General features: G+C 62.0%; 53 protein-coding genes and 1 tRNA gene (1 of these 54 running past the window's edge). 20 read left to right on the forward strand and 34 right to left on the reverse strand.

Annotation, left to right across the window (positions count from 1 at the left end):
• Positions 1–50 precede the first annotated feature (50 nt).
• On the reverse strand, positions 51–1,247 hold the full coding sequence (locus LXM55_RS19680) for a type II toxin-antitoxin system HipA family toxin (RefSeq protein WP_233321916.1): 1,197 nt from the start codon (positions 1,245–1,247) through the stop codon (positions 51–53).
• Complete coding sequence (locus LXM55_RS19685) at positions 1,247–1,498, reverse strand: helix-turn-helix transcriptional regulator (RefSeq protein ID WP_233321917.1); 252 nt, start codon at positions 1,496–1,498, stop codon at positions 1,247–1,249. The genes LXM55_RS19680 and LXM55_RS19685 overlap by 1 nt, the downstream gene beginning before the upstream one ends.
• 305 nt (positions 1,499–1,803) lie before the next feature.
• Here LXM55_RS19685 and LXM55_RS19690 point away from each other — a divergent pair, with 305 nt between their 5' ends.
• The 5 genes from LXM55_RS19690 to LXM55_RS19710 all read left to right on the forward strand — a co-directional run bounded on the left by LXM55_RS19690 (position 1,804) and on the right by LXM55_RS19710 (position 4,223).
• A complete protein-coding gene (locus LXM55_RS19690) occupies positions 1,804–2,382 on the forward strand; it encodes a hypothetical protein (protein WP_233321918.1) in 579 nt (192 codons plus the stop codon).
• 9 nt (positions 2,383–2,391) lie between these two features.
• Positions 2,392–2,607: a helix-turn-helix domain-containing protein gene (locus tag LXM55_RS19695; protein ID WP_016963103.1), complete on the forward strand. Its 216-nt coding sequence runs from the start codon at positions 2,392–2,394 to the stop codon at positions 2,605–2,607.
• A gap of 75 nt (positions 2,608–2,682) precedes the next feature.
• On the forward strand, positions 2,683–3,354 hold the full coding sequence (locus tag LXM55_RS19700; RefSeq protein ID WP_233321919.1) for a hypothetical protein: 672 nt from the start codon (positions 2,683–2,685) through the stop codon (positions 3,352–3,354).
• A gap of 102 nt (positions 3,355–3,456) precedes the next feature.
• Complete coding sequence (locus LXM55_RS19705) at positions 3,457–3,885, forward strand: SMI1/KNR4 family protein (protein WP_233321920.1); 429 nt, start codon at positions 3,457–3,459, stop codon at positions 3,883–3,885.
• The gene (locus LXM55_RS19710) at positions 3,882–4,223 is read left to right on the forward strand and encodes a hypothetical protein (RefSeq protein ID WP_233321921.1); all 342 of its coding nucleotides are present in this window, start codon (positions 3,882–3,884) and stop codon (positions 4,221–4,223) included. The genes LXM55_RS19705 and LXM55_RS19710 overlap by 4 nt, the downstream gene beginning before the upstream one ends.
• Positions 4,224–4,325: 102 nt before the next feature.
• Here the strand turns inward: LXM55_RS19710 and LXM55_RS19715 are convergent, their stop codons facing one another.
• Together LXM55_RS19715 and LXM55_RS19720 are read right to left on the reverse strand one after the other, a co-directional pair.
• On the reverse strand, positions 4,326–5,675 hold the full coding sequence (locus tag LXM55_RS19715) for an aryl-sulfate sulfotransferase (RefSeq protein ID WP_233321922.1): 1,350 nt from the start codon (positions 5,673–5,675) through the stop codon (positions 4,326–4,328).
• A 66-nt stretch (positions 5,676–5,741) separates the two neighbouring features.
• On the reverse strand, positions 5,742–8,114 hold the full coding sequence (locus LXM55_RS19720; protein ID WP_233321923.1) for a TonB-dependent receptor: 2,373 nt from the start codon (positions 8,112–8,114) through the stop codon (positions 5,742–5,744).
• Positions 8,115–8,268: 154 nt separating this feature from the next.
• Here LXM55_RS19720 and LXM55_RS19725 point away from each other — a divergent pair, with 154 nt between their 5' ends.
• A complete protein-coding gene (locus LXM55_RS19725; RefSeq protein WP_233321924.1) occupies positions 8,269–9,213 on the forward strand; it encodes a LysR family transcriptional regulator in 945 nt (314 codons plus the stop codon).
• Positions 9,214–9,328: 115 nt separating this feature from the next.
• Here LXM55_RS19725 and LXM55_RS19730 read toward each other — a convergent pair whose 3' ends face one another.
• Together LXM55_RS19730 and LXM55_RS19735 are read right to left on the reverse strand one after the other, a co-directional pair.
• Positions 9,329–9,826: a hypothetical protein gene (locus tag LXM55_RS19730; protein WP_233321925.1), complete on the reverse strand. Its 498-nt coding sequence runs from the start codon at positions 9,824–9,826 to the stop codon at positions 9,329–9,331.
• Between the two features lie 5 nt (positions 9,827–9,831).
• The gene (locus tag LXM55_RS19735; protein WP_233321926.1) at positions 9,832–10,875 is read right to left on the reverse strand and encodes an AAA family ATPase; all 1,044 of its coding nucleotides are present in this window, start codon (positions 10,873–10,875) and stop codon (positions 9,832–9,834) included.
• Between the two features lie 330 nt (positions 10,876–11,205).
• Here LXM55_RS19735 and LXM55_RS19740 point away from each other — a divergent pair, with 330 nt between their 5' ends.
• Positions 11,206–12,822 (forward strand): alkaline phosphatase family protein, encoded by a 1,617-nt coding sequence (locus tag LXM55_RS19740; protein ID WP_233321927.1) that lies wholly within the window; start codon positions 11,206–11,208, stop codon positions 12,820–12,822.
• A 225-nt stretch (positions 12,823–13,047) separates the two neighbouring features.
• Here LXM55_RS19740 and LXM55_RS19745 read toward each other — a convergent pair whose 3' ends face one another.
• Positions 13,048–13,953 carry a TauD/TfdA dioxygenase family protein gene (locus tag LXM55_RS19745; RefSeq protein ID WP_233321928.1) on the reverse strand — a complete coding sequence of 302 codons (906 nt, stop codon included), beginning with the start codon at positions 13,951–13,953 and terminating at the stop codon, positions 13,048–13,050.
• Positions 13,954–14,136: 183 nt separating this feature from the next.
• Between LXM55_RS19745 and LXM55_RS19750 the strand changes: the two genes are divergently transcribed.
• A complete protein-coding gene (locus LXM55_RS19750) occupies positions 14,137–15,057 on the forward strand; it encodes a LysR family transcriptional regulator (RefSeq protein ID WP_060842142.1) in 921 nt (306 codons plus the stop codon).
• Between the two features lie 27 nt (positions 15,058–15,084).
• Here LXM55_RS19750 and LXM55_RS19755 read toward each other — a convergent pair whose 3' ends face one another.
• The gene (locus LXM55_RS19755) at positions 15,085–16,107 is read right to left on the reverse strand and encodes an ABC transporter substrate-binding protein (protein ID WP_233321929.1); all 1,023 of its coding nucleotides are present in this window, start codon (positions 16,105–16,107) and stop codon (positions 15,085–15,087) included.
• A 331-nt stretch (positions 16,108–16,438) separates the two neighbouring features.
• On the opposite strand from LXM55_RS19755, the gene LXM55_RS19760 reads away from it, so the two are divergent.
• From LXM55_RS19760 to LXM55_RS19770, 3 genes are read left to right on the forward strand one after another with little or no spacing between them, the layout of a single operon-like run.
• Positions 16,439–18,034 carry an ABC transporter permease gene (locus LXM55_RS19760; RefSeq protein ID WP_233321930.1) on the forward strand — a complete coding sequence of 532 codons (1,596 nt, stop codon included), beginning with the start codon at positions 16,439–16,441 and terminating at the stop codon, positions 18,032–18,034.
• Positions 18,031–18,846 carry an ABC transporter ATP-binding protein gene (locus tag LXM55_RS19765; RefSeq protein WP_233321931.1) on the forward strand — a complete coding sequence of 272 codons (816 nt, stop codon included), beginning with the start codon at positions 18,031–18,033 and terminating at the stop codon, positions 18,844–18,846. The genes LXM55_RS19760 and LXM55_RS19765 overlap by 4 nt, the downstream gene beginning before the upstream one ends.
• A gap of 14 nt (positions 18,847–18,860) precedes the next feature.
• On the forward strand, positions 18,861–20,471 hold the full coding sequence (locus tag LXM55_RS19770; RefSeq protein WP_233321932.1) for an arylsulfatase: 1,611 nt from the start codon (positions 18,861–18,863) through the stop codon (positions 20,469–20,471).
• Between the two features lie 82 nt (positions 20,472–20,553).
• Here LXM55_RS19770 and LXM55_RS19775 read toward each other — a convergent pair whose 3' ends face one another.
• Positions 20,554–21,000 (reverse strand): hypothetical protein, encoded by a 447-nt coding sequence (locus tag LXM55_RS19775; RefSeq protein ID WP_233321933.1) that lies wholly within the window; start codon positions 20,998–21,000, stop codon positions 20,554–20,556.
• 112 nt (positions 21,001–21,112) lie between these two features.
• Positions 21,113–22,186 (reverse strand): fatty acid desaturase, encoded by a 1,074-nt coding sequence (locus LXM55_RS19780; RefSeq protein WP_233321934.1) that lies wholly within the window; start codon positions 22,184–22,186, stop codon positions 21,113–21,115.
• Positions 22,187–22,285: 99 nt separating this feature from the next.
• Between LXM55_RS19780 and LXM55_RS19785 the strand changes: the two genes are divergently transcribed.
• The 3 genes from LXM55_RS19785 (at position 22,286) to LXM55_RS19795 (ending at position 24,920) form a co-directional block, all read left to right on the forward strand.
• On the forward strand, positions 22,286–23,290 hold the full coding sequence (locus LXM55_RS19785) for an AraC family transcriptional regulator (RefSeq protein WP_233321935.1): 1,005 nt from the start codon (positions 22,286–22,288) through the stop codon (positions 23,288–23,290).
• A 168-nt stretch (positions 23,291–23,458) separates the two neighbouring features.
• Complete coding sequence (locus LXM55_RS19790; protein ID WP_233321936.1) at positions 23,459–23,707, forward strand: helix-turn-helix domain-containing protein; 249 nt, start codon at positions 23,459–23,461, stop codon at positions 23,705–23,707.
• Positions 23,700–24,920 (forward strand): type II toxin-antitoxin system HipA family toxin, encoded by a 1,221-nt coding sequence (locus LXM55_RS19795; RefSeq protein WP_233321937.1) that lies wholly within the window; start codon positions 23,700–23,702, stop codon positions 24,918–24,920. The genes LXM55_RS19790 and LXM55_RS19795 overlap by 8 nt, the downstream gene beginning before the upstream one ends.
• A gap of 11 nt (positions 24,921–24,931) precedes the next feature.
• On the opposite strand, the gene LXM55_RS19800 is transcribed toward LXM55_RS19795, so the two are convergent.
• On the reverse strand, positions 24,932–26,320 hold the full coding sequence (locus tag LXM55_RS19800; protein ID WP_233321938.1) for a heavy metal sensor histidine kinase: 1,389 nt from the start codon (positions 26,318–26,320) through the stop codon (positions 24,932–24,934).
• A complete protein-coding gene (locus LXM55_RS19805) occupies positions 26,307–26,987 on the reverse strand; it encodes a heavy metal response regulator transcription factor (RefSeq protein WP_041115126.1) in 681 nt (226 codons plus the stop codon). The genes LXM55_RS19800 and LXM55_RS19805 overlap by 14 nt, the downstream gene beginning before the upstream one ends.
• A 135-nt stretch (positions 26,988–27,122) precedes the next feature.
• Between LXM55_RS19805 and LXM55_RS19810 the strand changes: the two genes are divergently transcribed.
• Both LXM55_RS19810 and uraH read left to right on the forward strand, forming a co-directional pair.
• Positions 27,123–27,608: a GlcG/HbpS family heme-binding protein gene (locus LXM55_RS19810; RefSeq protein WP_442799769.1), complete on the forward strand. Its 486-nt coding sequence runs from the start codon at positions 27,123–27,125 to the stop codon at positions 27,606–27,608.
• Positions 27,609–27,655: 47 nt separating this feature from the next.
• Positions 27,656–28,066: a hydroxyisourate hydrolase gene (uraH, locus tag LXM55_RS19815; RefSeq protein ID WP_233321939.1), complete on the forward strand. Its 411-nt coding sequence runs from the start codon at positions 27,656–27,658 to the stop codon at positions 28,064–28,066.
• Between the two features lie 18 nt (positions 28,067–28,084).
• Here uraH and LXM55_RS19820 read toward each other — a convergent pair whose 3' ends face one another.
• Positions 28,085–28,771 (reverse strand): Crp/Fnr family transcriptional regulator, encoded by a 687-nt coding sequence (locus tag LXM55_RS19820; protein ID WP_233321940.1) that lies wholly within the window; start codon positions 28,769–28,771, stop codon positions 28,085–28,087.
• 102 nt (positions 28,772–28,873) lie between these two features.
• On the opposite strand from LXM55_RS19820, the gene LXM55_RS19825 reads away from it, so the two are divergent.
• Positions 28,874–29,398 (forward strand): Mpo1 family 2-hydroxy fatty acid dioxygenase, encoded by a 525-nt coding sequence (locus LXM55_RS19825; RefSeq protein ID WP_233321941.1) that lies wholly within the window; start codon positions 28,874–28,876, stop codon positions 29,396–29,398.
• Positions 29,399–29,507: 109 nt separating this feature from the next.
• Here LXM55_RS19825 and LXM55_RS19830 read toward each other — a convergent pair whose 3' ends face one another.
• From LXM55_RS19830 to dibA, 6 genes are all read right to left on the reverse strand, one after another.
• On the reverse strand, positions 29,508–30,497 hold the full coding sequence (locus tag LXM55_RS19830; RefSeq protein WP_060836965.1) for a sulfate/molybdate ABC transporter ATP-binding protein: 990 nt from the start codon (positions 30,495–30,497) through the stop codon (positions 29,508–29,510).
• 3 nt (positions 30,498–30,500) lie between these two features.
• Positions 30,501–31,370, reverse strand: coding sequence for a sulfate ABC transporter permease subunit CysW (cysW, locus tag LXM55_RS19835; protein WP_016968484.1), 870 nt, complete (start codon positions 31,368–31,370; stop codon positions 30,501–30,503).
• 13 nt (positions 31,371–31,383) lie between these two features.
• Positions 31,384–32,202 (reverse strand): sulfate ABC transporter permease subunit CysT, encoded by an 819-nt coding sequence (cysT, locus tag LXM55_RS19840; protein ID WP_110722534.1) that lies wholly within the window; start codon positions 32,200–32,202, stop codon positions 31,384–31,386.
• 154 nt (positions 32,203–32,356) lie between these two features.
• On the reverse strand, positions 32,357–33,367 hold the full coding sequence (locus LXM55_RS19845) for a sulfate ABC transporter substrate-binding protein (RefSeq protein WP_233321942.1): 1,011 nt from the start codon (positions 33,365–33,367) through the stop codon (positions 32,357–32,359).
• 158 nt (positions 33,368–33,525) lie between these two features.
• Complete coding sequence (oscA, locus tag LXM55_RS19850; protein WP_022643503.1) at positions 33,526–33,708, reverse strand: sulfur starvation response protein OscA; 183 nt, start codon at positions 33,706–33,708, stop codon at positions 33,526–33,528.
• 273 nt (positions 33,709–33,981) lie between these two features.
• Entirely contained in the window at positions 33,982–35,901 is a 1,920-nt protein-coding gene (gene dibA / locus LXM55_RS19855) for a phosphodiesterase DibA (protein WP_233321943.1), read from the reverse strand.
• Between the two features lie 146 nt (positions 35,902–36,047).
• Between dibA and desA the strand changes: the two genes are divergently transcribed.
• A complete protein-coding gene (desA, locus tag LXM55_RS19860) occupies positions 36,048–37,232 on the forward strand; it encodes a delta-9 fatty acid desaturase DesA (RefSeq protein WP_233321944.1) in 1,185 nt (394 codons plus the stop codon).
• A gap of 215 nt (positions 37,233–37,447) precedes the next feature.
• Positions 37,448–38,440, forward strand: a complete 993-nt coding sequence (locus LXM55_RS19865) for a GGDEF domain-containing protein (protein WP_233321945.1) — start codon at positions 37,448–37,450, stop codon at positions 38,438–38,440.
• 91 nt (positions 38,441–38,531) lie between these two features.
• Here the strand turns inward: LXM55_RS19865 and LXM55_RS19870 are convergent, their stop codons facing one another.
• From LXM55_RS19870 to LXM55_RS19910, 9 genes are all read right to left on the reverse strand, one after another.
• Positions 38,532–39,746 (reverse strand): HDOD domain-containing protein, encoded by a 1,215-nt coding sequence (locus LXM55_RS19870; RefSeq protein ID WP_233321946.1) that lies wholly within the window; start codon positions 39,744–39,746, stop codon positions 38,532–38,534.
• Between the two features lie 142 nt (positions 39,747–39,888).
• A complete protein-coding gene (gene gabT / locus LXM55_RS19875) occupies positions 39,889–41,166 on the reverse strand; it encodes a 4-aminobutyrate--2-oxoglutarate transaminase (protein ID WP_047283408.1) in 1,278 nt (425 codons plus the stop codon).
• Between the two features lie 178 nt (positions 41,167–41,344).
• Positions 41,345–42,787 (reverse strand): NADP-dependent succinate-semialdehyde dehydrogenase, encoded by a 1,443-nt coding sequence (gene gabD / locus LXM55_RS19880; protein ID WP_233321947.1) that lies wholly within the window; start codon positions 42,785–42,787, stop codon positions 41,345–41,347.
• Between the two features lie 378 nt (positions 42,788–43,165).
• Positions 43,166–43,480: a RebB family R body protein gene (locus LXM55_RS19885; protein WP_092318458.1), complete on the reverse strand. Its 315-nt coding sequence runs from the start codon at positions 43,478–43,480 to the stop codon at positions 43,166–43,168.
• Positions 43,481–43,535: 55 nt separating this feature from the next.
• Positions 43,536–43,850 (reverse strand): RebB family R body protein, encoded by a 315-nt coding sequence (locus tag LXM55_RS19890; protein WP_025128569.1) that lies wholly within the window; start codon positions 43,848–43,850, stop codon positions 43,536–43,538.
• A 113-nt stretch (positions 43,851–43,963) separates the two neighbouring features.
• A complete protein-coding gene (locus tag LXM55_RS19895; RefSeq protein WP_233321948.1) occupies positions 43,964–44,515 on the reverse strand; it encodes a hypothetical protein in 552 nt (183 codons plus the stop codon).
• Between the two features lie 147 nt (positions 44,516–44,662).
• On the reverse strand, positions 44,663–45,322 hold the full coding sequence (locus LXM55_RS19900; RefSeq protein WP_233321949.1) for a hypothetical protein: 660 nt from the start codon (positions 45,320–45,322) through the stop codon (positions 44,663–44,665).
• A 24-nt stretch (positions 45,323–45,346) separates the two neighbouring features.
• Positions 45,347–45,574: a RebB family R body protein gene (locus LXM55_RS19905; protein ID WP_011058560.1), complete on the reverse strand. Its 228-nt coding sequence runs from the start codon at positions 45,572–45,574 to the stop codon at positions 45,347–45,349.
• A 119-nt stretch (positions 45,575–45,693) separates the two neighbouring features.
• Complete coding sequence (locus tag LXM55_RS19910; RefSeq protein ID WP_233321950.1) at positions 45,694–46,224, reverse strand: RNA polymerase sigma factor; 531 nt, start codon at positions 46,222–46,224, stop codon at positions 45,694–45,696.
• A gap of 200 nt (positions 46,225–46,424) precedes the next feature.
• On the opposite strand from LXM55_RS19910, the gene LXM55_RS19915 reads away from it, so the two are divergent.
• A tRNA-Arg gene (locus LXM55_RS19915) sits at positions 46,425–46,501 on the forward strand.
• A 163-nt stretch (positions 46,502–46,664) separates the two neighbouring features.
• On the opposite strand, the gene LXM55_RS19920 is transcribed toward LXM55_RS19915, so the two are convergent.
• From LXM55_RS19920 to LXM55_RS19945, 6 genes are all read right to left on the reverse strand, one after another.
• Complete coding sequence (locus LXM55_RS19920; protein ID WP_233321951.1) at positions 46,665–47,366, reverse strand: GTPase family protein; 702 nt, start codon at positions 47,364–47,366, stop codon at positions 46,665–46,667.
• Positions 47,367–47,369: 3 nt separating this feature from the next.
• Positions 47,370–48,233 (reverse strand): GTPase family protein, encoded by an 864-nt coding sequence (locus tag LXM55_RS19925; RefSeq protein ID WP_233321952.1) that lies wholly within the window; start codon positions 48,231–48,233, stop codon positions 47,370–47,372.
• A 284-nt stretch (positions 48,234–48,517) separates the two neighbouring features.
• A complete protein-coding gene (locus LXM55_RS19930) occupies positions 48,518–49,645 on the reverse strand; it encodes a restriction endonuclease subunit S (protein ID WP_233321953.1) in 1,128 nt (375 codons plus the stop codon).
• A complete protein-coding gene (locus tag LXM55_RS19935; RefSeq protein ID WP_233321954.1) occupies positions 49,642–51,225 on the reverse strand; it encodes a type I restriction-modification system subunit M in 1,584 nt (527 codons plus the stop codon). The genes LXM55_RS19930 and LXM55_RS19935 overlap by 4 nt, the downstream gene beginning before the upstream one ends.
• A gap of 33 nt (positions 51,226–51,258) precedes the next feature.
• On the reverse strand, positions 51,259–54,642 hold the full coding sequence (locus LXM55_RS19940) for a type I restriction endonuclease subunit R (protein ID WP_233321955.1): 3,384 nt from the start codon (positions 54,640–54,642) through the stop codon (positions 51,259–51,261).
• Between the two features lie 48 nt (positions 54,643–54,690).
• Positions 54,691–55,677, reverse strand: partial view of a sigma-54 interaction domain-containing protein gene (locus LXM55_RS19945; protein ID WP_233321956.1) — the 3' portion only. Its footprint extends 492 nt past the window's final position; only the last 987 of its 1,479 coding nucleotides appear in the window; its start codon lies off the right edge, out of view; its stop codon occupies positions 54,691–54,693.

The raw sequence follows: 55,677 nt of genomic DNA on the forward strand, positions 1-55,677 counted from the left end.
GACGGGCTAGACGGCACTCCGCCGCAACGCACGGCCCGGCAACCAAGGCACTAGCCAAAGGTTTTCATAAACGGCTCGGCACATTGCCGGATCGCCGCAACAACATGCGGTGCCCGTTCGCCCCATTCGGCCGATCGGCTCAACACCCGCTCCAGTGCTGCCAACTGCCCGCGAATAACCTCTTGCGGACAAGCCACATCACAGACCCTGGCGAACTCCAGCAACCCCTGCCGCGAGGCAAACAGGGACTTGTTGCCCAGCAGATCCAGGGCCAGCACGTCCTGCGGGATATACGCCGTGGTGTTGACAATGTCGTAGGCCGGCGCCAGCCGCGCATCGCGCTGGCCAGGGTCGGAATACAGCAGCCCGAAGTTCTTCAGGTGGGCATCGCCATTCCCCACAATGCAACTCAGGCTGACCATGGCAAACAACTGCGCCAGTGAACCCGGCACCTGCTCAGGCGGGCAGAACAGGCGAACGGCCTTGGCAATGGCCGAATAGCTCTTGCTGTATTTCTGCTCCGCACCCAGCCCCATCAACGCCGCCATGTCTTCAAACCCCAGGCAACCGAGCTGCTCGTCCCGGTCGAAGCGGCGCATGACGAACAGTTTGGCGTTATCGGACAGATAGAACTCGGGCACCGCCATCCCCGCCTCCCTGGCCACCGACATGCACAGGAATTCATTGATCGCCAACCCCGGAAACTCATCCCGGCCGCTCTTGATAATCAGTTCGCAGGTGTTCGAGGTAAAACGCCGCGCCCCAGCATCAGGCCGCTCCGGCACCATGACCTTGGGCTGCACGCCAGATATCCCGGCACGCAGGATGTAGCGGTCCACCAGGTCGGCAAAAATGTCCTCGGCGCCATCCCACGCGAGGATTTCCTGCAGTTTTTCCCCAGGAAACTGCTGTCGCTGCAACAGCCCATCGACTTCGGGCGAGCTCACCGCGACCCGCCCGATCGGCGCGCTGCTGCCGGACAGCGCCAGCAGCAACATCGGGTCAACCTTCACCACCTTGGCCAGACGGTTGCGCAGTTGCTCCAGCACATAGCCTTCGGGCAGGTTCATCTGAAAGATCGGGTGCAACTCCCGATAACGGTATTCATCCAGCCGCACGGGCATCAGCAGACTGATTGCCACCTGTGCCCGAGCATCATCGTGATAGCGAAACAGATAATCGCCAGCACCACGGTGGATTTTCCCGCTCTCACCGGCCGGGGTGGCTACCTGCAGCACCGTGGCCATCAGTCGAACACTCCCTGGATCTCGTCCAATGTGGGCATCGCGGCAGGCACCAGGGTGAATTCACAGTCCAGGGCTCCCAGCACCCGCGCATAGGCCGCCATGCCCACCGACAAGTCGCCCCGCTCGATGGCGATGACCTTCTGCCGGGTCACGCCGGCCAAGGCGGCCAGGCTGGCTTGGGTCAGGCCACGATGCAGGCGGCGCTGGCGAACCTGCTCGCCAAGGCGCACGGTGATCAGAAAGTAGTCCATGTTCCGTATACGCAACAAAATTGATTTAATGTAACGTATACCTAACATGGCGAAAAATCAAAGGGACGCTGTGGGGGCTCACACTCCGTGGCGGCGGGTGAAAGGCTTCGATAGTGGATATGTACTCCCTGACTGTCGCAAGCACAGGTTTTACGGCCGCTACGCGCCCGAGCGGGAGCAAGCTCCCTCGCCACATCATCATTCCAGGCTATAGCCCCAAGGCATTCACAGAGAAATAAATTATTGTAATTCGATAATTTTTTATCAATAATTCGCCACCCCCAAAGTTTTGCAAGGAATAACGCATGCACTCCCAAATCAACGGATCGGCCCAATACCGCTTACGACGGGTCGGCCTGCTGGCCGCGGTCCTGGCCTGGGTCATGGGTGTAGTCGAGGTCGGTGGCAATGCCGGAATGTGGATCTACAACAAGGACCAGGTGCTCGGCGCGCTGCTCAGCGTCTTCGCCGAACACTCGCCCCGCCTACTGGAAGCCGATTTCAAGCTGTCGTCCGCAAGCTTCACCCTGCTGGTGATCCTCGACTTCCTGCCCCTGCTGCTGTCGAGCTTCGCCCTGTACCTGACCGGTGTGTTCTTCCTGCGCCTGTCGCGCGGCGAAACCTGGAGCGATCGCAACATCCGCATCCTCTGGCGCGTGGGCATGCTGTGGATCGTCGCCCCGGCCACGTTCCCGATGATGGAAACCCTGCAAGGCCTGGCCCTGTCCATCGACCTGCCGCCCGGCCAGCGCATCCTGCAGATTTCCGCGGGCTTCTCGTCCTACGCCGCCTATGAGGTGGTCAAAGGAATCTTGCTCTGCTCGTTTTCCATTATCATGCGCGACGCCAAAGTCCTCAGTGATGAGCACAGTCACTACATATAGAACAATGAGATGACCATTATCGTTCGGCTTGACGTTGTCATGGCTAAAAACAAGATTCGCTCCAAAGAGCTGGCCGCCATCCTGGGCATTACCGAGGCGAATCTGTCGTTGCTGAAAAATGGCAAGGTCAAGGGGATGAAAATCGAGACCCTGGACAAACTCTGCGCTGCACTCGACTGCCAACCCGGCGACCTGCTGGAGTATCAGGCCAGCGAGCCTGCGTAACCCCCCGCGTTTGTTCGAACCGAGTCTCGATCGTTAAAGCCTTATCCATTCCTCACGTTGCACATTGGCTTATTCATGACTCGCTACCTGCTCTGCCCGCTGTTTCTGTTCGTCCTGCTTTTGACCGGCTGCGCCAACAAACTGGAAGTGGCGATCGCCGCCACCCCCGCTCCGGACTACTATTTCGACCCCCAGGCCCCGGTGCTGGTGACCGTCAACGGTGCCAACGATGCCCACGGCCTGAACGCCAGCTACTACCTGCGCGACATGGTCGCCGCCCTGCACGGCATGGGCTTCAAGCAGGTCTATACCGATGCGGCGCTGCCCAAGAACCACCCGCCGTTCCGTATGAATTTCACCCTCGACGTGGGCAGCGAAAAGGTCAGCTACCGCTACACCGCCACCGACTACGGCCAGGTGCCCAGCAGCACCAAGACGGTGTGCAAGCAGAGCACCAAGAAGGACAAGAACCTGGTGTGCAACAGCACCCCGACCACCACCTGGGGGCCGGTGGGTTCCTCGGAGCGCACCGGCTACACCACCCTCAGCACCTTCAACATCAAGGCCAAGGACGAACAGAGCCGGCGCACGGTGTTCCTGCTGCGGGCCTCGTCCTACAACGATGATTGCCAGGACGCCAAGGTCGAGGATTTCCTGGTGCAGGAAAGCCTGGACAACCTGGACTTTCGCAACCGCGTACAACGCAAATACAGCGTCACCCTGCCTGAAGGCCACAGCTGCAAATAAGCGCCTACCGCGCACCGGGTGACACGCCTACAATCGCCCCTCGCCGCCCGCCCGATCCTCCATCGCGCGGGCGTCCCCTCAACGACAAGGCGCAGGTCGAACATGGCCATGGACTGGAATGCCTGGGAAATAGAACCCGGATCGGCGGTGGACGAACAACTGATCGCCCAGGTGCAGCAACGCCTCGGCGTCGAGTTCCCGGCGCTGTACCTGGAGCTGGTGCAATACGCCGAAGCCGCCACCCCGGGGATCGGCACCTTCCCCTATGGCAACGACTACACCTGCATCAGCGAGTTCTTCGAGTTCGGCCTGAGCAACCAGCCCTGGACCCTGCTCTGGTACGCCAGCCCTGGCCGCGTGCCGGGGCTCGCCGCAGGCTGCCTGCCGATCGCCCGGGATGCCGGTGGCCTGCTGATCTGCCTGGACTTCAACAGCCCGGGCGTGGCGGTGGAAGTCTTCGATCCCGACAGTGTCAGCCGCTACCCGGTAGCCCCCGACTTCAAGGCCTTTGTCGAACGGTGGCAGCCATGAGCGCACCGCAGAAATGGATAGTGGTGCCCACCAGCAAGGCCGCCATGCAGCGCCTGGATCTGGACCAGTGCCTGCCAGGCGACCTGGAGGAACTGGCCCTGTCCCCGGAGCAGTGGGCGGCCCTGTCCGGCAGCGACCTGCTGCCCAGCTTGAACCGTGCCCTGGGCACCCTGATCGACGACTACGAAGACGCCTCGATCCAGGGCCAGGCCGCCCTGGCCACAGCCCTGTCGATCCTCACCCGGGCCGCACCCGCGCATGACGGACTTATCCACAAGCTGATCGCCCTGAATCGACTGGCTCTGGAGCGGGACACTGGCCTGTTCTTCTACTTCTGAGGCCCGGCCCAGAGCAACTCCCGCACCTCATGTGTGGCGAGGGAGCTTGCTCCCGCTGGGGCGCCAACCCGACCTAACCGGAGCCGCAACACGGCCTGAAGCTCAGATCCCCGAGCCGGCACTGGCCTGCTTCAACCCCGACTCCGGCACGCTCACCGCGGTTTCCGAACGCGGCGTGCCTTGCGGCACCCAGTCGTAACTCACCGGCAAGGCGCGGTACACCCAGTTGCTGATGGCCTCGCCGCCCGGGGCCTTGCCCAGGTAGGGGCTGACGTATTCCCAGACGATCTCGCCGCCGGCGGTGACCTGGAAGAAGCGCCCGTTCATGCCCTCGTCGATCAGCGTGTTGCCGTTGGGCAAACGCCGTGCGCTGCTGATGAACGAGCTGTAGAAGGCCCAGCCCGGCTGCCGGGAACTGGCGGCGCTGTACTGCCAGACGATCTCGTTCTTGATCGGGTCGATCTCCAGCACCCGGGAACCGGCAATCAGCCCCAAAGGCACCGAGGGGTAGCCGGCCGTGCCCTGGTTGTCGAACACCAGCAGATGCCCGGCCCCCGGCAAGCCGGCGGGAATGATGTGGGCGTCATGCTGGCCGACGAACTGGTCCACCGGGCGCGGCAGCTTGGCCGCAGTCTTCGGGTTGATCGGCGCCAGGTTCGGCCCCAGGCGCCAGACCACCTTGCCGCTGTGCTTGTCGAGGATGGCGATGAAGTTGGCGTTGCGTGAATCGATCAACAGGTTGTCCGGGGCAAAGCGTTTGTCACCGCCGTCGAACCACTGGTTGGGGCCCACCACGCTGAGGTTGTTGATGTGCAGGTAGTCCGGGTTGTCGGTGCCGTACACCAGCTTCAATTGCGCCGGGGTAAAGCCGAACTCCTTGAGGTGCTCGGAGGCCAGCCACTGCCATTTGACCTGGCCGTCGGGGCTGACTTCATAGATCGCATCGTCGATCACCTGGGGCACCTTGAACCCCGCCACCTTGTGCACCTTGTTGGCCAGCACCAGGGTGTTGCCGTTGCTCAGGCGGCGCTGGTCGTGGTGCTGCTGGGCGGCGCCACCCGGGGCCTGGTCGCCCCACTGCCAGACCAGTTTGCCGTTCCAGTCCAGCTCGCCGACGCTCTGGTTGCCCAGGCCGTTGCCCGCCGAACCCAGGGGGCCGGGCTCCTTGTCCTTGAGCTGCAACAGCACCCGGCCGCGCTCGCCGTTCACCAGTTGCGGTTCGATGATCGCCGAGGGGAAACCGGCTTGCGGCCAGTTCTTCACCTCGTTGCCGTTCATGTCGATCAGGTGCGTCTGTTTGTCGGCGCCGCTGAAGATCACGTACTGGTTATAGGCCCTGGCCGGATCGTAGCGGGTCACTCCGGTGGGGTAGACGCTGGGCGCGGCCTGCACCGCCGAGGCCAGCAAGGTGGCGGAAATCAGCCAGGGCAAAACGCTTTTGACACGCAGCATGACGAGCACTCCTGTTCAGGTCGAAGGGCGCCGGCAGACCCGGCGCGAGATACGTGAAGCCGGGTTTCAGAAGTCGTAGCGTCCGGTCACGCCCAGGGTTCGCGGGGTGCCCAGCAGGCCTTCGTAACCGCCGTTGCCGGCGGTCCAGAGGGTGGTGTAGTAGGTCTTGTCGAAGGCGTTCTTCAGCCACAGCGAGACGTCCCACTGGCCCTGTTCGTAGTTGCCGCGCAGGCCGGTGGAGAGGTTGACCACGGCGTAGCTGGGGATCTGCCCGTAATCGGAATCTTCCACGGTGCCCACGGCCTTGGAACGGAAGGCGTAGCTGGCGGTGACGTACTCTTCCAGGCCGTTGTCCAGGTTCCACTTGTATTCGCCGTTGGCGTTGCCGATCCATTTCGAGGCGCCCACCACCTGGTGCCCGCTGAGGTCGCAAGAGGCCGGTGCTCCCGGGCGCAGGCTGACTTCCGGCGGGCACGGCGCATCCTTGTAGGAGAGGTAGCGCACGTCGTTGTAGGAACCGTTGAGGTTCAGGGTCAGGCCGCGGATCGGCACCAGGGTGCTTTCCACTTCCACCCCGCGCGAGCGCACCGAACCGGCGTTGGTCAGGTACTGCACGCGGTTGGCATTGTCGTAGGCGTTGGTCTGGTAGCCGTTGACCTGGGTCCAGAACAGGTTGGCGTTGAGTTGCAGGCGGCGGTCCCAGAGGGTGCTCTTGAACCCCAGCTCGGCGTTGTTGGCGCGCTCGGTGCCGATCAGCAGCGAGTCGGCCCCGGCGGTCGGCGCCGAGCCCACCGCCAGGTTGACCCCGCCGGACTTCTCGCCGTGGGACAGGGTGGCGTAGCCCAGCAGGTCATCGGTGAAGCGGTAGCTGAGGTTGAGCAGGCCCGAAGGGCTGGTGCTGTACTGGTTGAGATCGCCGGAATCGTAGGCTCCGGCACGGCCGCGACGGGCGTTGGCGGCCGCACCGGCCACCGCTGCGCCACCCAGCGGCGCGTTGCGGCTGACCCAGGCGCTTTTTTCCTCGTAGGTGCCGCGCAGCCCGGCGGTGAAATCCAGGCGCTCGGTCAGGTGCCAGGTGCCCTGGGCGAACAGGGCGAAGCTGTTGGTCTGGATATGCCCGTTGCCGATGCTGGTGACGTTGCTCAGGGCCCCGGCCGGGGTGCCGTTCCAGATATCCGCCTTGGGCCCGTAATAGGCGAAGGATTTGTTGTCCAGGTCGGAGCCGAAGTAGTAGGCGCCCAGCACGTAGTCGAAGAAGCCGCCAGTGGGCGAAGCCAGGCGGAATTCCTGCGACCACTGCTTGTCTTCCACCGACACCCCGGCGTTGTAGCTGGCCGGCACGTTGAGGCCGTCGTCGTTGCGCGGGGTGAAGTTCCACCAGCGGTAGGAGCTGACCGAGGTCAGGGTGAAATCGCTGGGCAGGGTCCAGTTGGCCTCCAGGGACGTGCCGCCCTGGAACACCGTGACATGCTGGTCGTTGTCCAGGTTGACCTTGCGGTGCGAGCCGTTGACCAGGGTCGCCCCGGCCGCCGCCGCGCGGGACTCGTAAACGTTGGTGCCGTTGATGGTCGGCCCGGTGCTGTACAACACCCGGGTGCCGGCGCTGGAATCCTCTTCGTTGTAGTCGCCGATCCAGCGCAGGTTGAAGCTGTCGTTGGGCTTGTACAGCAGTTGCCCGCGAAAGCCCTGGCGCGATCCGCCATTGAGGTCATGGCCGTCGAATTCGTTCTTGATGTCGCCGTCGCTGCGGGTGCGGTAGGCAGAAAAACGCCCGGCCAACTCATCGGTCAGCGGCCCGGAAATCGTGCCCTTGGTCTGGAAATAGCCGTCCTCGCCGAGGGAGGTTTCGATGCTGCGTTCCGGGGTGAAGCTCGGCGCCCGGGTGCTGATGTTGATCACCCCGGCGGTGGTGTTCTTGCCGAACAGGGTGCCCTGGGGGCCGCGCAGCACTTCCAGTTGCTCGATGTCCATCAGATCGAACACCGCCATCCCCGGCCTTCCCAGGTAGACGTTGTCGATGTACAGCCCAACGCTGCCTTCCAGGCCATCGCTGGCCGGGTTGTTGCCCAGGCCGCGGATCGACACGCTGGACTGGCGCGCATGCATGTAGGCGACGTTGACGCTGGGCACCAGTTGCTGCAGATCCTGAATGCGGTACACCCGCTGGCTCTCCAGGGCCTGGCCGCTGACCACGCTCATGGGCGTGGGCACGTTCTGCGAGCTTTCCTCGCGACGGCGGGCGGTCACGGTCACCGTCTGCAACTGGCCATCATCGGCCTTGGCCTTGTTGGCGCTGCTCTTGGTCGACGCGGCTTGCGGCGCCGGGGCGTCTTCGGCCCAGGTCGGCGTCCAGCTCGCGCTGCCGGCCAGCAACAGCGCCAGGGGCAGGCGCTTGAGCCGCCGGGGCGAGAGGGGTGAAGCGAGGGACAACGGGCTCATGGGCGGCTCCTGGTCAGAAAATATACAGCCTCGTATATTCCTTAAAGTTATTTATTTATGTTTTTACAAAGATTTACTGCATAAGAGATTGCCTTTATAAGGAGTCGACCTAATGCATAGCCAATGCATTTCCCCGATATTTTTTATGTGAAAAATGCATATCGACCTGCGCCAGCTCCGTCACTTCATCGCCCTCGCCGAACAGCGCAGCTTTGTCGCGGCCGCAGCGGCGGTGAACCTCTCGCAATCGGCCTTCAGCCGCAGCATCCAGGCCCTGGAACACAGCGTCGGCTGCCAGTTGGTGGATCGCGGGCGCAAGGACCTGGCCCCGACCAAGCAGGGCCAGTTGCTGCTGGAACATGCGCGCCGGCTGGTCAGCGGGGCCCAGCAGATGGCCAACGAGATCAGCCAGTTCAATGGCCTGGAGGCGGGGGAATTGCGTTTCGGCTGCGGCCCGGCGCCGGCCTCGGGCTTGATCCCCCGGGCCATCGGCAGCTTCATCGGGCGCTACCCCAAGGCCCGGGTGCAGTTCCAGGTGGATGACTGGCAAAGCCTGAGCAAGCGCCTGCTCAGCGAAGAGTTCGAATTCTTCGTGGCCGACACCCGCCACTTCGAGGCCGACCCGGATTACCTGACCCAGCGCCTGCGCCCGCGCAAATGGCATTTCTGCTGCCGCGCCGGGCACCCGTTGGCCCAGCGTGACAGCGTCAGCGCCAGCGAACTGATGAGCTACCCGCTGGCGGTGACCATCCGCCCGCCGAACCTGCGCAAGGTGATAGTCGACCTCTGCGGCAAGCCCGACTTCACGCCCAATGTGGAATGCGAAAACAGCTACAGCCTGCTGGGGGTGGTACTGCGTTCGGACGCCATCGGCATCGTCGGCTCCTACAGCGACGCGTTGCACAACGCCAAGGGCGAACTGGTGTGCCTGAAGATCGACGGCCTGGCCGACGACCTGGAAGAGCTCTACACCCGCTACGGCATCGTCAGCCGCGCCGGCTACCGCCTGTCACCCCTGGCGGCGGCGATGATCGAAGAGATCAAGCGTATCGATGAGCAGGACGAGGAAGTATGCAACCTGGACAACCTGGCGGTCTGAGCCGCCTCAAGACCGGCCTTCGGGGATCACAGATGCATAGTGATAGACACCTGCTGAAGGTGGTGTGGAAGTGAATTCCAACACCGCGAGATTGTCGCGAAGGTTCTGATTAACGCTAGGTAACAGTCCAGGCCATTGCCTGCGGCTTTTGCTTGCTGACAATTTTCAGGTGAGGGTCAATAGCGCGTAACAGCTTTTTGAGTTCTTGCTTGATGTCTGCCAGATCGACTTTAGGTTGATGAGCAGCAGGCTGTTCGATGTGTACCACCACGTGCAACTCCCGGCAGTTGAGAACGTCCTGACTCAAAGCTTGTTCATTGGCTGGGGTATTACCATTCAGTCGAGCCGGTAGCAAAGCGGCCAAAGTGCAAAATACCTTGTTGGCAATCGCCTCGGGTAATGCTGATGGCTTGAGCGCCAGAGGGTGACGATAGTCTTTGACTTCGATAAGAAAGGCTACCTGGCTCGGAGACAGCGCCAGGATATCCACAGCTTGAATGTTCGAGCGTTGCTTAACGAAATGATTTCGATAAAAGCTCCATTCATCAAACTTACTGGCTTGCCAATGGAGTGGAAACGTAAAGGTCAACCCATCAACATTCAACGCCGGCATGCCCTTCACTCCAATGCCAGATAACGGTCGGACTGTTGCAGGCTTTCTTCAAGAGCGGTGATATCGCCGATGTCCTCCAAACTCCCGCCTTGTTGCACGGTAATCCCGCCGTCACTGCTGTGAAGACCAAAAAATGCCGCCTCCTGAGGCTTCTCACTTAACAGGATGTCCAGCTCACGCAGTAAAAACAGGCTGTGGGTGGCAATAAAGATCTGGATGCCACTTGCGCTCAAGTCAACGATGGTTTTGGCCACTTGCTTGATCAAACGCGGGTTCAGGTTCGCTTCCGGTTCGTCCCAGAACAGATAGCCTTGATGCAGCAGGGCCCCTGTGCTGATCAGACGGGCCAGCATGCCCAACTTTCGCAAGCCCTCGGCTACCAGTGGAATTTCCATTCTGCCGCTGGCGTTACGTAAATAAAAACGCCCGTTCTTATCCAGTTCAATACTGCCCTGCATTGCGGTTTCCAGAGGGCCGAGCAACTCGCGAATACGATCTTCGGTCGGCCCCTTACGCAATAACCCACCAAGCAATCTGCAGGTGTCGCGCCAGGTCTCCTCAAACTCCAGGTAGTGGTTCTCATAAACCGCGAGAAAGTTTGGGTAGATGCTCAGCAACTCACGAGTCGGTAAATACGTAGGTGTTGCCTTGAGCCAACATTTGGGCAGATGTTCGACACTGACTTCGGTCTTGCTGTTAGTGGCGAAACTGAAAGCCAGGTCGTATTCACTCTTATCGAAAAAAAACTTCACATCGCAGCGCTCGCGGCCTCGCTTGCGCCGGGCCAGTCTTCCTAGTGACTCAGGACGGAATACCCCCACCAGCTTGTCGGCCATTCGCAACTGCAAAACAGATTTTGTCGGTTCCACGGATGCCGCATTCGGCCGGTTGCGCTCCTCGGAACTGGTCGCGAGCCCGGCGTATGCCAGCTTCAACAGATGTGTCTTTCCCGCGCCATTCTCCCCCACGATCACATTCAGCTGTTTACTGAACTGCAGATCGGCCTCTTCAAAGACTGTGAAGTTTTTGATGTGGAGTCGTTTGAGCATGGTTTCCTCGAAATAAGAGCGGCGGCGATTTGAAAAAATAGCCACCGGCAGACGTTAACACTGTCAGGAGTCGTCCTTGGTAAATCTTGTTATCAAGGTTTGAATGACGCTGAGATCACACAGAAACATGACGGGGGATAATAGCTTGCTCTGCTAACAGACGCTCCACTGATAACCAGCACACACCTGCCGCTAAAACGCTTTCGTACCCCTACGGAGCCAATGCCTGCCGTTATGCAAGCCATGCATCAAAACTATTCGGCAAATGCGCTTGCCGGAAGGCCCCGCCGAAGGCGAAAAACCTCGCCTGTCCTGTCTTCGGTGAACCCTATGCCCACTTCCGCAACCCCCCTGCGCAATGTGCTCTACATCATGTGCGACCAGCTGCGCCGGGATTACCTCTCGTGCTACGGCCACCCGCACCTGCACACCCCGAACATCGATCGCCTGGCCGCCGCCGGGGTGCGCTTCAGCCGCGCCTACACCCAGGGCACCATCTGCGGCCCATCGCGAATGTCGGCCTACACCGGGCGCTACGTCAGCAGCCATCAGGTGGCCTGGAACGCCGTGCCCCTGCCTCTGGAAGAGTTGACCCTGGGCGACTACCTGCGGCCCCACGGCATCCGCACCGCGCTGGTGGGCAAGACCCACGCCACGCCCAACCTCGACGCCCTGCAACGCCTGGCCATCGACCCCGACAGCCCCCAGGCCGAGGCGCTCAACGAGGTCGGCTTCGAGCCCTACTTGCGCCACGACGGCATCTACCCCGACGACCCGATCTTCGACGACAAACGCGATGCCGCGCCCTACACCCATTACCTGCGCAACCTCGGCTACGACGGGCTCAACCCCTGGCACGACTGGGCCAACGCCGGGGCCGGCGAGCAGGGGCAGATCCTCAGCGGCTGGAAAATGCGCAACGCCCACCTGCCGGCCCGGGTCGCTGAAGCCCATTCGGAAACCGTCTACACCACCGACCGCGCCATCGACTTCATCAGCGAACAGGGCGAGCAGCCCTGGTGCCTGCACCTGTCCTACATCAAGCCGCACTGGCCCTACATCGCGCCTGCGCCGTACCACGCCCTGTATGGCCCCGAGCAGGTCATCCCGGCGGTGCGCGCCGCGCCTGGGCAGCTCAGCGACCACCCGGTCTACGCCGCCTTCCGCCAGCATGAAGAGAGCCTCAATTTTTCCCGGGACGAAGTGCGCCTGAAGGTGGTGCCCACTTACATGGGCCTGATCAAGCAGGTGGACGATCAACTGGGCCGGCTGTTCGATTTCCTGCAGAGCAACGGCCGCTGGGACGACACCCTGATCGTCTTCACCAGCGACCACGGTGACTTCCTCGGCGACCACTACCTGGGGGAAAAGGAGTTCCTGCTGGAACCAGCGGTGGGCGTGCCACTGATCGTCCGTGACCCGCGGGCAGCGGCGGATATCACCCGTGGCACGGTGGATGAGCGCCTGGTGGAAACCATCGACGCCCTGCCAACCTTCCTCGACGCCCTGGGCCTGCCGGGGGCCGAACACCGGCTGGAAGGCCGCTCGCTGATCCCGCTGCTGCACGGCGCCGAACCGGACTGGCGCCGCTACGCCATCAGCGAATACGACTACGCCTTCCAGGCCCCGGCCCGGGAACGCCTGGGCCAACCCATCGACCGCTGTCGCATGACCATGGTGCGCAGCGAACGCTGGAAGTACCTGGCCTATGACGGCTTGCGCCCGCAGCTGTTCGACCTGCACAACGACCCCCAGGAATTGCATGACCTGGGGGCCGACCCGGCCTACGTCGCGGTGCGTGAAGAACACCTGGGGTACTTGCTGGAATGGCTGCGCGGCCTGAAACGCCGCACCACCATCAGCCATGAAGAGATCGATCTGCGTGGCCAGCGTTTTCGCTACGGCGAACCGGAAAGCGAAAAGCGGGTGCAGATCGGCGTGTGGTAACTCGGCAGGCGGGGCCAGGCACGACATCAACGGACGCCCAATGCCCCACCTGTGGCGAGGGAGCTTGCTCCCGCTGGGCCGCGAAGCGGCCCCAAAACCGGCACCGAATCCCTTCAGGCAGCACCGGGTAGCAGGGTTGATGGCGGCTGCCCCCCGGGGCGCTGGCCGACCGAACGGGAGCAAGCTCCCTCGCCACCAGACCACCGGATGCCTGGCCGGTAACTGTCACGCCCCCTTGAGGGTCTGGCTGCGCTGGCCATGGACGCCCACCGGGACATCGCCCTTGAGGGTCACGCGGCGCACGATGCGGTCCTGGGTGCCGTAATCGTCCACGGCGTAGTGCTGGGTCGAGCGGTTGTCCCAGATCGCCACGTCGCCGGCGTTCCAGCGCCAGCGCACAGTGTTTTCCAGGCGGGTCACGTGGCTTTGCAGCAGGTTGAACAGGTGCGCCGAATCGGCTTGGGTATAGCCCTTGATGCGCTTGACGAAGTGCCCCAGCACCAGGCTCTTTTCGCCGCTTTCGGGGTGCACGCGGACGATCGGGTGTTCCGTCTCGAATACGGTAGAGGTGAAGATTTTGCGGTAGCGCTCCAGCTTCTCCGCCGAGACGTCGGGCTTGGCCCCGGCGTAGTCGTATTCGTTGCTGTGCACCGCCCAGAGTTTGTCCGCCAGCTCGCGCAGTTCCGCCGGGAGTTCGTTGTAGGCGGTGGCGGTGTTGGCCCACACCGTGTCGCCGCCTGCGGCCGGGGCCACCACCGAACGCAGGATCGAGGCCTTGGGGTAGGCGTCGACGAAGGTCACATCGGTGTGCCAGGAGTTGGCCCGCTGGCCTTCGGCGCCGTCCAGTTCCAGCAGGTAGCGGGTGCCGTCGCGCACCGGCACGGTGGGGTGGGCCACCGGCTCGCCCAGCAGGTGGGAGAAGGCTTCCTGGCTCTGGTCGTCGAGGTGGGTCTGGCCACGGAAGAAGATCACCTTGTACTGCACCAGCGCCTGCTGGATGGCTTCCACGGTGGCGGCGTCGAGGTCGCCGGACAGTTGCACGCCACGGATCTCGGCGCCGATACGGCCGGCCACCGGGTGGATCTCAAGGGCATGAACAGCGGGTTTAACGGCTAAGGCGGCATTGCTCATCAGGTACACCCTCATCGACTGCTTACGGTTGGAACCGCCGCGAAACAACGCTCTATCTATATTCAATTTAGATCTAATAGATAATTACATGCTTCGTTGACGGAATAAGAGCTTGCATTTAAAACCTCATGCCTCACTCGTCGCAAATGCCTTCGAGCTATTTTTCGGATGCCGGGAAAGCATATGGATCTTCGCCAATTGCGTTACTTCATCGCCCTCAATGAACACCGCAGCTTTGTCCGCGCCGCCGACGCCATGGGCATCACCCAGCCGGCCTTCAGCCGCAGTATCCAGGGCCTGGAACAGGAGTTCGGCTGCGTGCTGGTGGACCGTGGCAACAAGGACCTGCGCCCCACCCCGGAAGGCCAGGTGGTGCTGCAGCACGCCTTGAGCCTGGTGCAGGGCGCGGCCTTGCTCAGCAGCGAAGTGACCCAGATGACCAAGCTCGATGCCGGTGAAGTGCGCTTCGGCTGTGGCCCGGCGCCGGCGGTGAAACTGGTGCCCGACGCAGTGGCGCAGTTCAGCAGCGCCCACCCGAAGGTGCGCACCTGCTTTGCCGTGGATAACTGGGAAAAGCTCAGCCGCAGCCTGAACCGCGAAGAGATCGAGTTCTTCATCGCCGACATCCGCCATTTCGAAGCCGACCCGAACTACCAGACCCAGGCGCTGACGCCCAAGCGCGGGGTGTTCTTCTGCCGCCCCGGGCACCCGCTCTTGGCCAAGGAAAGCCTGTCCACCAACGACATGTTCGACTATCCCCTGGCCACCACCCTGATCCCCCCGGGGATCCGCAAGCTGCTGGCCAACCTCAGCGGGCGCATCGACTTTTCACCGACCATCGAGACCGAGCACTTTCCGGCGCTGGTGAAGATCGTCCGTCAGTCCAATGCCATTGGCGTGGGCACCGCCGAGGCCTTCGCCGAAGACATCGAGCAGGGGTCGCTGGTGCTGCTGCACTGGCGCAACCTGCCGCAGAACATCGACAGCCTGAACGCCCGCTGCGGCATCGTCAGCCGCAGTGGTTTTCGCCTGTCGCCGGCGGCGCGCAAGTTGATCGAGGTGCTGGTGGCGGTGGACCAACAGAGCCACGGCATCGCCGTCTAACCCTGCGGCAGGGGTTCAGGAGGGAGGTTACAGGCCGGCGGCGGCGAGTTGCGGGGCGACCCAGGCCTCCACCTTGAACGGCTTGCGGATCAACCGCTCCTTGGCCGCCAGGTCCACCGAGTCCTGCAGTTTGCCGAGGAACACCGGGTCCAGGGTCGAGGGGAAGATTTCGCTCAGGCGCTGGTCCTTGAGGTCTTCCTGCAGGATCACCGGCGGGTAGCTGGCCAAGCCTGACACCAGCTGGATGTAGGCGTCCTTGTTGCTGTCCTGGGTCAGCCACTCTACGGCCTGCTGCTGGGCCTTGAGCAGTTTTTCCACGGCCTCGGGGTGCTCGTCGACAAACTTGCCGGCGCCCACCAGCACGCTCTGCACGCTGCCCGCGCCGCCCAGGTCCTTGGTGCTCAGGGGCAGTTCGGCCAGCCCCTTGCTGCGCAGGGCCGAGAGCCCGGTGCTGCCCCAGGAAGCGTCGATCTGCTTGGCCGCCAGGGCCGCCACCGCCGCGTTGAAGTCGAGGTTGACCACCTTCAGGTCCTTCTCGCTCAGGCCCCGGCTGGCCAGGGCCGCGTCGAACGACAGCTGAGTGGCGGTGCCACGGAACACCGCCACGCGCTTGCCCTTGAGGTCTTCCAGGGTCTTGATCCCCGAGCCCGGCACCACCCCCAGGTAATGCTTGACCCCACGGGCCGAGGCGCTGAGCAAACGTGTATCCAGGCCGTTGGACTTGCCGATGATGGCCGCCAGGTCGCCGAGATAGGCCAGGTCCACCTGGCCGTTGGCGAAGGCTTCGTTGATCACCGGCCCGGCGCCCTTGAAGAAATTCCACTGGATCTGAATGCCCTGGTCGGCAAAGGCCTTTTCAAAGATCTGTTGCTGGCGCAGCACATCCACCACCCCGCCACCGCTGTGCTGGGTGCCGGCGCTAAGGTCGGGCACGGCGATGCGGATTGCCTTGAGCTCGGCGGCCTGGGCCAGCAGCGGCAGGCAGCCCAGGAGCCCCGCCAGGGCCGGCGCGGCGAACAGGCTGATCACGCGTTTGAAGGGAAGGTTCATGGGTGTGGCTCCTGCTGACAAAGGCTGTGAGGAGCAGAAGGTAGGCACGGAATCGATCAGCATTTAAATACTATAAATTCACATTTTAATAACCATATTGAATAAACCAGCGGCCACGGGCGTCCCCCGGGGACATGCATGAAATGCATGAAAAATATTCTTCAAATGCATTGGATGCGTGCCTTCGAGAAGCCTTAAATGGCTTTTCTTATCTCCGAATAGAATCGATAAGAACATTAATAGAATTTAAATGCATATTCCGTAGGCGCCGGCAAGCCAGCTCCTGCGGCCTCGACCCCTGCCATGCAGAACCCGACGACGGAGGTCATCCATGGCCCGTGTTTCCCTGCTCAGCCTGCCCCTGGCGGCACCGTCCAACGGACGCCCGGGCTGGCCCGCGATCCATCAGCGCCTGCTGCCCTGGCTGCTGCCCCTGAGCCTGTTCGCCCTGTGGTGGCTGGCCAGCCGCAACCTGTGGATGAGCGAGCAGATCCTGCCGGCCCCGGCGCTGGTCTGGAGCAGCGCCCTGGAGCTGGCCCATGGCGAGCTGTGGAGCCACCTGGCGATCAGCCTGCAACGGCTGTTCTGGGGCCTGCTGGCGGGGATCGCCGCCGGTACCCTGCTCGGCGGCGCGCTGGGCTTCAGCCGGCGCCTGGAGCGCCTGGTGTTCCCCACGTTCGGCGCCCTGTCGCAGATCCCGACCCTGGCCTGGATTCCGCTGTTCATGGTGTTTTTCGGCATCGGTGAAGTGCTCAAGCTGGTGGTGCTGATCAAGGCCGTGGTGGTCCCGGTGACCCTGCACACCCTGGTGGGCGTACGCGATGCCCAGCCCAAGCTGCGGGAAGCCGCCGCCGTGCTGCGCCTACCGCCAGCGCTGCTGGTGCGGCGCCTGGTGCTGCCCGCCGCGCTGCCGGCCTTCATGGCCGGGGTGCGCCTGGCCCTGGCCACTGGCTGGACCTCGCTGCTGGCGGTGGAGCTGCTGGCCTCCAGTGAAGGCATCGGCTACCTGATGGTCTGGGCGCGGCAGCTGTTCATGCTGGACATCGTCTTCGTGTGCATCCTGGTGATCGGCCTGCTCGGGGTGTGCATGGACCGTGGCATCGGCTGGCTCGACCGCACGCTGGTGCAGTGGCCGCATCCGGCCACCGCCGAGTTCCGCCGCGGCCCGCGCTACCAGGGCTGGCAGCGCCTGCAACCCTGGCTGCTGCCGCTGGCGCTGCTGGCCCTGTGGCAGGTGGCAAGCGACCAGCAGTGGGTCGACCCGAACATTCTGCCCAGCCCCCTGGCGGTGCTGGCCACCACGTTCGAGGGCCTGTCGGACGGCACCTTGCTGGGCGGCATGGGCCTGAGCCTGGGGCGCACCCTCGGCGGCCTGCTGCTGGGCGGCGGGCTGGGCTTGGCCTTTGGCCTGCTGCTGGGCCTGTCGCGGCTCAGCGAGCGGCTGCTGGGGCCGACCCTGGCCGCCATCCGCCAGATCGCCATTTTCGCCTGGGTGCCGCTGCTCACCGCCTGGTTCGGCCTGGGGGAGCTGGCCAAGTGGGTGTTCGTCGCCCTGGCGGCGTTCTTCCCGCTGTTCATCGCCACCCAGCGCAGCGTCGCCCAGCTGTCGCCGCAACTGGCGGAGGCCGCCCAGGTGTTGCGCCTGAACCTCTGGCAACGCCTGCGCCGGCTGGTGCTGCCGGGCGCCGCGCCGGGGATGTTCGCCGGCCTGCGCATCAGCCTGATCTACGCCTGGCTGGGCACCATTGGCGCGGAATACTTCATGCCGTCCAACGGCGGCATCGGCAGCCAGATGATCAGCGCCCAGCAACTGCTGCGCATGGACCTGATCATGGCCGGCATGCTCCTGGTGGGCCTTACCGGGGCCCTGCTCAACCTCATCGGGCAACAGCTCGAACGTCGCGCCACCCGCTGGAGACACGCATGAACGCACCCCTGGTCAGTTTCAATCACGTGGGCAAGACCTTCGCCGTCGCCGGTGGCGAGGTGGAGGCGATCCGCGAATTCAACCTGGACATCGCCGAGGGCGAATTCGTCGCCATTGTCGGTTCCAGCGGCTGCGGCAAGTCCACCCTGCTGCGCCTGCTGATCGGCCTGGACACCGAATTTCGCGGCGAGATCCGGGTCGACGGCCAAGCCGTCAGCGGCATCGGCAGCGAGCGCGGCATCGTGTTCCAGGAGCACCGCTTGTTCCCCTGGCTGACCGTGGCCGAGAACATCGGCCTGGGCCTGGTCAACGAACCCCTGAGCGCCGCCGAGCGCCAGCGGCGGATCGACGACTTCATCGAGCTGGTAGGCCTCAAGGACTTCGCCCGGGCCTATCCCCATCAGCTGTCCGGCGGCATGGCGCAGCGGGTGGCCATCGCCCGCGGGCTGGTGGCCAGCCCGCGGATCCTGCTGCTGGACGAGCCCTTCGGCGCCCTCGACGCCCTGACCCGCCAGCAGATGCAGGACGAGCTGCTGGCGATCCGCGAGCGGGCCAGGATCACCACGGTGCTGGTGACCCACGATGTCGAGGAAGCGATCTTCCTCGCCGACCGGGTGGTGGTGATGGAGCCGCGCCCGGGCCGCATCAAGCGCGTGGTCGAGGTGGCCCTGCCGCACCCGCGCCAGCGCAGCGCTTTCGACTTCCACCAACTGCGTGAAGAACTGCTCCACGAACTGACCAGCGATGATCACTACCAGGCGCCGCAGCCGGTGCAGATCCGCGACCTGCCCTTGACCTTCATTGCTTGCTGAACAGGAGTGACGCGATGCCGCAACGTCCCAACTTTCTGGTGCTCCTGGCCGACGACCTGGGCTTCTCCGACCTCGGCGCCTTTGGTGGCGAGATCGCCACGCCGAACCTCGATGCCCTGGCCTTCAACGGACTGCGCCTGACCGATTTCCACACCGCCCCGACCTGTTCGCCGACCCGCTCCATGCTGCTCACCGGCACCGACCACCACATTGCCGGGATCGGCACCATGGCCGAGGCCCTGACCCCCGAACTGATCGGCAAGCCGGGCTACGAGGGTTACCTCAACGACCGCGTGGTGGCCCTGCCGGAGCTGCTGCGCGAAGCCGGCTACCAGACCCTGATGAGCGGCAAGTGGCACCTGGGGCTGACCGCCGAGCGCGCGCCCCATGCCCGGGGTTTCGAGCGTTCGTTCTCGCTGCTGCCGGGGGCGGCCAACCACTACGCCTTCGAGCCGACCTACGACGAACACACCCCCGGGTTGCTGAAATCCACCCCGGCGCTGTACATCGAGGACGACCGTTTCATCGACGAACTGCCGGCGGATTTCTATTCCTCCGACGCCTTCGGCGACAAGCTCTTGCAGTACCTGAAGGAGCGCGACCAGAGCCGGCCGTTCTTCGCCTACCTGCCGTTCTCGGCGCCGCACTGGCCGCTGCAGGCCCCCGAGGAAATCGTCGCCAAGTACCGCGGCCGCTATGACGCCGGCCCCGAGGTGCTGCGCCGCGAGCGCCTGGAAAAACTCAAGGCCCTGGGCCTGATCGATGCAGCGATAGAGCCTCATCCGCTGATCAACCTGAACGCCGAGTGGGATGCCCTGAGCGATGAACAGCGGCAAGTGTCGGCGCGGGCCATGGAGGTGTATGCGGCGATGGTCGAGCGCATGGACTGGAACATCGGCCGGGTGGTGGACTACCTGCGCCAGCAGGGCCAGCTGGACAACACCCTGATCCTGTTCATGTCCGACAACGGCGCCGAAGGCGCGCTGCTGGAAGCCTTTCCCAAGTTCGGCCCGGAGCTTTTGACCTACCTCAACCAGCACTACGACAACCGCCTGGAGAACATCGGCCGGGCCAACTCCTACGTCTGGTACGGCCCGGCCTGGGCCCAGGCGGCCACCGCGCCGTCGCGGCTGTTCAAGGCCTTCACCACCCAAGGCGGGATTCGCGTACCGGCGCTGCTGCATTACCCGCAACTGCCGCTCAAGGGGCAGATCAGCCACGGCTTCGGCACGGTGATGGACATCACCCCGACCCTGCTCGACCTGGCTGGCGTGCGCCACCCCGGCAAGCGCTGGCGCGGGCGCGATGTGGCGCCGCTGCGGGGCAAGTCCTGGCTGGGCTTTCTCTCCGGTGAAACCGCCCAGGTGCATGACCAGCACACGGTGACCGGCTGGGAGCTGTTCGGCCGCCGTGCGATTCGCCAGGGCCAATGGAAAGCGGTGTACATCCCCGGCCCCGTGGGCCCGGCGACCTGGCAGCTGTACGACCTGGGCCGCGACCCGGGGGAGATTCACGACCTGGCCCAGAGCCAGCCGGACAAACTGCGCACCCTGCTGGAGGAATGGCAGCGCTACGTGGATGAAACCGGGGTGATCCTCAGCGAATCGCCGTTCCAGCCGGATTGACCCTGTGGGAACCGGCTTGTCTAGAAACCGGCACCTGGAGGAGCCCGCTTGTGGAGGAGCGGGCTGTGCCATGGCGCAGGCTTCAGCCTCGGGTGATGGTGCAGGCCGGGGTTGTCGGCAGCTCCTTGACCACCACGTAATGCCCAGCCCGGTTTTTCTTGACCAGCAACGACGAAGCGAACAAGTAGCTGCCGTGCAGGTTCTGGTCGACAAAACAGATGGTGGTGCCCTGGCTCCCCCGCGCCATCACCCTGACGCTGTAGATCCAGCTTTGTTCTTCGTCCATCGCGCTGTAGCCGCCCTCGGCGCCTGCATCCTTCTCGTAGACCCGATAGGGCGTCTGGCCCAGCGTGGTGCCGTCCGGGTAGTGCTTCGGCCTCAAGGAATTGCGAAAACCGTTCACTTCCAGATGCTTCAAGATACTCAGCGCCAGCGCCTCGTCGCTGCCACCCGCCACCGAGCCGGCCAGCGACACGCTGCCCACACTCATCAAGGCACCGGCGATCACTAGCCTTAACGCACTGTTCATACCCTCTCCCTTCGATGCCCATCCACGGGCACCGGGCTGTTCCCGGTGCCGCGTTACCTTGGCTTAACGTTATCGATCCTTGGATATTTAACCAGAAAGAAGGCCGCCCCCCTCAAGCCCGGGCGTTATGCGCCGGTTGCGTCGCCACCCGCTCCTGGGGATGAAAACGATTGGCCCGGGCAAAGGTGCCGAAATCGTTGAAGCGCACGCCCATCTCGGCCATCACGTTATGCGCCACCGGCGCCGTCATCTGGCGGATGTAGAAGGGTTCCTTGACCACGAAATGGTGGATGCCATGGGTGCTGCCGAAGTTGCAGCAGAAGGCCTGCAACGGCCACATCCACCAGGGGTTGAGCACCTGGGTCTGCTGGATCACGTTGCCCGGTTCGATATCGCCGTAGTAGTGCATGTTGGAGCTGACGAAGTGCAGGCAGAAGGTGCGCAGCACGTTGGGGCCGATGATCACCACCACGGCGATATCGATGCCGTGCATCAGTGCCAAGGTGTCCTGTGACCACTGGATCGGGCTGCCGAGCCACGCGGCGACGCCGTTGGCCCCATGAAAACCGAGGAACAGGTACCAGGCGCCCCAGTGCAGCAGGGCCAGCGGCGCGTACACCGCCAGGGTACGGCCGAGGATGCCCAGCTTGCGCTTGGCCCCCGGCGCCCGCAGCAGGCGGATGAAGGCCGCCATCATGTTGTCCCCGACCATCAGCAGCCGGGCGATGCCCCAGGGCTCGCCGTTGGTGATCGCACGCTCTTCGATATCGCTCTCGCTGCCGGAAACCTTGTGGTGATTCAGGTGCAGATGGCGCCGCACCCAGGGGTTGATGGTGCTCGGCCGCGCCAGCCAGACCAGCGCCAGCATCAGGTTGTGGGGCAGGCGCTGCTTGCGAAAGTACATGCTGTGGATCAGGTCGTGTTCCAGCTCGTGGGTCAGCGAGGCGAAGAACGCGTTGAGCAGCAGGCACGCCCACCAGGCCAGGTAGCCACCGACATAGAGCGCCGCTGACCCCAGCATCCCGGACAGGGCAAAGACCAGGATCCCCGCACCCAGGGCGTCCTGATGCCGCAGCAAGGGGAAGCGCCGGCGCAGTTCATCGCCCCGGGCCAGAACCACCTGGCGAATGTGCGCCGCCCGCTGTTGTGCGTTCATCCGCTCGGGGCTTGCAGAAATACCCTGCATGATTCCATCCTCTGGTCAGTGATGTGTGCATCCTGCCCCGAGCCCCGGCTCCGGGCGCTAGCCGTAAACGCCAACCTGTTGACCGGACGCGCCAATCGCATGACCGAAGCCACTTCCCTTGCCAGCTGGACCCGCGCCTTGCGCAAGCAACTGGACGCCCTCGACCTCGACAGCGGCGCGCTGTGCCGCGAGGCCGGGCTCGACCCGCAATTGATGGACGACCCCAACGCCCGCTACCCGCTGTCGGCCACCACCCGCCTGTGGTGCCTGGCCGTGCAGGCCAGCGGCGACCCGGCCATTGGCCTGCGGGTGTCGCGCTTTGTCAGCCCCACCACCTTCCATGCCCTGGGCTACGCCCTGGTGGCCAGCGGCAGCCTGCGGGAAGTGTTCGAGCGCATCGTGCGTTATCACCAGGTGGTCAGCGACGCCCTGGAACTGGCCCTGACCCGCGAGCCGGACCGCTACCGGTTCTTCCTCAAGGTGCCCGAAGGCGCGCCACAGCCGGCCATCGAGGCCATCGACGCCTTTGCCGCGATCTACGTGCGCACCTGCCGCAACCGCCTGGGCCGCGACTACGCGCCGCTGGCCGTGCATTTGCGGCGCCCGGCCCCGGTGGACCCGAGCCAGTGGCACAAGGTGTTCCGCTGCCCGGTGCACTTTGCCGCGGCCGACGATTGCCTGGAATTCGGCCTGCACGATTTCGACAGCCACCTGGACGACGCCAACCCGGAACTGGCCGAGCACAACGAAGCGGTGCTCAAGCGCACCCTGCTGCAACTGCGGCCCCTGACCTGGGAGCGCAAGGTGCGCGGGGTGATCGAAGCCCAATTGCCGGAAGGCGAGCCCTCCGCCGAACGGGTGGCCCAGGCCCTGCACCTGAGTTTGCGCAGCCTGCAACGGCACTTGGCGGATGAAGGCACGCGCTTCGACACCCTGCTCAACGAATGCCGGGAAAACCTCGCCCTGCTGCACCTGCGGGACCTGGAATGCTCCCTGAGCGAGATCAGCTACCTGCTGGGTTTTGCCGATGCCAGCAGCTTCAGCCGGGCCTTCAAGCGCTGGACCGGGATGACCCCGGGGCAATTTCGCGACGGTTTGCGCTGAGCCCCCCTGCGCCGGCTTGCCGGCGCCCGCAGGCGAAGCGGCCGATGAAAACGTCCCCCACAAAAGTCGCCGGAGACATCCACCTGGCCTACACTGAAAACGCATCAAATGCGATGCATTAAATAATTTTCGATAAAAATGCATCGCATATGATGCGGAATAACGCCCATGGAAAGCCTTGGACAACTGATCCGAACCCTGCGCAAAGAGCGAAAACTCTCGCAGCAAGCATTGGCGGAGCAATACGGCATGAGCCGCGCCACCATCTCGGGGATTGAAAACAACACCATTGCGGAAATCGGCCTGCGCAAGGTCGAAGCCATTCTCAATGGTTTTGGCTACGAGCTCAGCGCCGTGCCCCGTCCTCGGCAACGCCCGACCCTGGAGAGCCTGAAACAGGCGCATTTCCATGACTGAAGAACAGCGGCTGCACGTCCGTGCGGCCAACACGGCGGTGGGCACCCTCGGCCGTGGTCTGGCACAGGCGGATTCGGTGTTCACCTACAGCGAAAGCACCTCGCCCCGCAACGCGATCTCCCTGACCATGCCGCCACGCCTGGCGAGCTATGACTGGGACCGGGGCCTGCCACCGGTGTTCGATATGCACCTGCCGGAAGGTTCGCTGCGTGATGAACTGCTGCGCCGTTTCAGCAAGGCGGTACGGGGTTTCGACGACTTCGCCCTGCTCTCGATCGTGGGGCCGCACCAACTGGGTCGGGTGGCCATCAGCACAGCGCAAGCACCGCAGGCGCCCCTGCCGGAAACCAGCCTGGAGGACCTGTTGGTGCATGACGGTGCCGAGGGCCTGTTCGAGGATCTATTGGCGACCTATGGCCAGTATTCAGGCGTTTCCGGGGTGCAGCCCAAAGTCCTGATCCGCGACAGCGCCAGCAGCGTCGAACGCCTGCCCCATCGCGGCGCCACGCATTTGGTAAAGGCTTTCCGCGCCGATCAATACCCGCACCTGGCCGCCAATGAGTTCTTTTGCATGCGTGCGGCGCTGCATGCCGGCCTGCAAGTACCGGAGATCGAGCTCAGCCAGAATGGCCAGTTCCTGGTGGTCAAACGTTTCGACCTGAGCGCCCAGGGCTACCTGGGTTTCGAGGATTTCTGCGTGCTCAACGCCTGGTCGGCAAAAGCCAAGTACGACGGTTCCTACGAAGGTGCGGCGAAACAGATCAAGGCCTTTGTCTCACCCCCTCTGCTGAACCAGGCCCTGGAGTCGTTCTTCAAGATCGTGGCGTTGTCGGCCGGGCTGAGAAATGGCGATGCCCATCTGAAGAACTTCGGCGTGCTGTACCCCGACACGGATGTGGATGCCCCCGTCAGCCTGGCCCCGGCCTTTGATCTGGTCACCACCTCGGTCTACATCAAGGCGGACAGCTTGGCGCTATTGCTGGGAGGCTCCAAAGCCTGGCCCAAACGCAAGGCGCTGCTGCGCTTCGCCCGCACGGCCTGCAACCTCAGCGAAGGTCGCAGCCATGAACTGTTGCAACAGGTCGAACACGGCATGGCACAGGCGATGAGCGAGATGCGGATTTATACCGCTGCCCATCCCGCCTTCAAGGGCATGGCCGAAGCCATGAGCGAGGCCTGGAAAACCGGTGTGGCACGCAGTCTGACGAGCTGATCCAGTGACCGTCAAAGAACGGGAAAACCCAGCTCGAACACCGTGGCCTGCCCTTCACTCGCCACCTGCACCTGACCGCCATGCAGCAGCATGATCGAGCGCACGATGGCCAGCCCCAGGCCGCCGGAATCCCCCGGTTCGGCGCGGGAGGGGTCGACCCGGTAGAAGCGGTCGAACAGCCGGGGCAGGTGTTCAGGGGCAATCGCCGGGCCCTGGTTGTGCACCTGCAGCCAGCACCAGCCCGCTTCGTCGCGGCGCCGCAGGCGGATCAGCGAACCCGCGTCGGCGTGGCGCACGGCGTTGGCCAAGAGGTTGCCTAGCGCCCGTTGCAGCAGTTGCTGGTCGGCCCACAGCTCGCCGAAAAAGCCGTTTTCCAGACGGATCTGCCGGTCATCGGCCAGGGCCTCGAAGTAGTCGCACAACTGCGCGCCGACACCCGAGAGTGACAGCAGCTGGCGGTCCAGGACCGCATCGGCCTGCTCGGCCCGGGCCAGGAACAGCAGGTTCTCGGCCATGCGCCCCAGGCGCTCGAACTCCTCCATGTTGGAGGCCAGCACTTCCTGGTACTCCGCGGCGCTGCGCGGCTGGTTCAGGGCCAGGCCGTTGCTGCCCAGGAGGTTGTGCAACGGCGTGCGAATTTCATGGGCCAGGTCGGCGGAGAACTGCGACAAGCGCTGAAAGCTCTCTTCCAGGCGCGCCAGCATGGCGTTCAAGGCTTGCACCGGCTCGTGGAATTCGGCGGGGATGCCGGTGGTGTGCAGGCGCCGGTCGAGGCTGCGCAGATCGATCTCGCGCACCGATTCGCTGAGCTGGCGCAACGGCTGCAAGCCCCGGCGCAACAACAGCAGGCCCAGGGCGAAGGCCAGCAAGGCCCCCAGGCCTACCGCCAGGTACAGGCGCAAGCGATAGCTGGCGAGCATCTGCTCGCGCTCGCTGAGGATCTTCCCGGCAATCACCGTCAGGGCCTCGCCCTTGGGGCCGCTGGCCTGCCCCGCCAGCAGCGCCACCGGAACCTCGTCGCTGCCGGGCCAGAGGTGGATATCCCGGCGTTGCGGACGCAGCTCCTGGGCGATCGGCAGCCACTCGGGCAAGCGCTGTTGCCGGGGGTTGATGCTGATGACCGTCGAGCCATCGGCCCGCAGCACCAGCAGCAGGCTTTCCTGGTTGCCCAGCATGTTCTGGTACAGCCGTGGCCGGGCTTGCAGGGCGTCCAGGCTGTCGCTGTCCTGGAGCAGGGCCCGCACCTGTTCCAGGCGCCCGAGCAGGGCGAGGTCGTCGCGGTAGGCGATTTCCCCTGCCAGTGAGCGATAGAGAAACACCCCGATCACGCTGAGCACCAGGGCGCAGACCGCGGCAAAGGCCAGGGCCAGCCGCCAGGCGATGGAACTAGAGCGCTTCATCCGGGGCTTCCAGCTGGTAGCCGACGCCACGCACGGTGTGGATCAGCTTGGGCATGTAGGGGTCGTCGACCTTGGCCCGCAACCGGCGCACCGCCACTTCCACCATGTTGGTGTCGCTGTCGAAATTCAGGTTCCACACCTGGGAAGCAATCAGCGTCCGCGACAGCACTTCGCCCTGGCGGCTGGCCAACAGGTGCAGCAGGGCGAACTCCTTGTTGGTCAGGGCGATGCGCTGGCCACCGCGGCTGACGCGACGGCGCAGCACGTCGATCTCCAGGTCGGCGATGCTGAAGGATTCGGCCTCGCGCAGCGGCCCGCGGCGCAGCAGGGTGCGCACCCGGGCCAGCAATTCGGCGAAGGCGAAGGGCTTGAGCAGGTAGTCGTCGGCGCCCAGTTCCAGGCCGCGAACGCGGTCTTCGATGGCGTCCTTGGCGGTGAGGAACAGCACCGGGGTGGCGCCGCGCTGGCGGATCAGTTGCAGCAACTGCCAGCCGTTGAGGCCGGGGAGCATCACGTCGAGGATGATCAGGTCGTATTCCTGCTGCTCGATGAAATAGCGCCCGTCCAGGCCGTTCAGGGCCACGTCCACGGCGAACCCGGACTCTCCCAGCCCCTTGGCAAGGAAATTCGCGGTCTTGGCTTCGTCTTCAACTACCAGCAAACGCATGGCGCACCTCGGAAATGATCGGCACAGGCTAGGCGCCCGGCGCGCGCTTGCCCATTACAAACTTGTAATCCAACTGACGAGGTTCTGACGAAGACCGCTGGCTAAGGTGGCGGCCTGTCTTTGTGGAGCTTTCCCATGATGTGCAAAACCCTTGTTCTAAGTCTTGGTCTGGGCCTGGGCCTTGCCGGCAGTGCCCTGGCGGCCCTGGAACTGCCTCGCCACGCCGAACTGGACCTGGCCACCGCCCGTCAGTTGGCGAACGCCAGCCTGGCCCAGTGCACCGCGGCGGTCTCGGTGCTGGACCGTGGCGGCAACCTGCTGGTGACCCTGCGCGCTGATGGCGTTGGCCCGCACAACGCCCTCGCCAGCCAGCGCAAGGCCTATACCGCGCTGTCCAGCAAGACCCCGAGCCGGCTGTTCGCCGAACGGGCGCGCAACAACCCCGAGGCGGCCAATCTCAACACCTTGCCCGAGCTGTTGCTGCTGGGGGGCGGGATTCCGCTGTTCGCCGGTAACGAACTGGTGGGCGCCATGGGCATTGCCGGGGCCGGTGGGGCCTCGCAGGACGAGGAATGTGCGCTCAAGGCGGCGCAGAACATCGGTTTGCGGACCGCGCTGTAACGCGGTCGGCTTGTGGGTTGTTTGATCAATGTGATGAGGAGTCTTGCATGAACTTTTTGCGTAATAGTCTGGCGGCCATCGGCCTGTGTGGTTTGTCGAGCCTGGCCCTGGCAGCGGGCAATCCATTGAGCGTGCATGTGCTGAACCTGGAGAACGGTTTGCCCTCGCCGGGGGTCAAGGTGACCCTGGAACAGCAGGTGGGCCAGGACTGGAAGCCCTTGTCCGAAGGGGTGACCAACGAGCAAGGGCGGATTGCCGAGCTGTTTCCGGCGGGCCGGGCGTTGACCGCTGGCGAGTATCGCGTGGTGTTCAAGACCGGGGAATATTTCCGGCAGGCCAAGCGCGACACCTTCTTCCCGGAGATTCCGGTGATCTTCGAGGTCAAGCAGACCGAGCAGCATTACCACATTCCGTTGCTGCTCAGCCCTTATGGGTTCTCGACCTATCGTGGCTCGTAGGAGCCGGCTTGCCAGCGCCTACAGGCCGGCCAGGGCGCGCAGGCGCTCGGTGTCGAGGATTTCGATCTCGCCGTAGCTCAGGCGCAGGACGCCCTGGTGCTGCAGGTCTTTGAGGATCTGGTTGGTGGTCTGGCGCGACAGCGAAAGCATCAGCGCCAGTTGTTCCTGGGGCAGTTGCAGGATGCGGCGAGCCTGGGCCACTTCACCGTACCCGGCAGCCATCGCCAGCAGGCGGCTGGCCACTCGCGCCGGGGCCGGCAGCAGGCTCAACTGCTCCAGGTTGATAAACGCCAGGCGCAGTTTGTGGCTCATCAGCAGGGCGAACTGACGCCAGTATTGCGGCTGCTGCTCCAGCAGGTGCAGCAGGTTCGCCTGCGGCACCTGGAGCAGGGTGCAGGCGCCTTCGGCGTAGGCATCGTGGGTGCGCGGCTGGCCGTCGAACAGGCAGATCTCGCCGAACCAGTGGGGCGCCTGCATCAGGCTGAGCAAGGCTTCCTTGCCCTGTTCGCTGACCGCGCCCACCCGCACCGTGCCCTCCACCACCGCGTACAGCCCGCAGGGCGGATCGCCGCGCAGGAACAGGCACTGCCCCGGCGTCAGCCGGCGCAGGCGGGCGTTGTCGAGCAAACTATGCTGTAAGGACGCCGGCAGGTGGCTGTACCACTGGCCGGTCATCAGGCATTCACGCCATTGGTGCAGGTCCATGAACAGGTCTTTCCCTCAGGGCATCGCAAGGATTGTCGCCTAGCTGACAGAAGCGCAAACCACCGCCGGGCATGATCGGGCGACCCTAACGGAGGAACAACAATGAAAAGCCTCGTTGATCATCTCAGTCAATACGCCGCCTACCACCGCGACCCGCGCAATATCGCCAGCCACTTTATCGGCATTCCGCTGATCGTGGTGGCGGTGGCGGTGCTGTTGTCGCGCCCCGCCTGGAGCATGGCCGGCCTCTCCTGGTCGCCGGCGCTGCTGCTGGCCCTGGCCGCGTCGGTGTTCTACCTGCGCCTGGAACTGCGCCTGGGGGTGCTGATGACGGTGCTGATGGGCCTGTCGGTGTGGCTCGGCCAGGTGCTGGCGGCACACGGCACCGGGCTCTGGTTGAGCTGCGGCCTGGGATTGTTCGTGATCGGCTGGGTGATCCAGTTCATCGGCCATTACTACGAGGGCCGCAAGCCGGCCTTTGTCGATGATCTGTCGGGCCTGATCGTCGGCCCGCTGTTCGTGGTGGCCGAGCTGGCGTTCCTGCTGGGGCTGCGCCATGACTTGAAACAGGCCATCGAGCAGCGCTCCGGGCCGGTGGCCCTGCGGCACAAGAAAGCCATGGTTTAAAGCACCCGGCGGCAGGCCGCCCAGGGGCCCCGCACGCAAACAAAAAAGCCCCCGGACCGGGCGAAGGTCCGAGGGCTGTTCGGGTCGGCAGGCGTGCGCCTGCACCGCGCTAGAGGCTGGTGTGCTTCTGCCAGACCTTGGGCTTGAAGAACAGGGTCTCGCCACGGGCCAGGCCGATCAGGCTGTCGTGGTCCTTCACCACTTCGGCTTCGATCAGCTCGCTCTGCCCTTCCACCTTGAGGGTCACCCGGGTGGTGGCGCCCAGCGGACGGATGTCGCGCACTTCGGCGGCGTGGTGGTCTTCCAGTTCCGAGCGTGACAGCGACACTTCGTGGGGACGGAACAGCACGTGCTGGTCCTCGCCCAGGTGCAGGCGGTTGGAGTCGCCGAGGAAGTGGTAGACGAAGTCGCTGGCCGGGTTCTCGTAGACCTCGCCCGGGGAGCCGATCTGCTCGATCACGCCCTTGTTCATCACCACGATGCGGTCGGCCACTTCCATGGCTTCTTCCTGGTCGTGGGTGACGAACACCGAGGTCAGGTTGATGTCTTCGTGCAGCCGCGCCAGCCAGCGCCGCAGCTCCTTGCGCACCTTGGCGTCGAGGGCGCCGAAGGGTTCGTCCAGCAGCAGCACCTTGGGCTCCACCGCCAGGGCGCGGGCCAGGGCGATACGCTGGCGCTGGCCGCCGGACAGCTGCTCCGGGTAGCGGTCGGCGAGCCAGTCCAGCTGCACCATGTTCAGCAGTTCATGGACCTTCTCGGCGATCTTGCTCTCGCTGGGGCGCTGGTGCTTGGGCTTCATGCGCAGGCCGAAGGCGACGTTGTCGAACACGCTCATGTGGCGGAACAGGGCGTAGTGCTGGAACACGAAACCGACGTTGCGATCACGCACGTCGTGGCCGGAAACGTCCTCGCCGTGGAACACGATGCTGCCGTCGTCCGGCGTTTCCAGGCCGGCGATGATCCGCAGCAGGGTGGTCTTGCCACAGCCGGACGGGCCCAGCAGGGCCACCAGCTCGCCGCTCTGGATATCCAGGTTGATGCTGTTCAGGGCCTTGAAGGCGTTGAAGTTCTTGCTGACGTTACGGACTTCGATCGACATGACTTATTCCTCCGCGGCGCTGGCGCGCAGGCGGTTGATTCGGGATTCGCTCCACTGCTTGAGCAGCAGGATGAACAACGCAAGGATCAGCAACAGGCTGGCCACGGCAAAGGCGGCGACGTGGTTGTACTCGTTGTAGAGGATTTCCACGTGCAGCGGCAGGGTGTTGGTGACCCCGCGAATGTGCCCGGACACCACCGACACCGCGCCGAATTCGCCCATGGCCCGGGCGGTACACAACACCACGCCGTAGATCAGGCCCCATTTGATGTTGGGCACGGTGACGTGCCAGAACATCTGCCAGCCGTTGGCCCCCAGCAACCTCGCGGCCTCCTCTTCCTGGGTGCCCTGCTCCTGCATCAGCGGGATCAGTTCCCGGGCGACGAAGGGCACGGTGACGAAGATGGTGGCCAGGACGATGCCCGGCAAGGCGAAGACGATCTGGATGTCGTGGTCCGAAAGCCACGGGCCGAACAGGCCCTGGGCGCCGAACATCAGCACGTAGACCAGGCCGGCGATCACCGGCGATACCGAGAACGGCAGGTCAATCAGGGTCACCAGGATGCTCTTGCCGCGGAACGAGTACTTGCTCACGCACCAGGCGGCGCTGACCCCGAACACCAGGTTCAGGGGCACCGAGATCAGCACCGCGATCACCGTAAGCTTCAGCGCCGACAGCGCGTCGGGCTCGAAGATCGCCTCGAAGAACGCGCCGATGCCCAGCTTCAGGCCCTGGGACACCACGATGAACAGCGGCAGCAGCAGGAACAGGGCGAAGATCAGCCAGCCAAGGCCGATCAGCACCCGCCGCGAGGTGGCGCTGCCACGGCGGGCGGCGTTGGCCGACGAGGCGGCGATAGACGATTGAGACATGGATCGCGCCTCCTTATGGACGTTCGATGCGCCGCTGCAGCAGGTTGATCAGCAGCAACAGGACAAAGGAAACCACCAGCATCAGCACGCCGATGGAGGTGGCGCCGGTGTAATCGTACTGGTCGAGCTTGACCATGATCAGCAGCGGCAGGATCTCGGTTTTCATCGGCATGTTGCCGGCGATGAAGATCACCGAACCGTACTCGCCGACGCCCCGGGCGAAGGCCAGGGCAAAGCCGGTGAGCCAGGCCGGCAGCAAGGCCGGCACCAGAATATGGCGGAACACCTGCCAGGGCTTGGCGCCGAGGCAGGCGGCGGCCTCTTCCACTTCTCGGGGAATGTCCGCCAGCACCGGCTGCACCGTGCGCACCACGAACGGTAGGGTGACGAAGGTCAGCGCCAGGGTGATGCCCAGGGGCGTGTAGGCAATCTTGAACCCCAGGTCGGTGGCGAACTGGCCCACCAGGCCGGTGGGCGCGTAGAGCGCGGTCAGGGCGATGCCGGCCACGGCGGTGGGCAGGGCGAACGGCAGGTCGATCATGGCATCGATGATCTTGCGCCCGGGGAAGGTGTAACGCACCAGGACCCAGGCCAGCAGGGTGCCGATGACGCCGTTGATGATGGCCGCGTACAACGCGGTGCCGAAACTCAGCTGGAGTGCGGCGAGCACCCGTGGCGCCGAAATGATTGCCCAGAACTGTTCCCAGGTGAGTTGCGCGGCATGCACGAACATCGCTGCCAGGGGAATGAGCACAATCAGGCTGAGGTACACCAAGGTGTAGCCCAGCGTCAGCCCGAAGCCGGGTATGACGGGGGAGATACGACGCGACATAAAAGTCCTTGGTTAACGGTACGGATACGCCAAACCCGCAACTGAATGCGGGCTCTGCCTCGTAGGCACCGGCTTGCCGGCGAAAGGCCTGCAAGTCGTGCATGGCCCTTCAGGGCGCCTTCGCTGGCCAGCCAGCCCCTACGGAGGATTGGGCTTATTGGGCCGTGTAGATCTGATCGAACACACCACCGTCATTGAAGAATTTCGGTTGGGCAGTTTTCCAGCCGCCGAAGTCCTTGTCGATAGTCACCAGCTCCAGTTTCGGGAACTGCTGGGCATATTTGGCGGCGATGTCCTTGTCCCGTGGGCGGTAGAAGTTCTTCGCGGCGATTTCCTGGCCGGCCGGGCTGTACAGGTGCTTGAGGTAGGCCTCGGCGATTTCGGCATTGCCTTTCTTCTCGGCGTTCTTGTCCACCACCGCGACCGGAGGCTCGGCAAGGATCGACAGCGAAGGCACGACGATGTCGAACTTGTCGGCGCCACCGTCTTCCTTGAGGGCCAGGAAGGCTTCGTTTTCCCAGGCCAGCAGCACGTCGCCCTGGCCGTTGTTGACGAAGGTGATGGTCGAGCCGCGAGCGCCGGTGTCCAGCACCGGTACGTGCTTGAACAGCTCCTTCACGTATTCCTGGGCCTTGGCCTCACTGCCGCCGGCCTTCAGGCCATAGGCCCAGGCGGCGAGGAAGTTCCAGCGCGCGCCGCCGGAGGTTTTCGGGTTCGGGGTGATCACCGAAACGTCTTTCTTGATCAGGTCGCCCCAGTCCTTGATGCCCTTGGGGTTGCCCTTGCGCACCAGGAACACGATGGTCGAGGTGTACGGGGTGCTGGCGTCGGGCAGGCGTTTTTGCCAGTCCGCCGGCAGGGTCTTGCCGAGCTTGGCGATTTCGTCGATGTCACCGGCCAGGGCCAGGGTCACCACGTCGGCGCGCAGGCCGTCGATCACCGCCCGGCCCTGTTTGCCGGAACCGCCGTGGGATTGCTGGATCTTCACGTTGTCGCCGGGATGCTCCTTCTTCCAGAAGCTGGTGAACTCGGCATTGTAGTCCTGGTACAGCTCGCGGGTCGGGTCATAGGACACGTTGAGCAGCTCGTAATCCTTGGCAACGGCGGAACCGGCAAAAACGGCGCTGGCGAGGGCGGCCAGGGCATAACGGCGAATCGACGACATGGTGAAGCTCCTGAAATTTTTTAAGGTGCTGGCATTTTTCTTATGGCGATTTCAGCCCGCATTCGCAAAGGAACGCTGGGGTTCGTACTGGGGGGTCATGGATGACGCCCTCCGGTTGACCAGTCGGGCCTCTCGTTCACGAGAGGGTGACGCGGCGTTCAGCTGGGTTTGTTGCCGGGCTGCTGCAGACGGAATTTTTCCTTGCGTTCGATCTGCACGACCTGGGCGTTGTGCACGGTGATTTCCACCGCACCGAAACGCAGGTCGCGCAGGGCGCTTTGAATTTCCCGCAAGATGGTTGCTTCGTCCTGGCCGTCAACGCTACGTAGAGATGCGCTCATGGTGCTGCTCCTGAGTGAGATGTGCCTGGCAGTGGCGGCACTGCTTGCGGCGTGGGAGCAATAGTAGATAGGGGCAGATATTCTTAAAAATACTATTTAAGAATTTTTATATAACCAGAAAATATTATTCGACCTGACAGCAGCTTAGCCCCTGTAGCCGCTGCCGAGCCTGCGAGGCTGCGACAAGGCCGTCAGGCCTTCAGCGGTCTACAACATTTGCGCCCGCGTTGCGGTCGTTCGCAGCTTCGCAGGCTCAGCAGCGGCTACAGGGGATCAGCGGATGGCGGGGGCATTGCTCCAGTCGAGCTGCTCCGCCGGCATCGGCCGGCCGAACCAGTAGCCCTGGCCCAGGTCGCAAGCGTGCTCCAGGAGGAAACGTGCCTGCTCCATCTGTTCGATACCCTCGGCGTGCACCTGCATGCCCATGCTCTGGGCCAGGGCGATGATCACCCGGGAAATCGCCGCGTCATCTTCGTCAAATGGCAGGCCGGCGACAAAACCCTGGTCGATCTTGAGCTTCTGCACCGGCAGGCGCTTGAGCCGCAGCAACGAGGAATAGCCGGTGCCAAAGTCGTCGATGGCCAGGCGAATGCCCAGCTCGCGCAGGCGGTGCATCTGCTCCAGGGCCACTTCCGGATCATCCATCACCGCGCTCTCGGTGACTTCCAGCTCCAGGTAGGCCGGGTCCAGGCCGGTCTCGTGCAGCACCTGGGCCACCTGCTGGTACAGCTCGCTGCGGGCGAACAGGCGGGTCGAGACGTTCACCGCGATGAACGACAGCACCACGCCGTCGGCCTGCCACTGGCACATCTGCCGGCAGGCCTGTTGCATGACCCAGGCGTCGATCTCGGCAATCATCCCGGTGCGCTCGGCAATCGGGATGAACTCGGCCGGCGACACCAGCCCGCGCTCGGGATGCTCCCAGCGCACCAGCGCCTCGACACCGACCAGGCTGCTGGTCTGGAGGTCATGCACCGGCTGGTAGTAGACCCGCAGCTCCTGCTGGTCCAGGGCCCGGCGCAGCTCGAAGGCAATTTCCACACGCTGCTGCGCATGGGCGGTGAGTTCTTCGGTGTACAACGCGTAACCGTTGCGCCCGGCGCTCTTGGCCTTGAACAGTGCCGCGTCGGCGTTGCGCAGCAGCTGGCTGGCGCTCAGGGCGTCGCTGGGAAACAGGCTGATGCCGATGCTGGCGTTGATCACCATCTGCTGTTCACCGAGCTGGAAGGGCTCCTTGAGGCCATCGATGATGCGTTGGGCCAGGGCAGCGGCCTGCACCAGCTGCGGGCAGCTTTCGGCCAGCACGGCGAATTCGTCGCCCCCCAGGCGCGCCAGGGTAATCCCCGGGCCGAACATTCCCCCCAGGCGCAGGGCGACGGCCTTGAGCAGTTGGTCGCCGACGTTGTGCCCCTGGCTGTCGTTGATCATCTTGAAGTGATCCAGGTCGATCATCAGCAGGGCGCAGCCACGCTTGTGGATCTGCGCCGAGGCCAGGGCCTGCTCGGCGCGGTCGGTGAACAGCAAGCGGTTGGGCAGGTCGGTCAGCGGGTCGTGGTGGGCCAGGTGGGCCAGTTCGTGCTCGGAATCCTTGATCGCACTGATATCGGAAAACACCGCGACGTAATGGGTCAGCTCGCCCTGCTCATCACGGATCGCGCGAATGGTCTGCCATTGCGGGTAGATCTCGCCGCTCTTGCGCCGGTTCCAGATTTCGCCACTCCATTCACCGGTTTTCTGCAGCGAGTCGAACATCGCGCGGTAGAAGTCCGGCGAATGATGGCCGGACTTGAACAGGCTCGGCTGGTGGCCCAGCACCTCTTCGCTCTGGTAGCCGGTGATTTCGATAAAGGCACGGTTGACGTGGACGATCTGCCCCTGGGTATCACTGACCAGTACCCCTTCGCGGGTGCAGTCGAACACCGCCGCGGCCTGGCGCAGGCGCTCGCGATCCTTCTGCTGGTGGCGCAGCCAGCGATCGGCCCCCAGCACACGCAGCAAACGGGCCCGAGCGAAGAAGATCAGCACCGCGCTGACCACCGCCCAGGCGTAGCCACTGACCTTGTACCAGTGCGCCTGATCGGCAAATTCATCGAAGAAACTGCTCAGTAAATGATCACTGAACTGCAGCCAGATCAGGGATAGCAGCAGATAAAGCAGCGCGGCACGCAAGCCATTGCGATAAGAAACCGACATAAGTCCGTCTATTTCCACACGAAAAGTTCGGGATTATAGAGGAAGAAACATTCCGCCACTCTTATCTGAAAGGGCGACTGGTTTTCTCAGTGGGCATGGTGATAATGCCGGAGCTGTTTTTTTCTTTATCGAGGGCCTTATCGCCTATGTGGTATGAAGGTTTACTTGGCTTGTCCGCCTGGCAACTGGTGGCAGTCACTCTGCTGATGACCCACGTGACCATTGTCGCGGTCACCGTCTATCTGCATCGCTATTCCGCACACCGTTCCCTGGAACTCAACGCCGGCCTGAAGCATTTCTTCCGCTTCTGGCTGTGGCTGACCACGGCGCAGAACACCCGCGAGTGGACCGCCATCCACCGCAAGCACCACGCCAAGTGCGAGACCGTCGACGACCCTCACAGCCCGGTGATCAAGGGCCTGTCCACCGTGCTGCGCAAGGGCGCCGAGCTGTATCGCGAAGAGGCGAAAAACCCGGAAACCCTGCGCATCTATGGCAAGAACTGCCCGGAAGACTGGATCGAGCGCAACCTCTACAGCCGCTACAAGCTGGGCGGTATCGCGCTGATGGCGGTCATCGACCTGCTGCTGTTCGGCACCATCGGCATCACCATCTGGGCCATCCAGATGATGTGGATTCCGTTCTGGGCCGCCGGGGTCATCAATGGCCTGGGGCACGCCGTGGGCTACCGCAACTTCGAATGCCGCGACGCCGCCACCAACCTGGTGCCCTGGGGCATCATCGTCGGCGGTGAAGAACTGCATAACAACCATCACACCTACCCCAACTCGGCCAAGCTTTCGGTGAAGAAGTGGGAGTTCGACCTGGGCTGGGCCTGGATCAAGGTCTTCAGCTTCCTGCGCCTGGCCAAGGTCCAGCGTGTGGCGCCGATCGCCCACCGGGTCGAAGGCAAGGGGCACCTGGACATGGACACCGCCATGGCCATCCTCAACAACCGGTTCCAGATCATGGCCCAGTACCGCAAGCTGGTGATCGGCCCGCTGGTGAAGCAGGAGCTGGCCAAGGTCGATCACTCGGTGCGCCACCAGTTCCACCGCGCCAAACGCCTGCTGTCCCGGGAAACCAGCTTGCTGGAAGACCGTCACCACCTGCGCATCCAGAACATGCTGGAACACAGCCAGGCCTTGAAGGTGATCTACGAGAAGCGCCTGGCCCTGCAGCAGATCTGGGTCAAGACCAGCTCCAACGGCCACGACATGCTCGCGGCGATCAAGGATTGGGTGCACGAAGCCGAGGCCAGCGGCATTCAGTCGCTGCGCGATTTCGCCCACCAGTTGAAGACCTATTCCCTGCGCCCCAGCGCCGCCTGAACCTTGCCCCTCGCCACTACGGTGGCGAGGGCACGCCACCTGAAAGCGGGCCTCTGCGGCCCCTCTCGACCGTCCGGCGGGCGCTAGTGCTATCGCCATGACGGCTGGGAACTTAGCGTCCTTTCCCCTATCTCACACAACACTTCGCCACCCAGGCGGGCTTGGATGTGGCCGCTGCCCAACGGCGCGCGGCACGCCTTTTGAGATCTGTGCCGATGGTCAACAAGAACCCACATACTCCATCTTCGCTTCCCCAGTGGCCCGAGGCCGCACAAACCCTGATGGCCCTGATGCATGCCCAGGGTGAAGTCGCTCGCTTGACCGAACGCGAGCAGCTGTTCAGCTCATTGCTGGTCAGCGTCAACGCCGTGCTTTGGGCCTACGACTGGGACAGCCGCCAGGTGCTGTACGTCAGCCCGGCCTATGAACGGATCTTCGGTCGCCCCGCAGGCCTGCTGCTGGCGGACTGCAACCAGTGGCGCGACAGCATCTACCCCGACGACCTGGAATACGCCGAGCGCAGCCTGGCCCAGGTCCTGGAAAAGGGCGCGGTGGAGGATCGCGAATACCGCATCATCGACGCTCAGGGCCAGGTACGCTGGCTCAGCGACAAGTGCTTCATCAACCGCAATGCCGAGCCCGGGCAACGGCTGATCGTGGTCGGCATCGCCGAAGACATCACCGAAAAGAAGCAGCTGGAAGCCGAGCTGCAGCGCCTGGCCACCACCGATGCGCTGACCCAGAGCAGCAACCGCCGGCACTTCTTCGAATGCGCCAACCGCGAGTTCGAGCAAGCGCGCCTGCAAGGCTCGCCCCTGGCCTTCCTGCTGCTGGATATCGATGACTTCAAAGTGATCAACGACACCTACGGCCACCCCGAAGGTGACATCGTCCTGCAGCGCATCGCCGAAAGCGGGCGCGCCGCACTGCGCCGTGGCGACCTGTTCGGGCGTATTGGTGGCGAGGAGTTTGCCGCGGTATTTCCCGGCTGCAACGCGGACATGGCACGCCAGGTGGCCGAACGCCTGCAACGGGAAATCCAGCGCCAGAGCTTCAGCCACCAGGGCCAGATCTTCAATATCACCGTCAGCCAGGGCCTGACGGGCCGGTTGGCGGAAGACCAGAGCCTGGACAGCCTGTTCGCCCGCGCCGACAGCGCCATGTATGAAGCCAAGCGCCAGGGCAAGAACCGCATCGTCAGCGGATAAACCCGCGGGCCCCGCTTGTGGGAGCTGGCTTGCCAGCGAAGGCGGCCCCAAGGCTTGAAGGCTCGCCGGCAAGCGGGCTCCTGCGGCGGGCTCAGCCTTTGCGCAGTCGGGTCAGCTCCGGCAGGCCGATTTTCAGCAGCCGCGCGGTCTTGCTGCGCGCCAGCTCTTCGATGCCCTCATGCTCGGTCAACCGCGCCAGCTGCGTCGCCAGGTTCATCACCAGCGCCTCGCGAGAATACACCCCACCACCCAACTGGTAGCTCGAGGCAATCAACTCCCGCAGTTCCAGGGGCATGCGCCAGCGGGTGCGCAGGGCCGAACCGTAGGCCGCGCCAAAACGCTCCAGGGCATCGCCGATCTCTTCCTGGTCGTCGAGTTCGCCCCCTGCCTGTTTCCACTCCTGCAGGCAGCGCAGCAACGCCAGATCGCCCAGGCGATGCAACAGCCCGGCGCAGTAGCAACGCTCCTGGTCCAGGTCCAGCAGGCGCGCCAGGGTGCGGCCGTACTCCGCGGTATGCAGGGACAGCTCCCAATAGCGCTCGGCATAGTCGGCCAGCGCCGGATCGCTCAGGCGCGCGCTGCGCTTGAGGGTCAGACCGAGAATCAGGTTCATGCTCTGCCCGGTGCCCAGCCGGTGCAGGGCCTGGGACAGGGTCTGCACGCCGTCGCCGTGGTGCTGCGCGGCGCTGTTGGCGGCCGCGATCAGCACCGCGGTGACCTGCGGGTCCGTGCGCAGCTCCTCCTCCAACAGCTTGAGGTCCAGACCTTCAGGGTTGAGGCTGCGCTTGACCGCCAACTGCACGTCGGTCAGCAACGGCGCGCCGTCGGCGATCTCGCGCCGGCGTTCGAGAAAGCTCCACAGGCTCATGCCCGGGGCCAGGGCCGGCACCTCGCAGGAGACTTCCTGGCCGGCGTCCAGCAGCAGCCCCTGCAGGCGCTGGGTCAGGCCTTCCATGTTCAAGGGTTTGGTCAGGTAGGCGGTGGGGGCCAGGGGCAACGCTTCGCGCACGCTGGCACTGTCGTTGCGAGCGCTGAGCAGAATGAACGGCTGCAGCGGGTTGCGCTTGCGCTGGCGCACTGCACGCAACACCGAAAGGCCATCGATGCCCGGCAGCTCCCAGTCGACAATGATCAGGTCATAGGGCTTGGCGCTCAGCAGGTCCATGGCCTCCTGACCGTCGCCACACAGGTCCAGGCGCGCGTCACAGCGCACGTTGAGCAGCACTTGCTTGAGCAAATCGCGGGACCAGGGGTCAGCTTCGGCAATCAGCACGCGAGGTACAGCGGGTAGATCAACAGCGGTCATGCAGCACGCTCCCTAGACAATCCTTTGCACCTTAGTCAATGCGCGGGCTTCCATACAGCGCAAATCCCCTATGGACCGCCTGGGGATGAAAAAAACCCGCCGAAGCGGGTTTTTTTGTCGATCAGGTCACAACAACCGCCACTCAGAGCTCAGCGAAGCACTCTTCCATGATGGCCAGGCCTTTATCCAGCTGCTCGTCTGGCGAGGTCAGCGGCACCAGCACCCGCAGGACGTTGCCGTAGGTGCCGCAGGACAGCAGGATCAGCCCTTTGTCACGGGCCTTGGCCACGACCTGGGCCACGGCAGCGGCGTTCGGCTTGTGGCTGTCGCCGTTTTCGAACAGTTCCACCGCGATCATCGCGCCCAGGGCACGCACTTCACCGATCACCGGGTACTTGGCCTGGATGGCCTTGAGGCCGGTCACCAGGCGCTCGCCCACTGCCTTGCAGCGATCCAGCAGGTGCTCTTCTTCGAACACTTCCATCACCGCCAGAGCGGCGGCACAGGCGATCGGGCTACCGGCGTAGGTGCCGCCCAGTCCGCCAGGAGCGATGGCGTCCATGTATTCGGCCTTGCCGCAGACACCGGCCAGCGGGAAGCCGCCAGCGATGGATTTGGCGAAGGTGGTCAGGTCGGCGGCAACGCCCATCTGCTCCATGGCGAAGAAGGTGCCGGTACGGCCAGCGCCAGTCTGCACTTCGTCAGCGATCAGCAGGATGCCGTGCTGGTCGCACAGGGCACGCAGGCGCTTCATGAACTCTTTAGGCGCGACGTAGAAACCGCCTTCGCCCTGCACCGGCTCGATGATGATCGCGGCGATGTCACGGGGCTCGGCGTCGTTCTTGAAGATACGCTCGATGCTGGCGATGGAGTCGTCGATACTCACGCCATGCAGTTCGTTCGGGTACAGCGCGCGGAAGATGCCGCCTGGCATCAGGCCCATGCCGGCCGAGTAAGGCACGACCTTGCCGGTCAGGCCCAGGGTCATCATGGTGCGGCCGTGGTAGGCGCCGGTGAAGGCGATCACGCCGGCGCGGCCAGTGGCGGCACGGGCGATCTTCACGGCGTTTTCCACGGCTTCGGAACCGGTGGTCACCAGCAGGGTTTTCTTGGCGAAGTCACCTGGAACCTTGGCGTTGATCTTCTCGCACAGTTCCACATAGGGCTCGTAAGCCAGCACCTGGAAGCAGGTGTGGGTCAGCTTGTTTAGTTGCTCGGTCACCGCAGCGATGACTTTCGGGTGCACGTGACCGGTGTTCAGTACCGCGATACCGCCGGCGAAGTCGATGAACTCGCGGCCCTCAACGTCGGTGACGGTGGCGTTCTTCGCGCTGTCGGCGAAGATCGGGTGAATCTGGCCAACACCGCGCGGTACAGCGGCTTCACGGCGTTTCATCAGGGATGCGTTGGTCTTGCTCATAAAATCCTCATTCACCGCTGCAACAGCGGTGTGATTCAAGGGTTGCGGGGCGGGGATGAGGCTGCGACAGCATGCGTTGATCGACTGTCGGAACCTTCCCGGGCCACCTTGAAAAGTGCGTTTTTTTAAGCGGCGCCGGGGGACAGCGCTCTCGTGCCCCCCGGCGCTTGAAACCGGATCAGATACCCAGGCAGAGGTATTTGATTTCCAGGTAATCCTCGATCCCGTACTTGGAGCCCTCACGGCCCAGGCCCGAGGCCTTGATGCCGCCGAACGGCGCCACTTCGTTGGAGATCAGGCCGGTGTTGACGCCGACCATGCCGTATTCCAAGGCCTCGGCCACACGGAACACGCGACCCAGGTCGCGGGCATAGAAGTACGAGGCCAGGCCGAACTCGGTGTCGTTGGACATGGCGATGACTTCGGCTTCGTCTTTGAAGCGGAACAGCGGCGCCAATGGACCGAAGGTCTCTTCCTTGGCCACCGCGGCATTTTTCGGCACGTTGGTCAGGATGGTCGGTTCGAAGAAGTTGCCTTCCATCGACTTGCCGCCCGCCAGCAGGGTCGCGCCTTTGCTCAGGGCATCGTTGATGTGCTCCTGGACCTTGGCCACGGCCTTCTCGTCGATCAGCGGGCCAGTGGTGGTGCCTTCTTCCAGACCGTTGCCGATCTTCAGCTTGGCCACGGCCACTTTCAGCTTCTCGGCGAAGGCGTCGTACACCGAATCCTGGATGTACAGGCGGTTGGCGCAGACGCAGGTCTGACCGTTGTTGCGGTACTTGGAGATGATCGCGCCTTCGACGGCCTTATCCAGGTCGGCGTCGTCGAACACGATGAACGGCGCGTTGCCGCCCAGCTCCAGGGAGACTTTCTTGATGTCCTTGGCGCATTCGGCCATCAGCTGGCGACCGATTTCGGTGGAGCCGGTGAACGACAGCTTGCGCACGATCGGGTTGCTGGTCAGCTCGCCGCCAATGTCGCCGGCGCTGCCGGTCACCACGCTCAGCACGCCTTTCGGGATCCCGGCGCGGTGCGCCAGTTCCACCAGGGCCAGGGCCGAGAATGGGGTTTGCGAGGCTGGCTTGATGACCATGGTGCAACCGGCGGCCAGGGCCGGGCCGGCTTTACGGGTGATCATCGCCGCCGGGAAGTTCCACGGGGTGATGGCCGCGGTCACACCGATCGGCTGCTTGATCACGATCAGGCGCTTGTCTGGCTGGTGGCCGGGGATCACGTCGCCGTAGATGCGCTTGGCTTCTTCGGCGAACCATTCGATGAAGGAGGCGGCGTAGGCGATTTCGCCCTTGGCTTCGGCCAGCGGCTTGCCCTGTTCCAGGGTCATCAGGCGACCCAGGTCGTCCTGGTTTTCGATCAGCAGTTCATACCAGCGGCGCAGCTTGGTCGCGCGCTCCTTGGCGGTCAGGGCACGCCAGGCCGGCAGGGCCTTGTCGGCGGCTTCGATGGCGCGGCGGGTTTCGGCGGCGCCCATCTTTGGCACGGTACCGAGGATTTCACCGGTAGCGGGGTTGTTGACCTTGATCGTCTGGCCGTTGTCCGCGTCGACCCAAGCCCCATCGATGAAGGCTTGTTGGCGGAACAACTGGGCGTCTTTGAGCTGCATGTCGGCTTCCTTAACAGCACCGCGCATACGCGGGGCGAATTGTGATTGTAGAAAGGCGCCAGGTCAGGAGGAGAGCGCCGGGGGCGCTGTCACCAGCCCGTGGCCAGGCTGCCGTCAGGAAAATCGTTCACTGGGTAAACGCACGAAAAAGTCGCACACAAGAATAGACGTGCGTTTGCGCACCCAGGCAAGAGCGTTTGAAATCTCAAACGAATCCTAGGGTCAACGGGGGTAAAGGACAATAGGCTGTTCGAAAAAAAGAACGTAAAGGCGCCTAGCGGTAAAAAATCCGCTTCAACCTCCCATGCCGCCGGGCAAAAGACAACGCCCCCGTGGCCTGCAGGCCGCGGGGGCGTTGGCGTGACGCCTGGAGAAGGGTCAGCTGCTGAACGACTTGAGCACCGTCAGCAGGCTGGTGAGGTTGTCGGCCACACCGCCCTGGGCGACTTTCTCGGTGGCCGACGCACCGGCGGTGGTATCGACGCTGTAGATCTGCATCACGCCCTGGTTGGTCGCGGCCTGGGCCAGGGTGTTTTGCTGCTGCTGCGCCGACACCGAGTTCTGGAACAGGATGGCCACGGACTGGCCCATGGACTGGTAGACGGTGCCCATCGCCATGGCCGGCGCCTCGGCGACCACCTTGACGTTGGTCTGAGTGACGGCATCGGTGATTTGCGGACTGACTGTGCTCATAAAAACTCCATTTTTTCAGCAGGAAAGTTCAACGGGAAATCAGACGTTCAACCACTCAGCCCTGGAAGGACTTGAGCACCGTCAGCAGGCTGGTGAGGTTGTCGGATACGCCGCCCTGGGCAACCTTCTCGGTGGCCGCGGCGCCGGCGGTGGTGTCGACGCTGTAGATCTGCATCACGCCCTGGTTGGTCGCGGCCTGGGCCAGGGTGTTTTGCTGCTGCTGCGCCGACACCGAGTTCTGGAACAGGATCGCGGTGGCCTGGGCCATGGATTGGTAGATGGTGCCCATCGCCATGGCCGGCGCTTCAGCGACGACTTTGACGTTGGTCTGGGTGACGGCATCGGTGATTTGTTCGTTTACAAGTGGCATGGCTCAACTTCCTTTGTTAGGCACACGGAGCATTCCGTGTCTTTGAGTGAACGTGGCAGCCGTTTTGCTGTGAACCCTGGGGCCCGGGACCGCCAGCTTATTTCAGGGGGGGCTTATTGCCCTACACCGGCGAGCACCTGCTTGAGGGTGTCCTCGACTTTCTGCGACAACTCGGCCATGCGCGCCTCGACGGCGGCTTTCACCTCCTGCTGCACCAGGGCGCTGATCATCGCCTTGAGGGCCGCATCGTCGGCAGGGGCCCGGGCCGGAGCGGGTGCCGTAGCCATGGCCTTGTCCGAACTCGGCGCCGCTGTCGGCTCCGATGCGCCCGTCGGGGGTGGAGTGGAAGCAGCGGCCTGGCTCTCGGCCGCCGCCAGCAGCTGACGCAGCACCAGCTCGCGCGCCTGAGGGTCAGCCTTGCCGACGCCGGCCCCCGACAACTGCTCGATGATCTTGCGCGTGCGCTGCTCGTCGGCCTGTATCAGCTCGGTGGCCCGCTGCCGCGCCTGATCAACGCTCTGTTGCGCAGACCTGGACATGTCCAGCGGCTTGTCCTGGGCAAACGCCTCCAGTACCTGGCGCTCGACCTGGGTCAACGGGCGGTTCAGGTACTTCTCGGCAAAGAGAAGTATCGTCGCCATCGGGGTTTGCTCTTCATTCGCCATTGCTTGCTCCTTTATTGATGAATGGCGTTGAAGGGCTGGGCACCGGGTCCGTCGAACTTCAACGCCAGGGGTGAACAGAGCGGCCGGCGAGCGCCGGCGCCCCTTGCACGACGGCCCCCAGGCGCCTTGCGCGCCCGAGGGGTGCATTCAGGAGGACGAGGATCGATTGGCCAGGGTGGCGCTGTACTTGGCGATGCTGGCGTCGATCTTGTCGATGGCCATGCCCGCCGCATCCGCTTCCATGGCACCCGCCGCAGCCGCTACGGCGGCTGCGGCGCCCACCATCAGGTCGGTGGCCAACACGCCCAGGGCATCCTCGGCGGCGCCCTTGACGTTCTCTTTGACGATGTTCTCGGTCATCTGCTTGAGCAACACCGCCTGGGCCGCCAGGGCCAACTTGCTGACCCCGTCGAAATACCCCGCCGCCGACTGCGCCACCAGGCCGGCGGCCTGGCTGATCATCATGTCGGGGGCTATCGCGATCTGCGCCGGGGCATAGCTGAAGGTCTGGGCATTGGTGAACTGCACCGCCTGGACGATCTGGCTGTTGAGCGCATCGGTGCTGTCGGTGCTGGGGGTGCCGGCCTGCTTCAGCAACTGCGCGTTCATCGTCTCCATCACCGAAGGTTGCGCCGCAGCGGCGGACGGTGCTGAAGGCGCAGGGTCGGCCGCCGCTGCGGTGCCCGTCGAGGCCGCCTCGCTGACCGGAGGCGCGCCCGCTTCTGCCCCCATGCTGGGGCCGGCAGCCGCGCTCGCGGTTTCATCGGCCGCGGCTGCGGGTGGGGTTTTCTTCTTGAACCACGCCATGACGACTCTCCCAGGCTGTCAGCCCTACTCGCCGATCGCCATGATCAGCGCCACGGCCTTGGACACCACCGCGTTGGAGATCTGGTTCAGCGCCTGCTGGCTGTTGACCGCGTTCTGCAACGACAGGCCCGCCGAGTGGCTGGCCACCTGGTACAGCGAGGCGATGGCCTGGGCCGGCGCCTCGGCCACCACCTTGACGTTGGTCTGGGTGACGGCGTCGGTGATCTGCGAATTGACCATTGGATCGGGCATACATCTCTCCTTAGATGGAATGGCCCACCGCAGAGGGCGGCGGCACCGGCTACAGCATCGAAAACAGGCTCACTGAACAGGAACGCCCACGCGGGCCGGTTGTGAAACTTCCAGGCACTTCAACGCAATTGCGCCCGCAACAGCTGCACATACTTGCGCGCCAAGGGCTGGTTCATCCCCAACTCGGCGGCAATGTTCGGGTAGGGCAGGTCGTCGACAAACTTTAGTTCAAACAGGCGGCGCTTCTTCAATGGCAACTGCGCCACCCGTCGACTGAGCAAGGTCAGGGTTTCCAGCAGCTCGACCTGCTCCAGCACCGACATCTGCGGGGCTTCCAGTTGCTGCAGCGGGTCCTCTTCGAAATCGGCGAAATCCACGAACAACCGCTGCTCCCGCGCCCGCCGCCGACAGCTGTCGACAAACACATGGTCCAGCACCAGGAACAGAAAACCCTGGGGGTCGCGAATCCGCTCCGGCGAACGGCGAAAGAACAGCAGCGCCTTGATTGCCGTGGCCGCCAGCCACTCCTGGGCACCATCGGCGTTGCCCCGCGCCAACTGCCGGGCGCGACGCTGCAACCCGGGCAGCACCGCCTTCCAGCTGGCCTCAAACAGTTGGTCCGGCGGGCTCGCCGACAGACCTGCTTGCATCGAACAGTTCATCCCCTGCACCTCCCTGTGCCCCGTGATTGCACGGACCTGGCAGCAGGTTGCGCGGACGCGCGAGGACGATTCAGCGGGAAAAACTGCCGCTACGGCCCGAGTTTCCGTGGGTTGCGACGGACAACCAGCCAGGGATGAAAACCGGCGTGGACGCCCCGAGTCGACATAGGTATGATGTCGCCCGCACTGCACTCGTAGCTCAGCTGGATAGAGTACTGCCCTCCGAAGGCAGGGGTCGTGGGTTCGAATCCCGCCGAGTGCGCCATCTTTAGCGAAAAAGCCCCAGGTCGAAAGGCCTGGGGCTTTTTTGTTTCAAGTGTCTGTTCCAGCCTGCTGGGGTCTTACCAGCGAGGCAGCCTCGCCTCATTGATCTGGGCTGAGGTGGCCTTGCGGGCTATCTCGTCTTGCCAGCCCCAGCGACTCCAACACTATTCACTGAGTGCAACGCGGACAATCTCATTGGTCAGCGCCGACATGTTCCATCTCGTCTCGGCCGAATAAGGTACGACGGGGTTATGAGCAGCGAACACCTTGCCCACCTCCCTCAATTTCAGATCGATATTGATAAGTTGGTCGGCTGTTGGCTCGTGGCAAAGACTGCGCGTAGTTGGCTCTATCTTGTCGCATTGGCCTAACGCGTAGATCACCTTTTTCTTAAGGCGCGAGGTATTGATCAACTGATTTGTCGCCTGCTCATCCACTGTGTAGTCTCGGGTGTCCGCCCTAAGTACGTGGACAATTACAGAGGCGTAATCAAAGAAGTCGGCATAGAGCTTTAAGTACTCTTTATCTCGCTGAAGGTTTTCACCAATTCCGGGCAGATCACCAAGCGACAACCAGTAGTTATCTTCGATATGAAAATCCAGGCTTTGGCACTCACGGGTACAAGCCGTCACATCACTGGTTTCAAGGATGGGCTTACCGATCAATGAGTTAAGGGTGGTGGACTTTCCATAACCCGACTTACCGATAAACAGCACCATTTTTTCAAAGGACCCCAAACCTGTCGCCTGTTCGATCCACTGATACCAACCAACGCCTGCCGAGCCTTTGAGTTGCTCAAAGGCAGGGTAGCGCTCAGACAGCTCACCGATGTCACCTCGGTGAAAGCGATACTTAGTGATACCCACGCTTTACCACCAACTGAAAATCTTGCTAATCACGTTCGAGATCGCCTTCACCACAGCCTTAACAGCCGGTGCTAACGGAACCACCTCGGTCACGATCTTGACAATTTCGTCAAGGAAGCCGTTCTTAGCTTCGGTTTTCGAATGTTCTGAGCGGTTATCCGCCTTCACCGCGTCCAAAACAATGGCCTTTTTGTCATTGGGAAGAAGCTCAATAATTCGGTCGACCAATTGAACCAATCCATAGCGCTCATTGGCCGAGACGGGAATCACGCATGACAGCGGCAAGCCGAAAATATCGGCCACATTTTTACGCTTTTGCTCAATATTAGAAGCCTGTTTAGCGCCGGGCTGATTGACCGACATGTCCCATTCGCGAAACGGCTCAATCTTGTCCACCTGGTTAAGGGCCACGACAAATGGCCGGCCATTATCCACATAGGGTTTTACAAGGTTTTTGTAGAACGTCTCATCGGACGAAAAGGCCCTGTCGTCTCCCTTAATCACCCACAGCACCAGATCAAGCTCTGGCAGTAGAGAGCGATAGAGCTCGGCATATTCCTTGTCGCGCTCATTACTTTCACCAACACCGGGGACGTCGAGCAGTTTGATTCCCTTGCCCCCGAGTTCCAGAATCACTTCTTGTGGCTTCCGGGTGCAGCCCGCGATATCGCTGATCTCGCAAACGTCTTTGCCGAATACCGCATTGCACAAGCTGGACTTACCGGCCCCGGTCTTGCCAAAGACACCGACAGCCGGCTGGTAGCTCAAAACGCTATTGACTCGTTTAAAAATTGTTCCGATGAAGTCAGCCCCGATTGGGCTATCTTGCTTCATGGCGTCTTCAAATATTTTATTGCGATCATTCATCATTTTCTTCCCTAGTTGATGTACGAATTGAGAGACCATCAAAGCTCTCACACTAATGCCAAGTAAATACTGGACGCTCCATTAAAAACCACGCAACAAAACCCTCACCCCACTACATACCAAACCACTTCAAACAACTTAAGCATTAGATATGATTGATTTGCTATAGCTATTGAAACTAAAGAGGCCAGCAATGGCCTCATCAATCGGAGTAACACTGATAGCGCGGCAACCACAAAAACATATAAACCTGACGAGTTCCATTCGCATTGGAACCGCCATCTCTACAGCATTCCAGAAAACGCTTTTTGAACTAGCGAAGAGAATTTCAAGATTTCCAGTTGACGCGCTGACTCTTGATTGGTTTTGAGCGATATATTTTTCCAATAGATAGCTGAAAATTCTTCTTGCTTTTGCATATCTGGCACTGGAAGTTCAATAGCATAAAGCTCTTTTGTACGAATGCCTTTTACCGTACTTCCAGAAGAGCGAGCATAAATTAAATTTTGGACGAAAGGATGTAGCAACAAGAACATGAGATATTCATGTGTCACCTTCCCCTTAGATCGTAGCGCGATCAAGCGCTGGCCAATTGAGACTTTCTTATATTCACCAAGTAGAGCAACGTTTCCGAGCGGCGCTTCAGTGGTGAAAAGAATGTCATTTTTTTTGGGAAAACCTCTCGTCATCCATGCATCATAGTTTTCTTCAGGAATGTACTCCCTAGGCTCGTCATCGACGAACCCTTTCTTTACATTCTTCGCCGTTATCAAAGGAACCCCATGCTCCGACTTTTCTGGAGTTTTCCCTCTGTAGTCAATGTAATCAGCCAACTCCTGCAGTTTGTATTTATGAGCGTTCCTATAGCCAGAAGATGTAACGAGCTCGCCGAACATATCCAGAAACACAGCACGGAGGAAATCGTCGGCGAGTTGGATGGCCTGCTGGCGTTTGCGGCAGATTGCATCAGCCTTGTCGAGGATAGCCGCGATGCGCTTTTGTTCGGACAACGACGGAACAGGAATCATATTCTTCTTAAGAAATTTGAAATGCCGGCTATAACCAGCAGATTCTATATTCAATGACGACAAATAGTAGAATAAGAACTTCTTATCCAACTCAACCTTCGGCTCAAGAACTTTTGCACCATCGGCACCTAAGCAAAAAGGCTCATCTACAAATTTAAAAATCCGAGTATGGTCACCAAATACAATAGCAGGGCAACTGCCAACCGAAATCACTGACTTGTTATTTGTATATCCACCAAACTGCTGCTGCCCTTGATCAACAATAGGGAAACTTCCATGTTCCAAGTACTCAGATTTCTGCAGCTTCGAGTATTCGGATGTAGCATCTTTTATAGCATCACTGAACTGCAACACATTCCAATGTGCTGGAAATACTCGACTCACAGCATCCTCTCCAGCTCATCCAGATCCGTCAGTATTTCCTGCTCTAACCCCTTTAACCGTTGCAGAATCACCTTCGGGTCTTCGTACGCTTCCTGCTGGTACTCCACTTCCCTGTAGCGGTTAATGGAAAGGTCGTATTTGTTAGCCACAATGTTTTCAGCGGTGACAACAAAGGTTTTTTTGAATTTGTCACCAAACAACGTGTTGATTGTGTTGGTGCTGATATTACTATCAACCATCTGCCGATATTTGTGCCACTGGGCGATGGCGTCGGGCAGATCGTTGCCACCCTCGCCTTTCAGCTCGGAGCGTTTGTCATCCAGCGAGTAGCCGTCGGCCTGTAGGTCGTAGAACCATACGCGCTCAGTGCTGCCACCTTTGGTGAAAATCAGGATAGCTGTGCTGACCCCGGCATAGGGTTTGAACACGCCGCTGGGGAGGCTAACGATGCCTTCGAGCTGGTTGTTGTCGAGCAGTTCCTGACGCAGTTGTTGGTGGGCCTTGCTAGAGCCGAACAACACACCGTCCGGGACCACTACCGCAGCACGACCACCGAGCTTGAGCGAACGGAGGATATGGGCGACGAATAACAGTTCAGTCTTCTTGGTTTTCACCAGCCCGAGCACGTCGGGGTTGGTGTTGGTTTCATCCAGCGAACCCTTAAACGGCGGGTTGGCCAGCACCACGTCGAAGAAGTTCTGCTCCTGACGTGGAAAGTTTTCCTTGATGGATTTGCTCAGGGAGTCCTGATAGCGGATGTTCGCGCCACTCACCCCGTGCAACATCATGTTCATGCTGGAGACGCGCAGCATGGTGGTGTCGAAGTCAAAGCCCCAAAACATCTGGGTGTTTATGTGCTGGCGGTAGGGTTCGAGTAGATCTCCAGTGAAGTGCTGGTTGCCGTCTTCGTCGGTGAAGATACCCGCCTCGCTGGAATGCACACGGTTGAGGTATTCCATGGTGCGGGCGAGAAAGCCGGCAGTGCCACAGGAGGGATCGCAGATCACTTCTGTCGGTTGCGGGGCGATCAGCTCGATCATCGCATCGATGATATGGCGCGGAGTGCGGAACTGGCCGTTGATGCCGGCGGTGGTCAGCTTACTCAACAGATATTCGTAGATATCGCCCTTCACGTCGCTCTGGGTCAGCGGCAGGTCATTGACCATCTCCACAGCGGAGGTGAGCACTGACTCGTTCTTGATCTCCAAGTCAGCGTCTTGCATGTATTCGCTGATATGGCCAAGGCCTTCACGCTCACCGCCTTCACCCTCGGCGCTGCCCAACTGAGCGAAAAAGGGATAGACCTTCTGCTTAAGGTGCTTGTGCAGCTCTTTGCCGCTCATATTGCGGAATTTCTTCCAACGCAGCAGCTGACCTTCCGGGGTATTGGGAAATAGGCGCTCAAAGTCTTTGCCCGTGCGGTTGGCTTTGCGCTCCGCCACTTCCTCCTGCATATCGAGCATGCGAGCGAACATCAGGTAGCTGATCTGCTCAATTACCGTCAGTGGGTTGGTGATACCGCCGGTCCAGAACTTTTCCCAGAGCTTGTCGATATCGGTGCGGATTTTGCCGGTAAGCATTCAGTGGTCTCGGTCTAATAAGTTATTCGGCAGTCAGGCGGGGGTGCCTGATTGGCCGGTGTTTTTCAGGAAAGGTTTAAGCACAGTCACCAAATCGGTGACATCTGCCGGCGTAAACACGCCGTCGATACCTTCGTGGGAGATGCTGTCGAACGGCGGCTCGTAGAGTTTTTCCACCACGATGCTGCCGTGCTGGGCGATGTAGTTTTTCAGCAGGTTCATAAAGCGCACCTGCTGAGCAGTAAGGCCTGGGTGAGCATGGAGGAAGCTCTTGAAATGCTCCTCGATGGCGTATGGATCAAGGCCAATGATCTCGCGCACGGTGAGGTGCAACTGATCCGCCGTGCGGCCATAAAACTCGTTAAGCACCTCCAGGCTGACGCCGGGGTGGCTGGTGAGAATAGTCGAAGTGAGCGTTTTCAACTCAAACTCGGCAATGGGCTCACCCTGGTGGATTTTCTGCAAGGTTGGGTTGGCAACGAGCATGGCGCCAAGAATGTCTTTAAGACGACGGCGGTAAATCAAGGCTTCACTGGCGCCTGCAATACACACCGCTCGCCCATCATGCAGCACGTTACCGTCTTTGACCCTAGTGGTATCAACACCATAGCCTGGGCCAGTACTTGTTTGCCGGTACTTCATGATGCCCCGCAGTTCCTGGCGGGCGTTTTCCAACTTGTCGATGGTCGGCTGTTGCCAGAAATCAGCACTACGCACTTCGGCGATCAAAGCGTCCTTTTGGCGCACGGCTTGAATGTTGACCGCGAGCTTGTCCAGTTCGGCCAGCAGGGCAATTTTGCCGTCCTCGAAACAACTGGCCTGTTCGACCATGCAGCGCTGGATGCCCGCCATCAACTTGTCCAGGGCTGTAGCGTGTTTGTCTCGCAGCACCCGGGCCGACATCAGCGGGGCGATGGTGTTGCTCAAAAGATGCTGAGCTCTGCCATCGAACTGCCGCAGCAGATTGGTTTGCTGCAACTGGTGGACAAGGCGCAGCTCGCGCTTGACCGCCACACTGGTATCCGGCAGGTCATTGATATCTGCCCCCAGCAACGCAATGGCCGCGTCAAACGCTGGAGCATGATTGTGATGCAGTGCGACCCGAGCCAGCTCCAGACGTGCTTCGAAGGTGGTTTGCAGAAGAGACTTGTTGCCCGTGTCTTCCGGCTCCTGATACTCCTGCTCGAAGTAGTCGAAGTTGCCGTAGTGATCGAAGATCAGGAACTCGCTTTTATGCTTGCCTGGGCCGAACAGGTTAGGCCGCAGCCGGGTACCCCGGCCTATCATCTGCCAGAACTTGACCCAGGACTTGACCGGTTTGGCGAACACCAGGTTGACCACTTCCGGCACGTCAATACCGGTGTCCAACATGTCCACCGAGATCGCAATACGGAAGTCGTTATCCGGCCTTTTGAACTCCTTGATCAAGGTTTCAACGTGCGAAGTGGCGTTGTGGATAACTTTGCAGACCTTGGTGCCATATTGCGGATAGAGCTTGCAGAAAAGCCTTTCCAAATGCTCGGCATGGTCTTGGCGCTGGGCAAATACAATGGTTTTACCAACCAGCGACCCGGTTTCATCCTTGATGCCGTTATTGATCAAGTTCTCCAGAATGATGCGGTCAGTGTCTTCACTGAAAATTCTTCGACCAATGTCTCTGCCGGCAATGGTGGTGCGCTTGGCCTCTTCCTCGCCAAGATCCTCCTCAAGCTGGCGCTTCTGCTGATCGCTCAGATCGTTGTAGTGAATACCGTCACGCAAAAAATCGGTGGTGAGATCGCGAACGCGAAACGGCACCAGGTAAGGCGGTTCGTTGTTGATGGCAGCATCCAGACCAAATTCAAAGGTCGGGTCCGTGGTTTCACAGTCGAAAATATCGAAAGTGTTGCGGCTGATGAACTTTACCGGGGTCGCGGTGAGGCCAACCTGCAGAGCATCGAAGTAGTCGAACAGATCGCGGTATTTGTTGTAGATGCTGCGGTGACTTTCATCCGCGATGATCAGATCGAAGAAGCCCACGTCAAGCTGAGCAAAGCGGTTCATCATCCCCGGGTAGGTGGAGATGAAGATACGGGCGGTCTGATCCACCTGGTTGGTTTCGCCGATCACGCAACGTGGCTCGCTGGGCAGGTTCTGCTTGAAGGCTTCATCGGCCTGCACGCGCAGCTCCTTGCGGTCGCATAGAAACAGCACACGCTTGGCCCAGCCGGTGCGCAGCAGCAATTCAGCCAAAGCAATGGCCACACGGGTCTTGCCGGTGCCAGTGGCCTGGATGATCAGGGCCTTGCGGCGTTGCTGCTGAAAATGTGAAGCAACGGTCTTGATCGCTTCGATCTGGTAAGGGCGGTCGGCGATACTCAGCTCGGGGTTGTGTTTTTCAACCTCGGCGATGCGGTACTGCCGCTGATAAATCAGGTACTCAAGGCTGTCTTTGCTGTAGAGGCCATACACCGGTCGATAGGTGTTGTACTGCTGGTCGTCCCAAATAAAGGTTTCGTAGCCGTTGCTGTAGAAGATCACCGGTCGCTGCATGCCCATGCGCTCAAAGCCATCGGCGTACATGCGCGCTTGCTCACGCCCAGCCTGCAGGCTGGTATTACCCGATCTCTTGGCTTCAATCACCGCCAGGGGCTGGCCGTTGTCACCCCACAACACATAATCCGCGCGCCCCTTACCGGAGGTGTTGCCGGGAAAGTCGACTTCCACCTCTTGACCGACCTGAGCAGGGTTACTGACCTCCCAACCGGCCTGCACCAGCATGGCGTCAATCAGCTGTGCACGGGTCTTGGCCTCATTCCATTGCAGGCTGTCAGCAACCTTCTGGCTCTGCTGTTGCCGCTTGTCTTGATCAGGCTTGGCCGGCGGCTCGAGTTTATCGAAATTACGGGTGCGCTCTTGCTCCAGCTTATCCATGACACGCTGAAGCTCTTCCTGCTGCTTTTGCAGCTCCTTCTCATAGTTGGAAACGGATTGCTGGAGTTGGCTGAGTGCAACGGTCGGGTCCTTGACTTCAACCAAGGTTGGCAATGCCGCCTGGGCAACGCCGTAGTATTTGACGGCCATGTATTTGGCCAATTCATGGGTGGTACTTAAGGCCAGCTTGGCATTACGCAAATCACCCTCGCCGCCATGGGCCGTTTCGTTACCCTGAATGCGCAGGAAGTTGATCTGATAGATCAACGACTTGCTCACGCAACTGGTGAACACAGAGTTCTTCACCAAGTCGTAGAGGCTCGACTGCGGTAGGCGCGGCAGCAGCTCTTCCTTGTAGATGGCTTTGGTCAACTCTTCGGCAAAGCTGCGCAAGCGTGTCAGCGCGCTGCCCGGATCGATATACAGTACCGCTTCTGCAAGACCAGCCAGGTTGGCCAGCAGCTCGTTACCGGGGCGAAGAAACTCGAAATTAACTGATTTCATAAAGGCTATTCTGTCCATATCGATCCTATAGCGAGGACCGTGCCAGTTTTACTCGATACCGTATCGATCCATCCAATTGCTCAACGTCTGCTGGCTTTTGAGGCCTAGCAGACTGGCAGCTCGGGTTTTGTTATGGCCGGTAATCGCCAGTGCCTTACGCAGATAGCGGCTCGCAACCAAAGAAATTAGTTCTTGTATATCAATGCCTTGCGAGACATCCATGGCCATTAAATCGGCCTCCGTCTGCGGTAGTTTGAACAATGCCTGCTCGAGGTCATTAGCGACTATAAGGTCCCCCTGGCACCAGAGGGCAGCGCGAAGCAAGGTGGACTGCAACTCACGGACATTGCCACGCCAAGGGTGCTGAAGGATAAGTTTTTTTGCGTCTTCGGAAATTTTCTTATTACCCAAACTCGGGTCCTGGTTAGTAATACCAGCCAATAGTCTCTCGCAAAGCAGAAGTAGATCGCCCTCACGCTCTCTGAGCGGTGGGAGGTGCAAAACACCTACGGCAATACGGTAGAAAAGGTCTTCACGAAAGCGCCCTTCAGCCACTGCCTGCATCAGGTTGCGGTGAGTGGCAGCGATCAGCCGTACATCAACCTTAAGCTCCTGGCACGCCCCCACTGGAGTGAGGGTGCCTTCCTGAAGCACCCGCAGAAGGCGTACCTGTACATCAGGCGTCAACTCGCCAAACTCATCCAGAAACAGCGTACCGCCGTGGGCTTGCTGAAAAACACCCGCTCGATCTGCCACGGCCCCGGTGAATGCACCTTTTTTGTGGCCAAACAATATGGAGTCGATCAGCTCAGGCGCAAGGGCACCGCAGTTAACCGCAATAAAAGGCTCTTTAGAGCGCGGCCCGGCATTATGAATAGCTCTAGCGAAGAGCTCTTTGCCTGTTCCGGTTTCACCGTAAACAAGTACAGGAACCTGCTTCAGAGCCAGAATCCGTGCCTGCTCTTTGAGTGCGAGCATGCGCTCGCTGCGCGTGACAATACTGTCGAAGGCAGCATCCACGGGCGTGTCGAGCCC

The organism is Pseudomonas sp. Au-Pse12 (genome assembly GCF_021341665.1).
In the GTDB taxonomy this organism is placed as follows: domain Bacteria; phylum Pseudomonadota; class Gammaproteobacteria; order Pseudomonadales; family Pseudomonadaceae; genus Aquipseudomonas.

Bases quoted from the DNA above. Each gene is read 5' to 3' on its own strand.
- gabD (WP_233321947.1), bottom strand. From the start codon at position 42,787: ATGCAGCTCAAAGACGCCCAGTTGTTCCGCCAACAAGCCTTCATCGAT.
- LXM55_RS19685 (WP_233321917.1), bottom strand. From the start codon at position 1,498: ATGGACTACTTTCTGATCACCGTGCGCCTTGGCGAGCAGGTTCGCCAG.
- LXM55_RS19935 (WP_233321954.1), bottom strand. From the start codon at position 51,225: ATGCTTACCGGCAAAATCCGCACCGATATCGACAAGCTCTGGGAAAAG.
- LXM55_RS19770 (WP_233321932.1), top strand. From the start codon at position 18,861: ATGCCGCAACGTCCCAACTTTCTGGTGCTCCTGGCCGACGACCTGGGC.
- LXM55_RS19710 (WP_233321921.1), top strand. From the start codon at position 3,882: ATGAGCGCACCGCAGAAATGGATAGTGGTGCCCACCAGCAAGGCCGCC.
- gabT (WP_047283408.1), bottom strand. From the start codon at position 41,166: ATGAGCAAGACCAACGCATCCCTGATGAAACGCCGTGAAGCCGCTGTA.
- LXM55_RS19790 (WP_233321936.1), top strand. From the start codon at position 23,459: ATGGAAAGCCTTGGACAACTGATCCGAACCCTGCGCAAAGAGCGAAAA.
- LXM55_RS19805 (WP_041115126.1), bottom strand. From the start codon at position 26,987: ATGCGTTTGCTGGTAGTTGAAGACGAAGCCAAGACCGCGAATTTCCTT.
- LXM55_RS19825 (WP_233321941.1), top strand. From the start codon at position 28,874: ATGAAAAGCCTCGTTGATCATCTCAGTCAATACGCCGCCTACCACCGC.
- LXM55_RS19720 (WP_233321923.1), bottom strand. From the start codon at position 8,114: ATGAGCCCGTTGTCCCTCGCTTCACCCCTCTCGCCCCGGCGGCTCAAG.
- LXM55_RS19690 (WP_233321918.1), top strand. From the start codon at position 1,804: ATGCACTCCCAAATCAACGGATCGGCCCAATACCGCTTACGACGGGTC.
- LXM55_RS19775 (WP_233321933.1), bottom strand. From the start codon at position 21,000: ATGAACAGTGCGTTAAGGCTAGTGATCGCCGGTGCCTTGATGAGTGTG.
- LXM55_RS19680 (WP_233321916.1), bottom strand. From the start codon at position 1,247: ATGGCCACGGTGCTGCAGGTAGCCACCCCGGCCGGTGAGAGCGGGAAA.
- LXM55_RS19890 (WP_025128569.1), bottom strand. From the start codon at position 43,850: ATGCCACTTGTAAACGAACAAATCACCGATGCCGTCACCCAGACCAAC.
- LXM55_RS19900 (WP_233321949.1), bottom strand. From the start codon at position 45,322: ATGGCGTGGTTCAAGAAGAAAACCCCACCCGCAGCCGCGGCCGATGAA.
- LXM55_RS19820 (WP_233321940.1), bottom strand. From the start codon at position 28,771: ATGGACCTGCACCAATGGCGTGAATGCCTGATGACCGGCCAGTGGTAC.
- LXM55_RS19925 (WP_233321952.1), bottom strand. From the start codon at position 48,233: ATGAATGATCGCAATAAAATATTTGAAGACGCCATGAAGCAAGATAGC.
- LXM55_RS19885 (WP_092318458.1), bottom strand. From the start codon at position 43,480: ATGAGCACAGTCAGTCCGCAAATCACCGATGCCGTCACTCAGACCAAC.
- desA (WP_233321944.1), top strand. From the start codon at position 36,048: ATGTGGTATGAAGGTTTACTTGGCTTGTCCGCCTGGCAACTGGTGGCA.
- LXM55_RS19800 (WP_233321938.1), bottom strand. From the start codon at position 26,320: ATGAAGCGCTCTAGTTCCATCGCCTGGCGGCTGGCCCTGGCCTTTGCC.
- LXM55_RS19905 (WP_011058560.1), bottom strand. From the start codon at position 45,574: ATGCCCGATCCAATGGTCAATTCGCAGATCACCGACGCCGTCACCCAG.
- LXM55_RS19830 (WP_060836965.1), bottom strand. From the start codon at position 30,497: ATGTCGATCGAAGTCCGTAACGTCAGCAAGAACTTCAACGCCTTCAAG.
- LXM55_RS19910 (WP_233321950.1), bottom strand. From the start codon at position 46,224: ATGCAAGCAGGTCTGTCGGCGAGCCCGCCGGACCAACTGTTTGAGGCC.
- LXM55_RS19785 (WP_233321935.1), top strand. From the start codon at position 22,286: ATGACCGAAGCCACTTCCCTTGCCAGCTGGACCCGCGCCTTGCGCAAG.
- LXM55_RS19795 (WP_233321937.1), top strand. From the start codon at position 23,700: ATGACTGAAGAACAGCGGCTGCACGTCCGTGCGGCCAACACGGCGGTG.
- LXM55_RS19700 (WP_233321919.1), top strand. From the start codon at position 2,683: ATGACTCGCTACCTGCTCTGCCCGCTGTTTCTGTTCGTCCTGCTTTTG.
- LXM55_RS19705 (WP_233321920.1), top strand. From the start codon at position 3,457: ATGGCCATGGACTGGAATGCCTGGGAAATAGAACCCGGATCGGCGGTG.
- LXM55_RS19735 (WP_233321926.1), bottom strand. From the start codon at position 10,875: ATGCTCAAACGACTCCACATCAAAAACTTCACAGTCTTTGAAGAGGCC.
- LXM55_RS19725 (WP_233321924.1), top strand. From the start codon at position 8,269: ATGCATATCGACCTGCGCCAGCTCCGTCACTTCATCGCCCTCGCCGAA.
- LXM55_RS19865 (WP_233321945.1), top strand. From the start codon at position 37,448: ATGGTCAACAAGAACCCACATACTCCATCTTCGCTTCCCCAGTGGCCC.
- LXM55_RS19845 (WP_233321942.1), bottom strand. From the start codon at position 33,367: ATGTCGTCGATTCGCCGTTATGCCCTGGCCGCCCTCGCCAGCGCCGTT.
- LXM55_RS19810 (WP_442799769.1), top strand. From the start codon at position 27,123: ATGATGTGCAAAACCCTTGTTCTAAGTCTTGGTCTGGGCCTGGGCCTT.
- LXM55_RS19745 (WP_233321928.1), bottom strand. From the start codon at position 13,953: ATGAGCAATGCCGCCTTAGCCGTTAAACCCGCTGTTCATGCCCTTGAG.
- LXM55_RS19715 (WP_233321922.1), bottom strand. From the start codon at position 5,675: ATGCTGCGTGTCAAAAGCGTTTTGCCCTGGCTGATTTCCGCCACCTTG.
- cysT (WP_110722534.1), bottom strand. From the start codon at position 32,202: ATGTCGCGTCGTATCTCCCCCGTCATACCCGGCTTCGGGCTGACGCTG.
- LXM55_RS19765 (WP_233321931.1), top strand. From the start codon at position 18,031: ATGAACGCACCCCTGGTCAGTTTCAATCACGTGGGCAAGACCTTCGCC.
- LXM55_RS19755 (WP_233321929.1), bottom strand. From the start codon at position 16,107: ATGAACCTTCCCTTCAAACGCGTGATCAGCCTGTTCGCCGCGCCGGCC.
- LXM55_RS19740 (WP_233321927.1), top strand. From the start codon at position 11,206: ATGCCCACTTCCGCAACCCCCCTGCGCAATGTGCTCTACATCATGTGC.
- oscA (WP_022643503.1), bottom strand. From the start codon at position 33,708: ATGAGCGCATCTCTACGTAGCGTTGACGGCCAGGACGAAGCAACCATC.
- LXM55_RS19730 (WP_233321925.1), bottom strand. From the start codon at position 9,826: ATGCCGGCGTTGAATGTTGATGGGTTGACCTTTACGTTTCCACTCCAT.
- LXM55_RS19870 (WP_233321946.1), bottom strand. From the start codon at position 39,746: ATGACCGCTGTTGATCTACCCGCTGTACCTCGCGTGCTGATTGCCGAA.
- LXM55_RS19760 (WP_233321930.1), top strand. From the start codon at position 16,439: ATGGCCCGTGTTTCCCTGCTCAGCCTGCCCCTGGCGGCACCGTCCAAC.
- LXM55_RS19895 (WP_233321948.1), bottom strand. From the start codon at position 44,515: ATGGCGAATGAAGAGCAAACCCCGATGGCGACGATACTTCTCTTTGCC.
- LXM55_RS19750 (WP_060842142.1), top strand. From the start codon at position 14,137: ATGGATCTTCGCCAATTGCGTTACTTCATCGCCCTCAATGAACACCGC.
- dibA (WP_233321943.1), bottom strand. From the start codon at position 35,901: ATGTCGGTTTCTTATCGCAATGGCTTGCGTGCCGCGCTGCTTTATCTG.
- uraH (WP_233321939.1), top strand. From the start codon at position 27,656: ATGAACTTTTTGCGTAATAGTCTGGCGGCCATCGGCCTGTGTGGTTTG.
- LXM55_RS19780 (WP_233321934.1), bottom strand. From the start codon at position 22,186: ATGCAGGGTATTTCTGCAAGCCCCGAGCGGATGAACGCACAACAGCGG.
- LXM55_RS19940 (WP_233321955.1), bottom strand. From the start codon at position 54,642: ATGAAATCAGTTAATTTCGAGTTTCTTCGCCCCGGTAACGAGCTGCTG.
- LXM55_RS19695 (WP_016963103.1), top strand. From the start codon at position 2,392: ATGACCATTATCGTTCGGCTTGACGTTGTCATGGCTAAAAACAAGATT.
- cysW (WP_016968484.1), bottom strand. From the start codon at position 31,370: ATGTCTCAATCGTCTATCGCCGCCTCGTCGGCCAACGCCGCCCGCCGT.